Origin of the sequence: Levilactobacillus tongjiangensis (assembly GCF_003946345.1) — a bacterium.
In the GTDB taxonomy this organism is placed as follows: domain Bacteria; phylum Bacillota; class Bacilli; order Lactobacillales; family Lactobacillaceae; genus Levilactobacillus; species Levilactobacillus tongjiangensis.
On the sequence record NZ_RHNY01000016.1, the window covers coordinates 1 to 57,671 of the forward strand.

General features: G+C 47.9%; 58 protein-coding genes and 1 tRNA gene (1 of these 59 running past the window's edge). 43 read left to right on the forward strand and 16 right to left on the reverse strand.

Going from position 1 to position 57,671, the window contains the following annotated elements; translation table 11 throughout:
- Positions 1-244: 244 nt before the first annotated feature.
- Together yihA and EKM75_RS09700 are read left to right on the forward strand one after the other, a co-directional pair.
- Positions 245-838: a ribosome biogenesis GTP-binding protein YihA/YsxC gene (gene yihA, locus EKM75_RS09695; protein WP_125694145.1), complete on the forward strand. Its 594-nt coding sequence runs from the start codon at positions 245-247 to the stop codon at positions 836-838.
- A gap of 2 nt (positions 839-840) precedes the next feature.
- Entirely contained in the window at positions 841-1,140 is a 300-nt protein-coding gene (locus EKM75_RS09700; RefSeq protein WP_125684913.1) for a nucleoside triphosphate pyrophosphohydrolase family protein, read from the forward strand.
- Positions 1,141-1,188: 48 nt separating this feature from the next.
- On the opposite strand, the gene EKM75_RS09705 is transcribed toward EKM75_RS09700, so the two are convergent.
- Positions 1,189-1,377 carry an SPJ_0845 family protein gene (locus tag EKM75_RS09705; RefSeq protein WP_125684911.1) on the reverse strand — a complete coding sequence of 63 codons (189 nt, stop codon included), beginning with the start codon at positions 1,375-1,377 and terminating at the stop codon, positions 1,189-1,191.
- A 159-nt stretch (positions 1,378-1,536) separates the two neighbouring features.
- Between EKM75_RS09705 and uvrC the strand changes: the two genes are divergently transcribed.
- Together uvrC and obgE are read left to right on the forward strand one after the other, a co-directional pair.
- Entirely contained in the window at positions 1,537-3,354 is a 1,818-nt protein-coding gene (gene uvrC, locus EKM75_RS09710) for an excinuclease ABC subunit UvrC (protein WP_125694147.1), read from the forward strand.
- A gap of 88 nt (positions 3,355-3,442) precedes the next feature.
- Positions 3,443-4,738 (forward strand): GTPase ObgE, encoded by a 1,296-nt coding sequence (gene obgE, locus EKM75_RS09715; protein WP_125694148.1) that lies wholly within the window; start codon positions 3,443-3,445, stop codon positions 4,736-4,738.
- A 695-nt stretch (positions 4,739-5,433) separates the two neighbouring features.
- Here obgE and EKM75_RS09720 read toward each other — a convergent pair.
- Both EKM75_RS09720 and EKM75_RS09725 read right to left on the reverse strand, forming a co-directional pair.
- On the reverse strand, positions 5,434-6,183 hold the full coding sequence (locus EKM75_RS09720) for a hypothetical protein (RefSeq protein WP_125694150.1): 750 nt from the start codon (positions 6,181-6,183) through the stop codon (positions 5,434-5,436).
- A 13-nt stretch (positions 6,184-6,196) separates the two neighbouring features.
- Positions 6,197-6,472, reverse strand: a complete 276-nt coding sequence (locus tag EKM75_RS09725) for a hypothetical protein (RefSeq protein ID WP_125694152.1) — start codon at positions 6,470-6,472, stop codon at positions 6,197-6,199.
- A 172-nt stretch (positions 6,473-6,644) separates the two neighbouring features.
- Between EKM75_RS09725 and rnz the strand changes: the two genes are divergently transcribed.
- The 4 genes from rnz to EKM75_RS09745 all read left to right on the forward strand — a co-directional run bounded on the left by rnz (position 6,645) and on the right by EKM75_RS09745 (position 10,912).
- Positions 6,645-7,598, forward strand: a complete 954-nt coding sequence (rnz, locus tag EKM75_RS09730) for a ribonuclease Z (protein WP_125694154.1) — start codon at positions 6,645-6,647, stop codon at positions 7,596-7,598.
- Positions 7,595-7,984, forward strand: coding sequence for a LapA family protein (locus EKM75_RS09735; protein ID WP_125694156.1), 390 nt, complete (start codon positions 7,595-7,597; stop codon positions 7,982-7,984). Before rnz ends, EKM75_RS09735 begins: the two co-directional genes overlap by 4 nt.
- A 70-nt stretch (positions 7,985-8,054) precedes the next feature.
- Entirely contained in the window at positions 8,055-10,370 is a 2,316-nt protein-coding gene (gene recJ / locus EKM75_RS09740; RefSeq protein WP_125694158.1) for a single-stranded-DNA-specific exonuclease RecJ, read from the forward strand.
- A gap of 23 nt (positions 10,371-10,393) precedes the next feature.
- On the forward strand, positions 10,394-10,912 hold the full coding sequence (locus EKM75_RS09745) for an adenine phosphoribosyltransferase (protein ID WP_125694160.1): 519 nt from the start codon (positions 10,394-10,396) through the stop codon (positions 10,910-10,912).
- A 295-nt stretch (positions 10,913-11,207) separates the two neighbouring features.
- On the opposite strand, the gene EKM75_RS09750 is transcribed toward EKM75_RS09745, so the two are convergent.
- Together EKM75_RS09750 and EKM75_RS09755 are read right to left on the reverse strand one after the other, a co-directional pair.
- A complete protein-coding gene (locus EKM75_RS09750; protein WP_225426701.1) occupies positions 11,208-12,398 on the reverse strand; it encodes a CynX/NimT family MFS transporter in 1,191 nt (396 codons plus the stop codon).
- 141 nt (positions 12,399-12,539) lie between these two features.
- On the reverse strand, positions 12,540-12,992 hold the full coding sequence (locus EKM75_RS09755; protein WP_125694162.1) for a universal stress protein: 453 nt from the start codon (positions 12,990-12,992) through the stop codon (positions 12,540-12,542).
- 543 nt (positions 12,993-13,535) lie between these two features.
- On the opposite strand from EKM75_RS09755, the gene EKM75_RS09760 reads away from it, so the two are divergent.
- Together EKM75_RS09760 and EKM75_RS09765 are read left to right on the forward strand one after the other, a co-directional pair.
- Positions 13,536-13,934, forward strand: a complete 399-nt coding sequence (locus EKM75_RS09760; protein ID WP_125694164.1) for a TIR domain-containing protein — start codon at positions 13,536-13,538, stop codon at positions 13,932-13,934.
- Between the two features lie 54 nt (positions 13,935-13,988).
- Positions 13,989-14,076 (forward strand) — tRNA-Ser (locus tag EKM75_RS09765).
- 339 nt (positions 14,077-14,415) lie between these two features.
- On the opposite strand, the gene EKM75_RS09770 is transcribed toward EKM75_RS09765, so the two are convergent.
- The 3 genes from EKM75_RS09770 to EKM75_RS09780 all read right to left on the reverse strand — a co-directional run bounded on the left by EKM75_RS09770 (position 14,416) and on the right by EKM75_RS09780 (position 16,091).
- Positions 14,416-14,907: a hypothetical protein gene (locus EKM75_RS09770; protein ID WP_125694166.1), complete on the reverse strand. Its 492-nt coding sequence runs from the start codon at positions 14,905-14,907 to the stop codon at positions 14,416-14,418.
- 201 nt (positions 14,908-15,108) lie between these two features.
- Positions 15,109-15,747 (reverse strand): hypothetical protein, encoded by a 639-nt coding sequence (locus tag EKM75_RS09775; RefSeq protein ID WP_125694168.1) that lies wholly within the window; start codon positions 15,745-15,747, stop codon positions 15,109-15,111.
- A 134-nt stretch (positions 15,748-15,881) separates the two neighbouring features.
- Positions 15,882-16,091, reverse strand: a complete 210-nt coding sequence (locus EKM75_RS09780; protein ID WP_125694170.1) for a hypothetical protein — start codon at positions 16,089-16,091, stop codon at positions 15,882-15,884.
- A gap of 292 nt (positions 16,092-16,383) precedes the next feature.
- On the opposite strand from EKM75_RS09780, the gene EKM75_RS09785 reads away from it, so the two are divergent.
- Complete coding sequence (locus EKM75_RS09785; protein ID WP_125694172.1) at positions 16,384-17,352, forward strand: hypothetical protein; 969 nt, start codon at positions 16,384-16,386, stop codon at positions 17,350-17,352.
- Between the two features lie 84 nt (positions 17,353-17,436).
- Here the strand turns inward: EKM75_RS09785 and EKM75_RS09790 are convergent, their stop codons facing one another.
- From EKM75_RS09790 to EKM75_RS09805, 4 genes are all read right to left on the reverse strand, one after another.
- Positions 17,437-17,829: a hypothetical protein gene (locus EKM75_RS09790; protein WP_125694174.1), complete on the reverse strand. Its 393-nt coding sequence runs from the start codon at positions 17,827-17,829 to the stop codon at positions 17,437-17,439.
- Between the two features lie 114 nt (positions 17,830-17,943).
- Positions 17,944-18,405 (reverse strand): nucleoside-diphosphate kinase, encoded by a 462-nt coding sequence (ndk, locus tag EKM75_RS09795; RefSeq protein ID WP_125681048.1) that lies wholly within the window; start codon positions 18,403-18,405, stop codon positions 17,944-17,946.
- Positions 18,406-18,555: 150 nt separating this feature from the next.
- Entirely contained in the window at positions 18,556-18,741 is a 186-nt protein-coding gene (locus tag EKM75_RS09800; RefSeq protein WP_125681050.1) for a PspC domain-containing protein, read from the reverse strand.
- 17 nt (positions 18,742-18,758) lie between these two features.
- On the reverse strand, positions 18,759-19,421 hold the full coding sequence (locus EKM75_RS09805) for a histidine phosphatase family protein (RefSeq protein ID WP_125694176.1): 663 nt from the start codon (positions 19,419-19,421) through the stop codon (positions 18,759-18,761).
- A gap of 175 nt (positions 19,422-19,596) precedes the next feature.
- Between EKM75_RS09805 and EKM75_RS09810 the strand changes: the two genes are divergently transcribed.
- Complete coding sequence (locus EKM75_RS09810; RefSeq protein ID WP_125694178.1) at positions 19,597-20,478, forward strand: PPK2 family polyphosphate kinase; 882 nt, start codon at positions 19,597-19,599, stop codon at positions 20,476-20,478.
- A gap of 152 nt (positions 20,479-20,630) precedes the next feature.
- Entirely contained in the window at positions 20,631-21,803 is a 1,173-nt protein-coding gene (locus EKM75_RS09815; protein ID WP_191988808.1) for a hydroxymethylglutaryl-CoA synthase, read from the forward strand.
- A 29-nt stretch (positions 21,804-21,832) separates the two neighbouring features.
- On the opposite strand, the gene EKM75_RS09820 is transcribed toward EKM75_RS09815, so the two are convergent.
- Complete coding sequence (locus tag EKM75_RS09820) at positions 21,833-22,414, reverse strand: DUF1206 domain-containing protein (protein ID WP_125694180.1); 582 nt, start codon at positions 22,412-22,414, stop codon at positions 21,833-21,835.
- 223 nt (positions 22,415-22,637) lie between these two features.
- On the opposite strand from EKM75_RS09820, the gene EKM75_RS09825 reads away from it, so the two are divergent.
- Positions 22,638-23,078, forward strand: coding sequence for a nucleoside 2-deoxyribosyltransferase (locus EKM75_RS09825; RefSeq protein WP_125694182.1), 441 nt, complete (start codon positions 22,638-22,640; stop codon positions 23,076-23,078).
- A gap of 81 nt (positions 23,079-23,159) precedes the next feature.
- Here the strand turns inward: EKM75_RS09825 and lexA are convergent, their stop codons facing one another.
- Positions 23,160-23,789, reverse strand: a complete 630-nt coding sequence (lexA, locus tag EKM75_RS09830) for a transcriptional repressor LexA (RefSeq protein ID WP_125681059.1) — start codon at positions 23,787-23,789, stop codon at positions 23,160-23,162.
- A gap of 191 nt (positions 23,790-23,980) precedes the next feature.
- Here lexA and EKM75_RS09835 point away from each other — a divergent pair, with 191 nt between their 5' ends.
- The 4 genes from EKM75_RS09835 to EKM75_RS09850 all read left to right on the forward strand — a co-directional run bounded on the left by EKM75_RS09835 (position 23,981) and on the right by EKM75_RS09850 (position 28,238).
- Positions 23,981-24,229 carry a DUF896 domain-containing protein gene (locus tag EKM75_RS09835; RefSeq protein ID WP_125681061.1) on the forward strand — a complete coding sequence of 83 codons (249 nt, stop codon included), beginning with the start codon at positions 23,981-23,983 and terminating at the stop codon, positions 24,227-24,229.
- A gap of 102 nt (positions 24,230-24,331) precedes the next feature.
- Positions 24,332-24,556, forward strand: a complete 225-nt coding sequence (locus tag EKM75_RS09840; protein WP_125681063.1) for a YneF family protein — start codon at positions 24,332-24,334, stop codon at positions 24,554-24,556.
- 138 nt (positions 24,557-24,694) lie between these two features.
- A complete protein-coding gene (locus tag EKM75_RS09845) occupies positions 24,695-26,455 on the forward strand; it encodes an ABC transporter ATP-binding protein (RefSeq protein WP_125694184.1) in 1,761 nt (586 codons plus the stop codon).
- Positions 26,445-28,238, forward strand: a complete 1,794-nt coding sequence (locus EKM75_RS09850) for an ABC transporter ATP-binding protein (protein ID WP_125694186.1) — start codon at positions 26,445-26,447, stop codon at positions 28,236-28,238. Before EKM75_RS09845 ends, EKM75_RS09850 begins: the two co-directional genes overlap by 11 nt.
- 133 nt (positions 28,239-28,371) lie before the next feature.
- On the opposite strand, the gene EKM75_RS09855 is transcribed toward EKM75_RS09850, so the two are convergent.
- Positions 28,372-29,025 (reverse strand): lysophospholipid acyltransferase family protein, encoded by a 654-nt coding sequence (locus tag EKM75_RS09855; protein WP_125694188.1) that lies wholly within the window; start codon positions 29,023-29,025, stop codon positions 28,372-28,374.
- A gap of 101 nt (positions 29,026-29,126) precedes the next feature.
- Here EKM75_RS09855 and EKM75_RS09860 point away from each other — a divergent pair, with 101 nt between their 5' ends.
- From EKM75_RS09860 to EKM75_RS09870, 3 genes are all read left to right on the forward strand, one after another.
- Positions 29,127-29,882, forward strand: a complete 756-nt coding sequence (locus EKM75_RS09860) for a tRNA1(Val) (adenine(37)-N6)-methyltransferase (RefSeq protein WP_125694190.1) — start codon at positions 29,127-29,129, stop codon at positions 29,880-29,882.
- Positions 29,869-30,138: a GIY-YIG nuclease family protein gene (locus EKM75_RS09865; protein WP_125694192.1), complete on the forward strand. Its 270-nt coding sequence runs from the start codon at positions 29,869-29,871 to the stop codon at positions 30,136-30,138. The genes EKM75_RS09860 and EKM75_RS09865 overlap by 14 nt, the downstream gene beginning before the upstream one ends.
- Positions 30,139-30,224: 86 nt before the next feature.
- Positions 30,225-31,220 carry a D-2-hydroxyacid dehydrogenase gene (locus EKM75_RS09870; RefSeq protein ID WP_125694194.1) on the forward strand — a complete coding sequence of 332 codons (996 nt, stop codon included), beginning with the start codon at positions 30,225-30,227 and terminating at the stop codon, positions 31,218-31,220.
- A 628-nt stretch (positions 31,221-31,848) separates the two neighbouring features.
- Here EKM75_RS09870 and EKM75_RS09875 read toward each other — a convergent pair.
- Positions 31,849-32,568, reverse strand: coding sequence for an HAD family hydrolase (locus EKM75_RS09875; protein WP_125694196.1), 720 nt, complete (start codon positions 32,566-32,568; stop codon positions 31,849-31,851).
- Positions 32,569-32,805: 237 nt separating this feature from the next.
- On the opposite strand from EKM75_RS09875, the gene rpsB reads away from it, so the two are divergent.
- The 22 genes from rpsB to dnaK all read left to right on the forward strand — a co-directional run.
- Complete coding sequence (gene rpsB, locus EKM75_RS09880) at positions 32,806-33,609, forward strand: 30S ribosomal protein S2 (protein ID WP_125694198.1); 804 nt, start codon at positions 32,806-32,808, stop codon at positions 33,607-33,609.
- A 150-nt stretch (positions 33,610-33,759) separates the two neighbouring features.
- Positions 33,760-34,644 (forward strand): translation elongation factor Ts, encoded by an 885-nt coding sequence (gene tsf, locus EKM75_RS09885; protein ID WP_125681081.1) that lies wholly within the window; start codon positions 33,760-33,762, stop codon positions 34,642-34,644.
- 211 nt (positions 34,645-34,855) lie between these two features.
- A complete protein-coding gene (gene pyrH / locus EKM75_RS09890; protein WP_125681083.1) occupies positions 34,856-35,578 on the forward strand; it encodes a UMP kinase in 723 nt (240 codons plus the stop codon).
- A 1-nt stretch (position 35,579) separates the two neighbouring features.
- Complete coding sequence (gene frr / locus EKM75_RS09895) at positions 35,580-36,137, forward strand: ribosome recycling factor (RefSeq protein ID WP_125694200.1); 558 nt, start codon at positions 35,580-35,582, stop codon at positions 36,135-36,137.
- A gap of 26 nt (positions 36,138-36,163) precedes the next feature.
- Positions 36,164-36,586 carry a hypothetical protein gene (locus EKM75_RS09900; protein WP_125694202.1) on the forward strand — a complete coding sequence of 141 codons (423 nt, stop codon included), beginning with the start codon at positions 36,164-36,166 and terminating at the stop codon, positions 36,584-36,586.
- A gap of 102 nt (positions 36,587-36,688) precedes the next feature.
- Positions 36,689-37,477: an isoprenyl transferase gene (locus EKM75_RS09905; protein WP_225426702.1), complete on the forward strand. Its 789-nt coding sequence runs from the start codon at positions 36,689-36,691 to the stop codon at positions 37,475-37,477.
- 23 nt (positions 37,478-37,500) lie between these two features.
- Positions 37,501-38,289 (forward strand): phosphatidate cytidylyltransferase, encoded by a 789-nt coding sequence (locus EKM75_RS09910; protein WP_125694206.1) that lies wholly within the window; start codon positions 37,501-37,503, stop codon positions 38,287-38,289.
- Between the two features lie 94 nt (positions 38,290-38,383).
- Entirely contained in the window at positions 38,384-39,661 is a 1,278-nt protein-coding gene (gene rseP, locus EKM75_RS09915; RefSeq protein WP_125694209.1) for an RIP metalloprotease RseP, read from the forward strand.
- Positions 39,662-39,696: 35 nt separating this feature from the next.
- Complete coding sequence (locus tag EKM75_RS09920) at positions 39,697-41,406, forward strand: proline--tRNA ligase (protein ID WP_125694211.1); 1,710 nt, start codon at positions 39,697-39,699, stop codon at positions 41,404-41,406.
- A gap of 104 nt (positions 41,407-41,510) precedes the next feature.
- Positions 41,511-45,842, forward strand: a complete 4,332-nt coding sequence (locus EKM75_RS09925; RefSeq protein ID WP_125694213.1) for a PolC-type DNA polymerase III — start codon at positions 41,511-41,513, stop codon at positions 45,840-45,842.
- 1,109 nt (positions 45,843-46,951) lie between these two features.
- Complete coding sequence (locus EKM75_RS09930; RefSeq protein ID WP_125694215.1) at positions 46,952-47,227, forward strand: hypothetical protein; 276 nt, start codon at positions 46,952-46,954, stop codon at positions 47,225-47,227.
- Positions 47,228-47,353: 126 nt separating this feature from the next.
- Entirely contained in the window at positions 47,354-47,827 is a 474-nt protein-coding gene (rimP, locus tag EKM75_RS09935; RefSeq protein WP_125681101.1) for a ribosome maturation factor RimP, read from the forward strand.
- A 22-nt stretch (positions 47,828-47,849) separates the two neighbouring features.
- Complete coding sequence (nusA, locus tag EKM75_RS09940; RefSeq protein ID WP_125694217.1) at positions 47,850-49,079, forward strand: transcription termination factor NusA; 1,230 nt, start codon at positions 47,850-47,852, stop codon at positions 49,077-49,079.
- A 27-nt stretch (positions 49,080-49,106) separates the two neighbouring features.
- Positions 49,107-49,403, forward strand: coding sequence for an RNase P modulator RnpM (rnpM, locus tag EKM75_RS09945; RefSeq protein ID WP_125681105.1), 297 nt, complete (start codon positions 49,107-49,109; stop codon positions 49,401-49,403).
- Positions 49,396-49,698, forward strand: coding sequence for a L7Ae/L30e/S12e/Gadd45 family ribosomal protein (locus tag EKM75_RS09950; RefSeq protein WP_125681107.1), 303 nt, complete (start codon positions 49,396-49,398; stop codon positions 49,696-49,698). Before rnpM ends, EKM75_RS09950 begins: the two co-directional genes overlap by 8 nt.
- A gap of 47 nt (positions 49,699-49,745) precedes the next feature.
- A complete protein-coding gene (infB, locus tag EKM75_RS09955) occupies positions 49,746-52,199 on the forward strand; it encodes a translation initiation factor IF-2 (RefSeq protein ID WP_125694219.1) in 2,454 nt (817 codons plus the stop codon).
- 19 nt (positions 52,200-52,218) lie between these two features.
- A complete protein-coding gene (gene rbfA, locus EKM75_RS09960; RefSeq protein WP_125681111.1) occupies positions 52,219-52,569 on the forward strand; it encodes a 30S ribosome-binding factor RbfA in 351 nt (116 codons plus the stop codon).
- 454 nt (positions 52,570-53,023) lie between these two features.
- Positions 53,024-53,932: a tRNA pseudouridine(55) synthase TruB gene (gene truB / locus EKM75_RS09965; protein WP_125694221.1), complete on the forward strand. Its 909-nt coding sequence runs from the start codon at positions 53,024-53,026 to the stop codon at positions 53,930-53,932.
- A 23-nt stretch (positions 53,933-53,955) separates the two neighbouring features.
- Positions 53,956-54,906, forward strand: coding sequence for a riboflavin biosynthesis protein RibF (gene ribF, locus EKM75_RS09970; RefSeq protein ID WP_125694223.1), 951 nt, complete (start codon positions 53,956-53,958; stop codon positions 54,904-54,906).
- 387 nt (positions 54,907-55,293) lie between these two features.
- Positions 55,294-56,331, forward strand: a complete 1,038-nt coding sequence (hrcA, locus tag EKM75_RS09975) for a heat-inducible transcriptional repressor HrcA (RefSeq protein ID WP_125694225.1) — start codon at positions 55,294-55,296, stop codon at positions 56,329-56,331.
- A gap of 20 nt (positions 56,332-56,351) precedes the next feature.
- Positions 56,352-56,930 (forward strand): nucleotide exchange factor GrpE, encoded by a 579-nt coding sequence (gene grpE / locus EKM75_RS09980; RefSeq protein WP_125694227.1) that lies wholly within the window; start codon positions 56,352-56,354, stop codon positions 56,928-56,930.
- A 38-nt stretch (positions 56,931-56,968) separates the two neighbouring features.
- Positions 56,969-57,671, forward strand: the 5' portion of a protein-coding gene (gene dnaK, locus EKM75_RS09985; RefSeq protein WP_125694229.1) for a molecular chaperone DnaK. The gene runs 1,163 nt beyond the window's last position; the window shows 703 of its 1,866 coding nt (coding positions 1-703); the start codon lies at positions 56,969-56,971; the stop codon falls past the right edge of the window.

Here is a 57,671-nt window from a genome sequence, read left to right on the forward strand (position 1 = left end):
GAATACCGGAATGAGGCCGCTTAGAGACAACATAAAATTATATTATTTCGTATGACAACTTGACAGGGACTAGTACAGAAGGATGTCTGGCTGCGGCTAGGCATCTTTTTTTGTTTAGGTAAAGCCCGGCCAACCACTCTTTACGGTGGGTCCGTTGGAAAAGTTCCGGGGAATCAATCCTGTGGTGCCAAGTTCTGTGTTAGAATGGTGAAAGATATTTTTTTGGAGAGGATGGCACTACCTAATGCAAGTTAATCATGTGGAATTAGTCATGAGTGCGGTTGACCCCGTACAGTATCCCACCACGGGCTACCCAGAAATCGCGCTGGTGGGACGTTCAAACGTGGGGAAATCCTCACTGACGAACGTGTTGATCAACCGAAATTCTTATGCCCGGACGTCCAGTCAACCTGGGAAGACGCAGACCCTGAACTTTTACAACGTGGAGGATCAACTCTACTTCGTGGACGTTCCCGGTTACGGTTACGCCAAGGTTTCGAAGTCTGAACGGGAAAAATGGGGACAAATGATTGAAACTTACCTGACGCAACGAGATCAGTTGCGGGGAGTTGTTTCATTAATCGATGCCCGGCACGCGCCAACGGAGGCTGATGTGACCATGTACCAGTGGTTAGCTTACTACGAAATTCCAACGCTGATTGTTGCCACTAAGGCTGACAAGATTGCGCGGGGGAAGTGGAACCAAACGGTCAGCCAGATCAAAAAGACATTGAATTTGCCTAACACCGACAACATTGTGATGTTCTCAGCACCTAAGAAGTCGGGTAAGGATGACGTCTGGAACTGGATCGAGCAACAAGCCTTTGGGGAGGAATAGTAGTGGAATTTAATGAATATCAAAAAGCCGCTAACCGGACGTTGTACGGCAACGAACAGGTTCTGACGAATTGCGCGTTGGGCTTAGCTGGTGAGACGGGACAGGTCGTTGACTTGGTTAAGAAATACACGTTTCACGGTCAAGACTTGGATCACGATGCTATTGTAAAAGAAATGGGTGACGTTCTCTGGTATTTAAGCCAGATTGCCCAGTGGGCGGACATCGATTTTGACGAGGTCGCACAGGATAACATCAAGCGGTTAAACGCACGGTACCCTGACGGCTATCAACCGAAACGCTAAAACACAAAAAGGACTCACAGCTGTTCGCCGTGAGTCCTTTCTTTACCTTTAATCCTGTTCGTGTTTTTGCTCGTGCTTAACTTTGTCATCCTTAATCAAGCCCTTGCCCCGCTTATCATTCTTGTGAAAATCGTTACTCTTCAAGAATTTATCGCGCTTTACGTCCGTGGGGTCCATCTGGGCAAATTTACCGAACATGGAGTCTAGGTCGTCTTGCCGTTTAACCTTTAAGGCCAATTCAGCCACCTCCTTGTCTTTTGCAGTTATTCTAGCAGAATTCTGCGGGTTTGTCATTTAATGTCAGTTTTGGGAGCGGAGGGTGGATTGCTTGCACCAAACAGGCATTCGGCTTATACTTTATTAGCTAATTATTCATAAAAACGGGAGGGATCATCCTTGGCATCAGAATACCTTGAACATAAGTTGGCACTTCTGCCGGGCCTTCCCGGCTGTTACCTCATGAAAAATATCAATAGTCAGATTATTTACGTGGGTAAGGCGAAAAACTTAAAGAACCGGGTCCGCTCCTATTTTAAGAGTAGTCATACCGGTAAGACGGCCCAATTGGTAAGTGAAATTGTTGATTTTGAGACGATCATCACGTCCACTGATAAGGAAGCTTTTTTGCTGGAAATTACCCTGATCCAAAAGCACCAACCCTATTTCAACATTAAATTAAAGCGGGGGACTGGTTACCCCTACATTAAAATTACCAATGAACGTGATCCACAGTTACTGCTGGTCAGTGACATTCGCAAGGACGGGGCCTACTATTTTGGTCCGTATCCGAATGTTTACGCGGCTGAGGAAACGATTCACTTCTTGCAGAAGGTCTATCCCTTGCGACGGTGTACCGGTTATCAAGGGCGTCCATGCTTGTACTACCATATGGGGCAGTGCTTGGGGGCTTGTTTCAAAGAGGTGCCCGAGGCCGAGTATGACAAACAGATTCGCAAGATTAAATCGTTCTTGAATGGTAACGTGGCCCATGCGGAAAAGGATTTGAATCAACGGATGAGCAAGGCAGCAGCCGACATGGAATATGAACGGGCGGCCGATTTACGTGATCAAATTCGTTATATTGAGGCCACTGTCGAAAAGCAAAAGATCATTTCCAACGATAGTACTCCCCGAGATATTTTTAACTTTTACATGGATAAAGGGTGGCTGTCGATTCAGGTCTTCTTCATTCGCCAGGCACGGCTGATGAAGCGGGAAAAGCGACTCTTTCCCATCGTCAACACGCCTGAGGAAGAATTAGCCAGCTTCATTGTGCAATTTTATCAGCGGAAGAATACCGTGTTACCTCGCGAAATCTTGTTACCGGCAAGTGTGGACCACGAGGTTATCGAGGAGCTGCTCCACGTGCCCGTTAGAACGCCTCAGCGGGGAACCAAGCGGGACTTGCTGGACATGGCAGGTAAGAACGCTAGACTGGTCTTAGAAGAGAAGTTTCGGCTTCTGGAGCTGGATGAAAGCAAAACAACCGGTGCGATGAAAGAAATTACCGACGCATTAGGTATTGCACCCGGTCATAAGATTGAAGCGTTTGACCACTCCCATATTCAAGGGGCGGACTTAGTTTCGGCAATGGTCGTGTTCGTTGATGGTCAACCCAATAAGAAGTTATATCGTAAATACAAATTGAAGACGGTGGATCACGCGGATGAAACGGCCAGCACACTGGAAGTTATTCGCCGACGTTACGGACGGTTACTAAAGGAAAATAAACCGATGCCCGATCTCATTCTCATGGATGGGGGCGACATTCAAATGAATGCCGTCAAGGAAGTTTTGGAGGATGAGTTTGACTTGCACATTCCAGTTGCCGGCATGGTCAAGAATGATCACCATAAGACCGCCGACCTGTTATTTGGTGGGGATGATCACCACATCCATTTGGACCCGAAGAGCCAGGGCTTCTACTTGGTTCAACGAATTCAAGATGAAGTTCACCGTTTTGCAATTACGTTCCACCGTCAGGTTCACAGTAAGAACTCACTGAGTTCTCGGCTGGACTTGATTCCTGGTGTGGGACCCAAGACACGGACGAAGCTGTTGAAGAAGTTTGGCTCAACCAAGAAGATTGGCGAGGCTAGTGTGGAAGATTTGCAAGGTCTGGGCATCAGTAAGACGGTCGCACAGATAATTCACGTCACGCTGGCGACGGAGACCGCGGAGATCAAGAATCCGCGGACACCAACCAAACTTTGACGTCACGGTCGTTTGCCGGTATACTAGCTAGCAGGAATCTTACAGAGAAAGCAGCGCAGGCTGGTTTAGAAAACGAGGAAAATAAATTATGTTTGTAGATCAAGTTAAAATTAATGTGAAGGCCGGAAACGGTGGGAATGGTATGGTGGCCTTCCGCCGGGAAAAATTCGTGCCCAATGGTGGTCCCGCTGGGGGCGATGGTGGTCGCGGTGGGAACATCGTGTTCATGGTCGACGAGGGTTTGCGGACCCTGATGGATTTCCGCTATTCCCGTAAATTCAAGGCAAAAAATGGTGGCAACGGTGCTATCAAGTCAATGACTGGTCGGGGTGCGGATGATACCTTGATCAAGGTGCCGCAAGGAACGACCATCATCAATGATGAAACGGGCCAGGTCATTGCCGACCTCGTGGCCAGTGATGATTCAGCTGTCATCGCCCGTGGTGGCCGTGGTGGCCGTGGTAACATCCACTTTGCATCACCTAAGAACCCCGCACCAGAAATTGCCGAAAACGGTGAACCTGGTGAAGAGTTCGAAGTTCGTTTGGAATTGAAGGTGTTAGCCGACGTCGGACTGGTTGGATTCCCATCTGTTGGGAAGTCGACCTTACTGTCAACGGTCACGAGTGCCAAGCCTAAGATTGCGGAGTACCACTTTACGACCTTAGTCCCTAACCTGGGGATGGTGCGGTTACCTGACGGCCAAGACTTTGTGATGGCTGATTTACCTGGTCTGATCGAAGGGGCCGCTACGGGTATCGGACTGGGCTTCCAATTCTTACGGCACGTTGAACGGACGCGGGTCATTCTGCATCTGATCGATATGAGTGGTTTGGAAGGACGTAATCCTTACGATGACTTTGAAAAAATTAATGAAGAGTTGAAGACGTATGATCCAGATATCTTGAAACGACCACAAATTGTGGTTGCTAACAAGATGGATATGCCGGATTCAGCGGACAACTTAGCGCAATTCAAGGAAGACTTGAAGCAAGATAAGTTGTTGGCTGACACGCCAGAGATTTTTGCCGTTTCTGCGTTGACTCACGATGGCTTAACGCCACTGTTGCAACGGACGGCTGTTCTGTTGGCTGAGACACCGAAGTTCCCAGTTAAGCAGCCGGAAGCCCCAACGACCGCAGAGTACACGTTCAAACCCGAGGAGAAGTTTACCATCGACCGGGATGAAGATGGTACTTGGGTTCTGGGTGGTGCTGAACTTGAAAAGCTATTCAAGATGACGGACATCAACCATGACGAAAGTCTGTTGCGGTTCACCCGTCAAATGCGTGGTTTGGGCGTGGACAATGGTCTGCGTGACCATGGTGCTCAGAACGGTGACTCTGTTCGAATCGATGATTTTACATTTGAATATATGGCCTAACGAAGAGACGCTACCGTTGTGCTTAACCGCGCAACGGAGCGCCTTTTTTTTGTGGCAAAATGATTACTCGGATTGGGTGTTGGGGTTTTGTCAAATATAGCGGGAAATTGTCGCCTTACCGTTCGCCAAATTTGGACTGGAACGCGGTGGAAAGGACGGGACAAGCCAAAAAGCGGTCTTGCCCCTCGCTTGAAGCCGAAAAACACGTCTTCAAGTCGCCATTTTCAAGAAGAGCACTTGAAAATTCCACGGCTGAGTCCAAATTTGACTCACTCTCGGCTACCTAGTGGCGCATCAATAATACTGAGTAAGTTTTGTCATTCAGGCATCTAAGTTGGCCTATTCTCCAAGCACCCGTTTAACCGGAGGCGGTCAGAGGTGAAGCCAGCTGTGGCTACGGTGTTAGCCGATTTTCGGCTTACAGCGTGGGACGTGTTTGGAGACTGGTGGTTTTCCTAGGCTTCAAACCGAGCCGAAGGACCGCTTTTCAGGCCGGAGGCGTTCCCCACAGCAGGCGGAATCTCTGACCGCCACAGGTGGCTGGTAAGACTAATTTTAAGTCGATAACGCTTTACTATTCTTGGTTTGATAACAGTTTTCGAACTTTCAACCTTTAGACTTAGGCACCAAAAAAGGACCGTGATTTCACATCACAGTCCTGGGAAGTAATCTCGGGGATGCCCAAGATTACGCGGTTATAGGGTTAATTTTAACCAGCCGGTAGGGCTGACGAGTTGCTTTTGGTCACCATTGTAGGCACCAGCGAAGGCGATTTTAACCGACTTGAACGTTGGTTTGGTCTTTTGGCCGGCTAATCCGGTCGCCCAAGTGTCTAAGCTTTGACCCGCTGGGATGGTTTTGCCAGCACTGGCATCGCTCAGCTGGTTGGCGGCGTTTAGCTGGAGGCCCTTGCGGAGGAGCAAACTCTTGATACCGTCGGTGATGAGGTCCTGCTTGCCACGGTTGGTGATGGTAAATTTGACCTGAATCGTGTAGTAGGGGCTCTGAATCTCTGGCAAATTGAGCGCTTGCGCGGCCATGCGTTTAGCGGCTGCAGTTTTCGCGGTGTTTTTAATCAATCGGACGGTAGTGACCTTGTAGGTTAACTTACCACTCTTGATGGTGGCCGCTCGGTGAGCAACTTCACTTAACTGAACCTTGGTACCGACCTTGTCGTAGGTGAATTGGCCAGCCTTCTTGAGGTTGCCGGATTTTACGTAACTAGGACTGGTGAGTTGATTTTTCTTGGGCTTGTACGTCTGGGCTTCTTTAGAAGACGAAGAGGTGGAGACGGCTGCATCTGGTTTCGGGGCGCTATAGTGACTGGATTTTGAAGAACTATCCTTAAAACTAGCCGTGCTCTTTGATGCATTTGACTGACAGCCTGCCAATCCGAGGGCGAGAACACTCAGCGCTGCAAATAGCGTGATTTTGAAATAACGCATGGTAAAACTCCTTTCATCCAAGTAGAATTTGATGTGGCACCAAGCGGTACCCGTAGAGGCGCTGTGGTGGGGTTTGTTCAATGAAGAGGCTGGCCTGTTGGTTGACCTGTTGGCTCCGGGTACGGAACTGATCAAGCGTTAGGGGGTGGCCGCTACCGGTCACTAAGCGAAGTTGATTGGCACTAGTTTGCAGATCGACAATGGGGACACGGTTACCAGCATGCTCCCAGTAGAGCCCGAGCCCCGGATGTAGGTCGATCGTTGAGAGATTAAAATCAATGAGACGCATAGGACCACCTCCACAATCGTTAGCTTAACCTTAGTATACCGAACTTTGCGAGGGAACCCTAATGAATTATTTGCTAAAATCAGGTCGGGTTCGCGCCGGAAAAGTTGCGGTTTAGGCAAAAATCCCCTAAAATAGTGGACGGACTTTAATTATAGAATAGGAACGAAAAAATATGGAAATTGAATTTTTAGGAACGGGCGCCGGTTCACCGGGAAAGTTTCGCAATGTGTCTAGCACAGCATTACGCTTGCTGGACGAACGAAACTCGGTGTGGTTGTTCGACGTGGGTGAAGCCACCCAGCACCAAATTTTGCGGACGACTTTAAAGCCGCGTAAAATTGATAAAATTTTTATTACCCACTTGCATGGTGACCACATTTTTGGACTGCCGGGCTTGTTGAGTAGTCGGTCGTTTCAGGGCGGAAATTCTGCGCTGACAATCTACGGACCTAAGGGTATTCGGGACTTCGTAGAGGTTAGTATGCGGGTCTCTGAGACCAAGTTGTCCTACAAGATTCATTACCAAGAAATCGCTGCGGATGGGTTAGTCTTTGAAGACGATAAGTTTCAAGTCTACGCGCAGCACCTGGATCATAAGATTGAATGTTTCGGGTACCGCGTGGTTGAGAAAGACCACCCGGGTGAACTGCAGGTTGATAAGTTGCGGGAAGCTAAGATTCCGTCAGGACCAGTGTACGGTAAGTTGAAGTTGGGCGAAACGGTAACCTTACCAGATGGGCGGACCATTAACGGTCAGGACTTCCTCGGGCCAGCCCAACCAGGCCGAATCGTGGCATTATTGGGAGATACGCGTCAGACCAAGAATGCAGAACGGTTGGCGAAGGATGCCGACGTGTTAGTTCATGAAAGTACGTTTGCCAAGGGTGAAAGTAAGTTAGCGCGGTCGTATTACCACTCCACCAACATCCAAGCGGCTGAACTGGCTAAGCGGATGCACGTGAAGATGCTCCTGTTGAACCATATTTCGGCGCGCTACACCGGGAAGATGGCGCAAGACCTACAACACCAGGCACGAGAAATTTTCCATAACACACGGGTCGTTAAGGACTTTGATGAAGTGGATGTGCCGTTTCAAAAATTGACCACAAAGGGTGATGAGCAATGAAAAATCAATGGCGAATTGTACTCACAATTTTATTGGTGATTGTAGTCGCGGTATTTGCAATTCTAAACTTGGATAGCGTGCCGGTTTCCTTTGGTTTTACGACGGTTCACTGGCCACTGATTCTGGTTTTATTGGTATCGATTCTAATCGGTGCGGTGCTGATGATCCTCTTTTCGAGCATCAACGCCTTTCAACACAATCGGGCTTATAAGGAACTGGCGAAGACCAGTGATGACCGTATTGCGGCATTGAACGCCGATAATGAACGTTTGACGAAGCGCCTGCAAAATTCAAAGAGTAAGCAGGTCGCTGGTCAACAAGAAAAACAGATTCAGGACCTGAAAGCCCAGATTACCGACTTACAGGAAAAATTAGCAACTAAATAGCTTACGAACGAAAGAGTGGTGCCGTTGACACCGCTCTTTACCGTTTTTTTAAGGAAAGGATGGTTTGCTGGTGATTGCCGCACAGTACAAATGGAACATTAAAGACGTCGATCAACCGTCGTCGGAGGCGCAAGCCCTAGCGGAAACGGAAAAGATTTCACCAATCGTAGCGCAGATTTTGTGGAATCGTGGCTACCAGACTCCGGTAGCGGCGCACGAATTTCTGAATCCTGGTCCAGAACAGCTACATGACCCGAGCCTATTACACGATATGGACAAGGGGACTGCCCGCATCGAAGAGGCGATTGGTACAGGCCAGCAGATCACTATTTACGGCGATTACGATGCCGATGGGGTCACGAGTACGTCGATCCTTTACGAAACGCTCAACGAGATGGGTGCTAACGTGAACTACTATATTCCTAACCGGTTCACGGACGGATATGGTCCGAACGTGGCGGCCTTCAAAAAGCTGATTGCAGCGGGGACCCAGTTATTTGTTACGGTCGATAATGGGGTGGCGGGTAACGAAGCGATTGACGTGGCTAATGCAGCTGGCGTGGATGTAGTCGTGACCGATCATCATGAGCTACCAGCAGAACTACCAGCAGCCTATGCCATCATTCACCCGCGTTATCCCGGAGCTGAATATCCATTTGGCGGTTTGTCCGGTGCGGGGGTGGCTTTCAAGGTGGCTCAGGCGTTGCGGGAGGAGATTCCGCAAGACATGCTTGATTTGGCGGCCATTGGGACCGTCGCGGATTTAGTACCGTTAATCGATGAAAACCGGGTCCTAGTGTACTTTGGCCTACAGTTGCTCCAACAGGATGAGCGCCCGGGCCTACAGGCACTGATGAAGGGTGCTGGCATTAAACCTGAGGAATTGACCGAACAGTCGATTGGTTTTGGGATTGCGCCCCGCTTAAACGCCTTAGGACGCCTCGACGATGCGACCCCAGCGGTTAAATTATTAACGACACTGGATGAAACGGTGGCGAATGATTTGGCTCAGGAGACTGAGCAAAAGAATCGTCACCGCCAAGAGTTAGTTCAACAAATCAGTGAGACCGCATTGGCGCAAGCCACGGATGCCAATCACGCGAAGCGACCAACATTGATCATTAGTGGTCACGACTGGCACGAAGGTGTGTTGGGAATCGTGGCTAGTAAGGTGGTCGAACAAACGGGCAAGCCCACTTTAGTCGTGAACATTCAGGATGGTCGGGCCAAGGGGTCGGGCCGGAGTGTGGAGGCATTCAATCTGTTTACAGCGTTAGATGGTCATAGAGACCTGATGACAGCATTTGGGGGCCATCACATGGCTGTGGGGTTAACGGTCCCTGAGGCACAGTTAACGGCCTTAGCCGATGCCTTAGATGTGGAAGCTGGTAAGCAAAAATTAACCGAGAGTGGCCCTAGTGAATTGCCAGTGGCGGCTTCGGTGAGTGTAGCGGCGATTACGCCGGCACTCTTCCAAGAGTTAGCTAAAATGGCACCGTTTGGGACGGATAATAGTCAGCCGCTGTTTGCCTTTGAGTCGGCCAGTCTGACTCAGTTGAAGGCGATTGGTAAAGATCACAGCCATCTGAAATTTCAGCTCCAAGAGGGAACTCATCAGCTCAATGCCATTCAATTTGGTGCTGGGGCCCACGTTCCTGAACTAACGGCGGCGCCGGATCAGGCAGCTGTGCTGGGGGCGATTGAAGATAACGTCTGGCAGGGCCGGCATTCATTGCAGCTCATGGTCAAAGACCTGAAGCTTTCTGCGGAGACCGTCGTGGATGCTAGAACCAACCGGGTCCACCAAGCGATGTTCAAGGATGCGGGGACCTATATTTTCTTCCACCGGAATATTTTCCAGCAGTTGCGTGATCAGGTACCAACTGGTAGTCAGGCAATCCTGTATGATGGGACGGTCCAAACGCCGCTCCCCGCTGATACAGCGGTGTTTGTGATTGATTGCCCCGATGCAACGAGTGATCTGGAGACCGCTTTACAGCAATTGCAACCGGCAAAAGTTACCGCTTATTTGTACAAGAAGGAAAGTCTTTCGCAATTAGGGATGCCAACTCGCGCGCAATATGCTAAACTATTTAAGTTCATTGCTACGCATCAACAAGTCGATGTTGGGCATCAGCTAGCGGAATTGACGAAGTTTCTACAGATTCCGCGAACTCAGTTAGTCTTCATGATTCAGGTCTTCTTCGAATGTGGCTTCATCACAATCGAGCATGGCATGATGAATGGTGTGGCGCATCCAGAGCATAAAGAATTGACGACGGCGCCAAGCTACCAACTAAGACAACAGCAGGTACAGACGGAAACGGACCTTTTACTTTGTCCGTCCGCTGTACTCAAGCAGCGTCTTCATGCCCCATTGAACTAAAATTAAAGGAGCTACTTAAACTTATGGCAACTGATTTTACGAAATATATTGCAAGCGTTCCGGATTACCCAGAAAAGGGCATCATGTTCCGGGATATCTCGCCATTAATGGCTGATGGAGAGGCCTTTCACGCCGCAACCAACGAAATTGTGGCTTACGCTAAAGACAAGGGTGTTGAAATGGTCGTGGGTCCAGAAGCCCGCGGATTTATCGTGGGTTGCCCAGTGGCCTACGAAATGAACATCGGATTCGCTCCAGCTCGTAAGCAAGGCAAGTTGCCTCGCGAAACGGTCAAGGCAACCTATGATCTGGAATACGGTCAATCAGCCCTGTACATGCACAAGGACGCCATCAAGCCTGGTCAACGGGTGTTGGTGACTGATGACTTGTTAGCTACTGGTGGGACTATTGGTGCCACGATTCAATTGGTCGAGGACCTGGGTGGTATTGTGGTTGGTACGGCATTCTTAATTGAATTAAAGGACCTTCACGGTCGTGACAAGCTGAAGGGTTACGATATCTTCAGTTTAATGGATTATTAAAAATATGAAATGGTGGATCGCTTCTATGTTTAGAGGCGGTCCACCATTTTTTTGACAATATTCAAAGGGTTGAAAGTTCGAAAAACGTTATTAATCCAAGAATAGTAAGGCGGTACAGGCTTAAAATTAGTCTCACCCAGCACCTGTGGCTGTCAAAGATTCCGCCTGCTGTGGGGAACGCCTACAGCCTGAAAAGCGGTCCTTCGGTTCGGTTTGAAGCCTGGAAAAACCACCAGTCTTCAAACGCGGCCCAGGTGTAAGCTGAAAATCGGCTAACTTTTCGGGGAGTGAAAAGTTATTCAGCGATCATGCCATGATGTTGAATTAGGTTTCCCGTGAGACTCAGGAGGGCTGCAAATAGTGCTAAGAGGCCGATAACGGGCGACCAGTTTCCTAATAGGCTCTGGAGATAGCCGAAGAGCAGCGGCCCGACTGCGGCTAGTAGATAGCCTGCAGACTGGGCCATCCCGGAGACGGCCGCCGTTTGGATGGGATTAGTCGTTTTCTCCGTGAAGAAAAGCACGGCTAAATTGAAAGCGACCCCGGCACCAACGCCAATAGTCAGGGAACAAAGCGCTAGCCAGCTGAGGGCGTGGAGTGGCAGAAGAAAGCCCAGCGGTGCGATAACGTATCCCAGAGTCATGAGAGCAATCAACCAGCGGACACCGTGGCGCTTATTGAAGAGAAAGGGAACCAAGAATGAGAGTGGCAGACCGCTGATTTGCAGAACGGTGAGGAGGTTGCTGGCCGTTAAAGCAGGGATGCCGTGCGCACTGAGCATACCGGGTAGCCAAGTGACAAAGGAGTAGTAAACCAGTGCTTGGAGTCCAAAGAATAGGGTAATCAGCCAGCCTAGTGGTTGATGCCAGACGCTTTGATAGTGGGGCTGAGGTTGATTATGCTTAGTCGTCGTTGTCGTTGTCGTTGTCGTGACGGGTCGACGGAGGTTGGGAATCCAGGCGAGTGCGGCCACGATACTTAAGACGGATAACCAACCTAACGTGGCCCGAAGGCTAATTTGGCCTATTAGAAAACCGGCTGCGGCGGTGCCTAAAGCACCAATTAGCAGCATTGCAAGGGTGTAGAGCCCGGTTCCCACATTGACGCGATCGGGCATGTTTTCTTTGATTAAGGCGGGAATCAGGACGTTGCCACTGTCGGCACCGATACCGATTAAAAAGGTCCCAAAGAAAACGGCTGCCACGGTGGGAATCAACCGAAGGTAGCTACCGATGATCAGCAGAAGAAACAGGCTGAAGACGGTCAAGGAATTCCCCCATCGTTGTGCTAATTTCACAATAATGGGCGAGAAGACGGCGAAGGTGACCAACGGAATCGAAGTCAGTAGGCCACCCATGGCACTGGGCAGCGCCAACGCGTGCTCAATCTTGGGTAGGAGCGGTGGAATGATGGTGATGGGGAGTCGTAAATTGGCTGCTATCAGCATCATGCTGACTAGGAACCAGGGTTGTTTGGAACGCGACAAAAGAATCCCTCCTAAAATAAATCATGAACCAATTATAAGCTGAATCGCGCTGGAAAGGAAAGACTGAAAAGATTGGGGAGGTAATAGTTGAATGAAAGAACGGTATTAAAAAAAGAGCCAGTCAATGGCTCCCCAGCAAGACTATGATTTGGCAGGTTCACTATCGTTGACAACGAAGACGTTCGGCCGAGCGTGTTGGACGACATAGTTGGTGGTTGAACCAACGACCATCCGAGAAAAGGCGTTGGTTCCGGACTTACCAATGACGATAAGGTCGATGGCGTCGGCGGGACTATTGGCGATTTCGACAATATGTTGCTTCGGTGAACCGTCACTTTGGAGAATTGTCGTTGGGATATCACTGTTGGCGGCCATGGCTTGGGCGTCCGTGAGAATCTGGTGACTGGCTTCACGCATTGCAGAAACGACTTCGTTGTAGCTAGCGCCTAGACCACCGGAGCTGACCTGGGTGATGTCATCGATGTGGAGCAGAACCAGTGAAGCATGCCAATCTTGGGCTAACCGAATGGCTGTCTTCAGGGCCTCAATCGAGTTACTGGATCCATCAAGTGGGACTAATAATCGTGAGTACATGCTGAAAACCTCCTTTAGGAAAAATATGTGAACAACGCTACTGTTGATGAAAGTAGCGTAATTGACGTTCATCTAAGCAGAAAAATATGCTGGGGTCAAATTGACAGCCCTTTCAAGGCCAGTATAACAAACAAAAGATACCGACCCAAGTTGTGTTGGGATGGTGTCTTTACGGTGATGTCAATAAAATTAAGCGTGGGAGACAGGATCGTTTGAAGGGGGTGCGTCGGTTTTGGAAGTGGGACGTCTCAGGTTCAGCTGGTTGTGCTGCTTGAGCGGGTTCCTGAGCTGGATATGGCTGTAAGGATGAGGGAGTATGAGCCAATCAGTTAATGGGGTGAATTGGCTGAACGGTTGCTGAGTAAGAGGTTGATAGGTGTAGAAGATTTGAATAAATGTAAACTGTAAGTAACGAGCGAAGGTCAGCTAATTGGCAATTTCAGTCTACAAGTATAGTATTCATAAGAAATAAACATTACTGTAATGGTTTTGACTCACATGGGGCATACAATAGACCTAGTTCAGCGAGAGGAGACGAAAGTGATGAGTGATTTGTTTGTGAGTTATCAATCGGCAGATCCGTTGGCACATTCTGTACAGGTGCGGTTTCACCAGTGGGCTAGTCATAGTTGGGATTTTCCGACAGTGAGTTTTCATGAACAGGAACCACCCGTGAAGTTTACGGGACGGGGAGCAGGTCGAATCAAGCGGGAATTATTGCGGGAAATTAAGCGGTCCCAACAATTGTTGGTCATGATTAGTCGGACCACTTGGCAGTCGGAATGGACGGATTGGGAAATTTCTATGGCGTTGGCTCACGATAAGCAATTGTTGGCGGCTAAACTAGATAGTACGAGTATTGTGCCACTGGGATTGTTGAGTACGAAGCCGGTGTGGATTGATCCATTTGACCCAGTTATGCTAACGCAACGGAGATTTTAGCAAACGGGGCTTGCATTTATATTCATAATTGGTAGAATAAATAAGTAATCACTTGGAGAGTTGGCAGAGTGGTAATGCAACGGACTCGAAATCCGTCGAACCGGCTAATACCGGCGCGCAGGTTCAAATCCTGTACTCTCCTTATTAGAACTCGTTAGAAAAATATTAAAAAACAAGAATCCCGTTAAATCAACGTTTAGCGAGGTTCTTGTTTTTTTAAAAACGTTAAAAAGTAGGAGAAAATTGAAAGAGTTTGCGCATAATTTTCGCATAGATTTAATCTTACGAAGATAATATTGGACCAACTGTCAATTTATAATGCGGGATTCTTATGACATCGTTGTTGCTATTCCACTTTGCATAATATTTTTTTATAGATACTCTTTACCGTTATATAGGCCCGAACTTACTATTTGTACTGCTGACTGATGTGTATAGTTTCTGACGGCCTTCATCTGCTTATAACTAAGACGGCGTATATTTATCGTAATAGTATTCGTTGAATTTTGAAGTTTTTGTACTTCACAGAAGGGTGCTTGGCGATTGCCCTTGTCTTGTACCAGTAGTCAACGTGGGCTCCTGTGTCAGGAAGATCGTGCCAAACTTGCTTAATGGCAGCATGTCCTTTGTGAGTAACCTTCTTAAAAGTGCCTACATCATCGATTCCGTACTTTCCAATGTTGTAATAACCCTTGGGAGTCCGATGAACAAACAAGTCAGCATGACCAAAAGCATATTTTGGGAACTTAACTCCAGAAAATGAGCTAGACCCATTTGAGCCAGAAGTTTTAAAGTGATACTTTGTTGCACGAATCTTGTTATAAGATCCATCGTAGTGATACCAAGTTCCTCTAAGCGATGCAGGAACCTTAACGGCCCGCGAGTGTGCACTTACGTCTGTTCCGGTAGTTGTTAAAATAATCCCTGTGGTAAATAATGCGATACTAACGAAAACCAATCTATGTTTTTTCATATTTCCCTCCTGGAGTATGTACAGCTTTTAATGTCGTCAGTTTTGGACGAAATTTCAAAAATAGCAAGGCATCATTAAGGATGTCAGTAATATCTGTTTGTGAATTCTCCAATGGATGAGCAAGGTAGCTTTCGGACTAAAGGTCACCTTAAGTTACCTTGCTTAAGAATAGTCAGTGTCGTAAGTAGTTGTACCATCAATTTAATAATTTGACCGGTCATAGTGATCATCGTCTGGATCTGGGGTGACGGCTAATACTTGCTGAATTGTCTTGGCAGATGAACGTTTTGAAGTGAGGGTCACCGTTTCACCAATAGCCAATAGGCCCTGGGGGTTTATTTTTAACGTAAATGTTCCGTCTTTATAAGCGTGAGTGTCTTCGCCACTGCTAAGTGAAAGTGTTGCTCCAGGCAAAGTTTTCCCGGTTATTTCGTAATAATCAAAAGGTAATCCTAGTTGATAAATTGGATCCAGTTTGATGAAATTAGTATCTTTGAGGGGGTACTTGAGCAAGTTTCCCTTATAAAATAAGCCATCGTACCCAGGAGTAGAGGTGTTAACCTTTATACTCAGCGTTTTAACACTCTTTCGATTACCGACGATACGACTGCTATAGAAGATTTTGACCGGCTTATGCGTGTTTAGATAAAAGGTGTAGTGCTTGGAGGAGGTCTTTTTAGCGTAACGTAATTTATATGAATGGCTGCCTAAATTAATTTTTTTAGAATAGACATGAATCTTGCTATCGGGAAGTTTCCCGGTGGTGACCCATTTGGGATTCCAAGTTCCTCTGGTAACTGAAGGGGTGGTTTTATAGGTTGTTGATGCAATGGCTGTCATACTTGTGAAAGTGCTAAGTGAGGAAACAGTGAATAGCGTAAGCAGTAATGAGGTTTACCTGTTCATAGTAGTGTTTCTCCGAAATCTCTAAAATTTTTTTGAGTGTGATCAAGTAGCGTAAGGACTCATTCAACTTATCGTGCCAAGGGGACTGCATACATAATGTTCGCTGGATTGATTACAATCGGTTTGTCATTCCAAGTTGTAGCAACCAGTACGTCGGTTCGTTCGTTAGAAACCGATTTAATCGTCAAATGTTTTTCGGTACTCAGTAGATGTAGGGCAATTTGGTCATAGTTGGCAGCAAGTTTAATAATTTCAACGACTAGTGGATTTTCAGTCATAAGATTCCTCCAAATAATTGTGCTGCTCAACAACTGAGTAGCAAGATAAGTAAATGATACCATACGTGCTGGTATTTGAGGTGGGCCCTTTATGATGAGTCAGTTTTCTGTGAATAGGAAGTGAAACCAATGGGTAATCCGGTTATGGCATGACATGGTTTAGATTGCACTGCATAGGGCTAGAAACCTTATCGATAGTTACGATACCGCTTTCATAGCTAAATAAATGATGCAGATTCTATGTGCCAGTTTGGTGCTACATGCTAGACTCAAAAGGCAGGAGGGGATGTAGATGAAAAAATACAGTCAATGGATTGTTGGATTTGCCATTATTTTGGGTATCTTCAATGTAACCGATACGAATGCTCATGCTAGTCACAATTATTCAGCACGCCGGTCAAATTCAGTAAAACTTGTGTGGCGTAAAACAATGGGCAAACATACCCTGATGACTAAGAGCGGTACCCTCTATTCAAAACATCTTGGTAGCAAGCGTTCTTATGGTCATGCTTTGATCAATCAGGCAGTCGTTACCACTGGTCATGAAAAGTTATATCGCAAAGCCAAGAAAAATTTTGCGGTCTATTATCGTGTGGTTAGTGTAGACGGCCGATATTCTGGATGGATTTGGCGGGGGTACCTGACCAAGAAATCAGGAAACGTTCCTTCAAGCGCACAACCTGTCACGTCTAAACCAATCTCAACGAATTTCATTGTACCTAAAAAATCAAAAGATCATAATTATCAGGATAGTCAGAAATTTACGAAGTTAGTTTCAGAACAAATGCACCGAGACGGGTATCGTCAAAGTCAGAACTTATCAGCAATTTACACGGCTGCCTTGTCGGATCTTGACGATTGGACCGGTACTTTGACGAAATCAATTTTGACTAGTGGATTTGGGGAAGAGGCAGGACCGCTTAAGTTACAGCCCAAAGATTTACACTTTACTTATTCAGCGACTGGCGGAAAGGTTGGTAGTGATACAGCCACACCAATGCTTGATAGCTGGAACCAACCAGTAATTGAACGTGTATTACATACCTCTGGTTTCAACTCGAATACGGGGGAGACCGGCACTTTAGTCAATGATTTAGCTAAGTATTTGGAAAAAGAACTCAATACGCATCGTGCCAAGAATTTCTATTTGGTTGCCGCAATTGGTTATCCGGGAAGTCTAATGGACGCCGGTTGGCCCGACACTTCAGGATTTGGAATCAGTTTTCATTTTCTATACAGCAGGGTAGCAGATGGTAAGTGATAGGTATTGCACAAAAAAAGCCTTCAAGCTAGGGTGATTCCTAACCTGAAGGCAGTGGTAGTCATGAAATTTTAAACGCTTAACTTATTTATAGAGGCTGATACTGGTGCTCTTTTTGACATGCTTGAAGTTAGAAACTTCAATATGATGCTTTGAGACGCGCTTGATGTACAGGTTGCCACGCTTCTTGGAATAGACTGGCTCATAACCATTGATTTTGTAGACGTGATGGCCTAGATACTTAAATTTAGTGTTATTCAAATACGTGGGGTCATTGGCCTGGAAATGGTAATAGTTTTTGCCAATTTTAGCCTGGCTATGGAAAATTTTATCGTGATGAGCGCGCCAAGTACCTCTGAGTTTCTTGGCCATGCCCCAATGCCAAGCTGATGCATTAGCTTGAGTCAGGGGTAATGCAGGTAATGCTAGTGATAAGCCGACAATTGCCAATGCGATTGGTTTCGTAATGCTTTTCATTATGTAATTCCTCCTCCGGAAATGACAGCTTTTTGAGACATCAGTCTTTGGTCCAGTTGCGTTTATGAAAATTCCAATAAAAATAGCCTGCCTACGCAGGCTATTACCGATCATTTATTTCTTGTTACCACTTTGTTTGTGAGCGGCTACTGCCAGTTCTGGGAACCAAATAGCAATTTCGTGGTGAGCATTTTCACGACTGTCTGAAGTATGGATGATATTCCGCAGAATGCCATCGGGATATTCGTGGGCAAAGTCACCCCGAATTGTGCCTGGCTGGGCATCGTTGGTCCGGGTCTTACCAGCCAAATTATGGACCGCCTTTACAACGTCGGTCCCAGTTACAATGATAGCAACGAGTGGGCCTTCCTTCATGTAGGTTTCAATTTCATGGAAGTAGGGCTTCTCAACCTGCTCTCGATAGTGTTGTCTTAATTGTTCGTCAGTTGCGTTGACAACCTTTAATGCAGAAATCTGGAATCGCTTACGTTCGAACCGAGAAATAATTTCACCAATATGACCTTCGGCAACGCCGTCGGGTTTAACTAATACTAAAGTCTTTTCAGAATTTGCCATGGTAGAAACCTCCTTGATTTTAGAACAACTCACAATTGCTCAGTGTCTAACAAGTTGTTACCCTAAATTGTAGAAGAAGCACGGTCTGCCGTCAACTAAGTTCTGATAAAAAAAGCGCTAATCATTAAAAAATAATCAGCGCAATAATATTTAAGCGGGATCACCCATGATCATCCAGAGAATTAAATAGACAATTAGACCCGGAAACATTGGTGTGATGGTTAAAACGACGAAGAGTAACCGAGCAACGCCGACGTTCCAGTCGAAGTGCTCCGCTAGACCGCCAATTACTCCAGCAAATACTTGGTTTGAACGGGAACGATGAATATTCTTCATGCAAATACCTCCCTAGATTAAGATTGGAAATCAATCCGATTGAAGAAGTCAACGTGGACATCATCATCTGTGATTTCGAGTTTAGTAATACTGCCATTGATGGTTGGAATACCTTCGTCCAATTTTGGCGCATATCGATCAACAATGGATCGAATCGTCATTCCATGGGAGACCACTAGGACTGATTCGCCATCCTTGGTGTTGGCTCGGAGCTTATCAAAGCCACGGTCGAGTCGTTTCCAGAACATGGCGTCGTCTTCAGCATCTTCGTACAGGTCAGCCTTCCGAATCAGGTCACGGGCCCGTTCAAGTCCATATTTGCCCAAAATATCGGATTCAGAGGTCAAATTGACCTGGGCACCGACAAATTGCCACATTTGGTTGCCGTCATTGCCTTCGAAGTAACCAAAGCATTGTTCCCGAAATTCAGGATACTGGTAGGAAACGATGTTGACGTTGTCTTGGTTTTGCCGTAAGGCTAATCGAGACGTTTCAATGGTGCGACCTGAATCACTGCTGTAGGCAGCTGCGAGTTTGACGTTACTGAGTTGTTTCCCCGCACGAACCGCATCCGCGCGGCCCTTTTCAGTCAGTGGTGAGTCAACCCAACCCTGAACCTTATTGTAGTGATTCAGCATGGTCTGACCGTGACGAACAAAATAAGCGGTAAACTTTTTCATAAATGAATGCCCCTTTTCGTTGACTCCATTATTGTTACGTCCTTAGTATAGCAAGCTCTATGAAAGAACGCGACGGTTTTACTCGATAAATTAAGGCCGGAAACTATTTCAGGTGATTTCAACAGTTATTTTTCCGGATGCGTGCTAAAGTAAAGGGCAATAGGAGATGATGCGTATGAGTACTGAAAGTAGTTATCGGTATACGGGAGAGCGGTCAGTTGACCTCTCTCAGCTAGCAACTAAAGCTAGTCGCGTTCCTGAGGCAAGTGTCATCAACAATGCCATAGAGGCTAACGTAGCCGCGTTGAGTGACCTGCAAAGTCGACTTTACTCGCAACAACAGGCGGGGGTCATCATTATTTTACAGGGGATGGATACAGCTGGTAAGGATGGTTTGATTCGACACGTATTTAGCGGATTAAATCCAGCTGGAACAAGTGTGGTGAGTTTTAAGCAACCGACCCATCTTCAATTAGATCATGATTTCCTATGGCGAATTAATCAGGAATTGCCCAGACGAGGGGAGATTCGCGTATTTAACCGCTCACAGTACGAGGACGTTCTGATTAGCCGCGTTCATCCGGAAATCGTTTTGAGTCAGAATCTTCCCGGAATTACGAAATTAGCAGATGTTGATGATCGGTTCTTTGCAAAACGCTATAGTGATTTACGAAATTACGAAAAGTATTTACGTCACCAAGGTTTTGTGACGATTAAATTCTTCCTTCACCTATCTAAGGAGGAACAGACCAAACGGTTTGAACGACGAATCGAAATTCCCAACAAGAATTGGAAGTTCTCGCCCAGTGATATGACCGAACGGGCTTTCTGGCAAGACTATCAAATTGCCTATACCAAGATGCTGGAACATACGGCTACTAAAAAGCAACCATGGTACCTGATTCCGGCCGATGATAAGGCAGTAGCCCGGTTGATTGTTTCCAATATTCTGGTTGAACGATTGCAGGAATTAAATCCAAGTTATCCAGTTGTGAGTGCATCCGAACAAGAAAAGCTTAAAACTATCTTGAGACAACTAAAAGAAGGAGAATTGTAATAGACAATTTGCTATGTGTCAGGAAATTATCAACTTTTTTTATCCAACGCAATTGTATATAGCAATCGTCTCAAATTTGCCCTCACCAGTCACAAAATGGTACAGTAGTTTCATTAATTAGTGAGGGCTTAGCCTCAAGGAGGAAATACAACATGACGGTGACGGTTGGTATTGATAAGATGGGGTTTTATACGCCAGGAATGTACCTAGACATGACAGATTTAGCCCATGCACGGCATGACGATCCTAATAAATACTTGATTGGGATTGGCCAGTCCAAGCAGGCAGTAATTCCGCCAACCCAGGACGTTGTGACCATGGCTGCAAACGCTGCAAGTCAGTTTATGACCCCAGAAATTAAACAAAGCATTGCGATGGTGTTGTTTGGAACCGAATCGGGTATCGACAATTCAAAGGCGACGGCCGTTTATTTGGCGCATCTTTTGGATTTGCCACAAACGACCCGAGCGGTGGAAATCAAACAGGCCTGTTATGGCGCAACTGCGGGACTACAACTTGCGGCAGATTATGTTCGCGTTCATCCCGAAGCCAAGGTATTGGTCGTTGGTGCTGATATTGCCCGATATGGGTTACGAACGGCCGGTGAGGTCACGCAAGGTGGCGGTGCAGTGGCATTCTTAGTGACAGCTAATCCGCAAATTTTAGCACTTGATGAAGTCAGCAGTTACCACACTGAAGACGTTATGGACTTCTGGCGGCCGGTTTATCGGACGGAAGCTCTAGTCGATGGTAAGTATTCAACGAACGTTTACTTAGACTTCTTTAAGACGGTGTGGACAGAGTATCAACGACAAACGTCCCGTAAAATTGCTGATTTTGATGCGTTTGTTTTCCATATTCCGTTTACCAAGATGGGGCGCAAAGGGTTGCGGCAGATTTTGCCAGAAGCCACGCCAACTCATCAAGCTGAGCTGACCGCAGCTTTTGAAGCCAGTCAGGAAGATAATCGTAACGTTGGGAATTTGTATACTGGGTCTTTGTACTTAAGTTTTCTATCACTTCTCCGGCACGGGGATTTAAGTGCAGGCAAGCAAATTGGTTTCTTTAGTTATGGTTCTGGTGCGGAGGGTGAATTCTTCAGTGGCAAGATTCAACCTGATTATCAGCAGGGCTACGACGAATCAGCAATCAGTCAACTGTTGACTAAACGGCGGCGGGTTTCCGTAGCCGAATATGAAGAGATTTTTAATCAGCGCCTCGATACAATTGGTAGTGATCAGCGGTTGCCGGTCGATGAAGAGTCAGCCCAATACTATTTAGCCGGTCGGTTGAATGAGCAGCGTCAATATAGAATTCAAAAATAAAAGGACGCCCACAAGGCGTCCTTTTGCAATTATTCAAATTCATTCTTGGTAACGTAGCCATCTTTGAAGACGAGCACGGGTGATTGTCCTTTTAGACCAAGGGTCAATGAGTAACCCTTACCTAATGCCTTTTCTAAGGATTGACTGGTTTGCGTAAAATTGCTGACAAACTTAGGCCATTTGGCTTGTTTGGCCTGACTGGGGTCCTTTTCCAAGGCCTTGATGGTCTTCACCAGGTCCGAGTTTGTAATGGTCAAGACGTACGTTTTAGTTTTTGGATTAAACGTAACTGGTCCTAGCTTGTGTAATGATTTATTGAGTTGCTTCCGCACAGTCTCTTCATTTTGAGACTGACTGGTTGTGCTACTGGATGAAGTGAAGGGGTGACTAGAGGCTAGGCTAGCGCTCTTACTTGAACTTTCAGCGCTCGAAGACTGGTGATTGTTTGACCAGTAAGGAAGCTTCCAAATTGAGACACCCGTTAAGACCAACGCAATTGCTAAAACAATGGCTGACCCGATAGGTGAATCATGGTGCTGGATGGCAGTAGCCATTGAAAAAATGGCAATGACTGCCAAAAAAATACCAAAAATAACAAAACCAAGAATCATAGGTGAATCCCCCCAAGTTACGTGTCTTAAGCTAAGTATAGCATGAAATAATTATTGTTTGAATGGTTGGTCAACCATTTGTAAAAAGTCGAATAATAAAGCAAGTAATCTTTTAATTTTTGAATAATGTGAATTATAACCGAATATTAATTTTAAATAGGTCGCCAACCGTTAGCTTTTACAGTATAATAGGGCTATTCGAGAGAGAAATGAGGAGATTAGTGTGACTAGTGTATATTTAGCAGGACCATTCTTTGATGACGAACAAATTGCCCGCATCGAACGGGTGGAAAAAGCCTTAGCAGCTAACCCACGCGTAGCGAATGTCTTTAGTCCCCGGTTGAGTGAAATCCCTGGGCTAACTATGGGAACCCCTGAATGGGCCACACAGACCTTTGAAATGGATGTGCATCAAATTGATCAGGCCGACGTTGTTGTGGCTTTGGTAGATTTCGTAGGGGACCAGGTAGACTCTGGGACGGCCTTTGAAATTGGATACGCCTTCCACAGTAAGAAACCAGTCGTCATTCTGCATGAAAAGGACACCATTCTGAATTTGATGATTGCCGAAGGTTTGCATGCCTACTTACGAGAAGCGGAATCCCTAGCCGCATACGATTTCTCTACGCTGCCCGAGAGTCACTATTCAGGAAAAGTTATCTAAGAACGTCGTTTAAGTATCAGAACTGAAAAATAAAAAAGAGGCCGAGATATCATATCTCGACCTCTTTTATTTTACAAAAGATTAGTGAACGTCATCGCGGAAGAGACCCACGACTCGGCCCAAGATGCTAACGTGATTTAAGATGATTGGCGCCATTGTGTCATTTTCAGGTTGGAGCCGGAAATGGTCGGCCTCTTTGAAGAAACGCTTGCAGGTTGCTTCGTTATCCTCAGTCATCGCAATGACGATATCCCCATTGTCAGCCGACTGTTGTCGACGAACAATCACTTGATCACCATTTAAAATACCAATGTTGATCATACTTTCGCCACGAATCGTCAACATAAACAGTTGATCATCATCGTTTTCAAATTCTGGGGGAACCGGGAAGTAATCAGTTGCTTCCTGGACAGCCAAGATTGGTTCACCAGCCGTAACCGTTCCTAGAACAGGAATCTTAGTCTGCTGTTCGTGAACACCCAGTTCTTCCAAACCCGCCGCTGTGACTTCCAAAGCCCGGGGCTTCGTTGGATCCTTAGTCAAGAGACCCTTCTTTTCCAGACGGGCGATGTGACCATGGACCGTAGAGGTTGAAGAGAGAGCTACGGCTTCACCAATTTCGCGGACAGTTGGTGGATATCCTTTTTCATTGACTCGTTCCCAGATGAAACGAAGAACGGCCATTTGTTTGCTTTCTGATGCTTTACTCATCGTTACTGCCACCTCGTTCGTCGTTCGATTTATAGTTTAGTTAGAGTGTAGCATAGGTGGCGAACATTTTCAAACAGATGTTCGGTTAAATCGGTTGAAATCTGAAAATAACCCTGATATGATAGGTCATGGCTTGAAAACAAGCGGTACGACCCGCTACAATGGGTCAAGTAAATAAAGGAGGTTTGTTCATGGCAGAACCAACGATGGACACCTTATTAGTCCGAATCAATGAACTCGCCCACAAAGCGAAGGGCGAAGGACTCACACCTGCTGAAACAGCAGAACGGGCCAAGTTACGTAAACAGTATCTTAAACTGTTTAGAGCAAGCTTTAAGAGCCAGGTTGAAATGATGCAAGTCTACAACGACCAAGGCGAAGAAGTGACCCCTGAAAAAGTTCGAGAAGTTCAGCGGAAAAAGGGTTTACGGGACGATTAATTAGGAAAGCGACTCCCAATTAGGGATTCGCTCTTTTAATTTGCGTTAAATTTGTGTAAAATTGTGTATTGAATGACGTTTCGAAGAAGGAGGGGAATCGATTTGCACACTTGGATATGGATCTTAATCCTCATCGTGGTCGCTTTGGCCAGTGCTGCCGCAGGTTTCTACGGTGCCCGTAAGTACATGGAAAACTACTTGAAGAAGAATCCACCGATCAACGAAGATCAATTACGAGCAATGATGTTACAGATGGGGCAAAAGCCTTCACAGCGTAAGTTACATCAAATGATGAACGCGATGCAACAAAACGCGAACAAAAAGTAGGGGTCACCTTACTTCCGAGACTCACCACCGTTTTCAGCGGAGGTGAGTCTTTTTTGTTGTATTTTATGAAAATATCTGTAAACTATATTAGTCTGTGCTATATTTTAATCATATTCTAATTTTTGAGGAGGGATGTTCGTGAGTATTTTTAAGAAACTTGCCTGGTACTTTCGCCTAGAATGGCGGCGTTACCTGATGGGCGTGCTCGGCCTATTATTGACGGCCATCATTGCAATTGTACCCCCCAGAATCATCGGGAACATGGTGGACGGCATTCACGGGCAGACCATGACGGGACGGCTGCTCATGATCGATCTACTATGGGTCACGCTAGCAGCGCTCGCCCAGTACGGGACCCGTTATATTTGGCGGAACGCCATTTGGGGCGGTGCCGCACGACTTGAACAGTTACTGCGGGACCGGTTATTTGGCCATTTCATGAAGATGGACCGAGTCTTCTACCAAAAGTATCGGACTGGAGATCTCATGGCGCACGCAACCAACGACTTGGAAGCCATTCAACGGGTTGCTGGTGGGGGAATTCTCCAGTTTGCCGACGCCATCATCACTGGTGGGACCACGTTGATTGCCATGATGACATTGATCGACTGGCGGTTGACACTGCTGGCCATCGTTCCATTCCCGTTTTTAGCCCTGATCTCGTGGTACCTGGGTCAGAAGATCCACCGGGCCTTTGGTGCCTCTCAAGCGGCTTTTTCCCGGTTGAACAACAAGGCACAAGAAAGTATCAGTGGCATCAAGGTTATCAAAGCCCTGGGCCAGGAAGATGCTGACGTGGCGGACTTTGACTCTCAGGTCGACCGCACCATTCAAATCAATCGCCGCGTCAACCGGCTGGATTCACTATTTGATCCCGCCATTACGCTGGTGATCTCATTGTCCTACGTGGCAACCATTGTTTTAGGCGGTCTCTTTGTGAACCATCAAATCATCACGATTGGGAACCTGGTGTCGTTCATCAGTTACCTGGCCATGATGGTTTGGCCAATGTTTGCCGTCGGGATGTTGTTTAACACGATGGAACGGGGTAACGCCAGTTATGACCGGGTCATGGAGCTGTTGAATCAGCGGACTCACATCATTGATAAGTCGAATGGCTTACAACAACGGCCTACGGGGGCCCTCAGCTATCACGTAAATCGGTTTGACTACCCCGATGACGCAGGTGCCAGCTTGAAACAGATCGATTTCGAGTTACCCGCTGGCCACACGTTAGGAATCGTTGGTCGGGTTGGTGCTGGGAAGTCAACGATCATGAAGTTGATTCTACGGGAGTTTGATACGTACGCCGGTGAAATTGACTTTGGGGGTCACCCCATTAAGGATTACGCGCTGGATAGTTATCTGCCAGCCATCGGGTACGTGCCACAAGAAAGCTTCCTATTTTCATCGAACATTTTCGAGAATATTCGTTTTGCCCAACCAGATGCCACGCAGGAACAGGTGGAAGCCGCGGCTGCCAAGAGCGATTTGGCTGGCCAAATTAGTAAGTTACCCGCTGGCTACGATACAGAGGTCGGTGAAGAGGGGATTTCGCTTTCCGGTGGTCAACGACAACGGTTAGCCATCGCCCGGGCCTTGTTGATCAATCCCGAGTTATTGATTTTGGATGACGCGTTGTCGGCCGTCGATGCTGAAACGGAAGCCGAAATTCTGGCCAACCTGAAGGCAGAACGGGCCAACAAGACGACGATTATTTCTGCTCACCGGTTGAGTTCCGTCATGAATGCCGATGAGATTCTGGTCTTAGACCACGGTGCCGTCGTTGAACGGGGGACTCACGCTGAGTTGATGGCCACCCACGGTTGGTATCAACGGATGTTCGTCCAGCAACAATTAGAGACGCAAGTGAAGGGAGGCGTTAGCGATGGCAGATAATCAACATCAATCCGCGTGGGCGCACAGTATGTCCACCAAGGAACAGTTGACGGTCATCAAACGGTTGTTTAAGTTTGCCGCCCCATACAAGTGGTTCTTCATTGGTTCAGTTGTTCTGTCGGCAGTGATCAGTGCCGTTAACGTCTTCCTGCCGTGGCTCCTCCAGGTCTACATGGACCGGTACCTGCGGACGGATAATGCCACGGTGGCCATCATGTGGATGTTTGCTGGTCTTTACCTGATGGGGATGGTTTTCAAAGCTCTCTTCCAATTCTGGCAAAATTACACCAGTACGATGGGGGCCGAGTACATGCTGGAAAATGTCCGGCGGAAGCTTTTTAAGGACCTTCATGGTAAGGGCATGCGCTACTTTGATCAGACCCCGGGGGGCTCGATTCTATCTCGGTTGATGAACGATACCATGACCTTTTCTAACTTCTGGGCACTGTTTAACACCCTGGTGCTGGCGTTGTTTGCGGTGATTTCTTCTTTCATCGCGATGTACGCCACGGACGTAAAGGTAGCCTTGTGGACGCTGGTACTGGTCCCGTTCTTAGCGTTGACCATCTGGTACTACCAACGGTTCAGTTCAAAGGTTTACCGGCGAATGCGGGAACGGTTGAGTGAGCTGAACACTAAGCTGGCAGAAGCGATTACGGGAATCAGTGTCATTCAAGAGTTCCGTCAAGAAAAGCGGACGGCTGGTAATTTCAAAAAGACCAACCAGGCCTATTACGGGACGCGACGTGACATGATTCGAACTAACTCGTTATTGTTGAGTCCCATCATTAATTTGTTCTACGCGCTCGGCACGGTAATTGTGCTGGGGATGTTCGGGATTCGGGGGCTACACGAAGTCGTGGCTGCCGGGGTGATTTACGCATTTATTACGTACCTGAACAACTTTTACAGTCCCATGAGCAATATGATGGATAACTTGAGTGATTTTCAAAATGGAATGGTCGCTGGTTCCCGAGTCTTGCGGATCTTAGACGACCAAACGCTTGCGCCACAACAACACCCCGTGGCGGATGCTAAAATTACCGAGGGGAAAGTGGAATTTCGTCACGTGACCTTTGCTTATGATAAAGAACATCCAGTTCTGCGTGACGTTTCTTTCGTGGCGGAACCCGGCCAGACCGTGGCCCTGGTTGGGCAAACGGGTTCTGGGAAGACTTCCACGATTAACGTGTTAATGCGGTTCTATGAATTTCAAGCTGGTGAAGTCTTGATCGATGATCGAGATATTCGCGACTATCCTGCGGAAGAATTGCGGTCAAAATTAGGACTGGTTCTACAGGAACCCCAACTTTTTTACGGGGACATTCAAACCAATATCCGCATGTTTAATCCAAACATTTCGGACGAACAGGTTGAACGGGCAGCGCACTTTGTTCAGGCGGATGATTTTATTGATCAATTACCGAAAGGCTACGAAACGCCCGTTTTGGAACGGGGAACTGAATACTCTGCTGGTCAACGGCAATTGATTACCTTTGCCCGGACGGTGGTCACTGATCCTAAAATTCTAATCCTGGACGAAGCCACCGCCAACGTGGATACCGAAACCGAAACGATGATTCAAAATGGGTTAGATCGGATTCAAGAAAACCGGACCACTATTGCGATTGCCCACCGACTATCCACGATTCAGAACGCTGATTTGATTTTAGTTCTGAACCAAGGGAAAATTGTTGAACGAGGCAATAACGATGAGCTGATGGCCAAGCACGGTTACTACTATGATATGATTCAACTGCAGAATTCAGCGCACGTTGAATAGTAGTTAACTGATTAGTGAACGGTAGCAGCACAATGAGGGGATTAGGGCGACACAAGCCGGCTGTAATCCATTAAAATTTCAACCAAAAAACCGCGACACCTTCCAATCGGAAAGTGTCGCGGTTTTTAAATGCTTAGTGTTCTTTGTTTGCTTTTTCAGCCTTTTTCTCACCAGTCACATCGACGTAGTGAAAGTTAGGATTGATCTGTTGGTCGAGTTGGTTGAAGGCGTCTTGCATCTGCCGTTCAACCGATGCCTGGCCATCGTCATCCAGCTTAAGTTTACGGTCAATCGTGATGGGGTCGCCGAAAGCTACCGTGACCCGTTTTCTGGAGAATAACCGCTTAAAGGTCAGCGGTCCCTGGTAAACGGCCGGGACTAAGGGCACCTTGGCCATCTTGGCAATTACCGCTGCCCCAGCTTTGAGCTCCTGAGAGTGTCGTGAACCGGAAGGGAAGATGATCAACGAAATATCTCCCTGGCGAAGCATTCGGACCGGTGTCTTAATGGCTGAAGGCCCCGGATGCTCACGATTTACTGGAAAACCATTGACATGGTGGAGCAGCCATCGGAAAATGGAACCTTGAAAGAGTTCTTCCTTTGCCATGAAACCGAACTTACGGGGACTGGCCGCCAACGCAAAGTAGACGGGATCGAACCAGGTTCGGTGGGGACCCACCAAGATGTAGGGACCCTCTGGTAACTTTTCGCGGTTGAGGTATTTGGCCTTGCCGTTCACAATGAACAGAATGACGCGAATAACGTTCCGCAGAAACGAATAAAACATGTGTCTTGCTCCTCTCGCAGTGACTCTATTGCATCTAGTATGCAAAAAAATGGCCTGGGTTGCAAGCAATCTCTGTAAAAATTGAAAGAAGGTAGCGTTCCGTGTCCACCCCTGAATTACGAGCTGATGAACGAATTGACCAGCTATATAGTCAAGATATCCAAATTATTCAAAGTCCTGAAGTTTTTGCTTTCTCTCTCGATGCCGTTTTATTGGCGGACTTTGCTAAGCTACCGGTCCGTGCGACTAGTCAGACCGTTGACCTGTGTGCTGGTAACGGGGCCGTCGGTTTATTTATGAGCCATCAAACCCGCGGACAGATTGCTGAGGTGGAAATTCAACCACGATTAGCTGACATGGCCCGGCGAAGTATTGCCTTGAACCAGTTAGCCCAACAAATGACTGTCTTCGAGGGTGATTTAGCCGACGTTAACCAGTGGATTCCCAAGGATTCGGTGGACGTCGTGACCTGTAACCCACCGTATTTTGAAGATTTGCCGGATAGTCAGAAGAATCCAAACCAATACTTGGCCATTGCGCGACATGAAATTACGACCAACCTGGCGACTATCGTTCAGACTGCCAGTGGGCTCCTCAAGATGAATGGGAAGGCTTATTTCGTTCATCGGCCGGACCGGTTACTGCAATTGTTGCAGCTGATGAGTGCGAATCGTCTGGCGCCTAAACGAATTCGACTCGTTCATCCGAAGCCAGGCAAGGAGGCCAACATGGTCTTAGTCGAGGCAATCAAGGATGGTAAGCCAGGGGGCGTCCGCTTTCCAGCACCTATTACGGTTTATGATGCCCAGGGCCATTACACGCCGGAAGTGGGGGCGCTGCTCTATGGTAACCGATAAATTTTACTACTTTTATGTCCTGCTCTGTGAGGACAACTCACTCTATGGTGGGTTTACCACGGACGTGGCCAAGCGGTTTGCCACGCACGTTGCTGGCAAGGGGGCTAAATACACCCGCGTTCATCACCCCTTAAAGGTCCTCTACAGTGAACAATTTACGACTAAACACGATGCCTTACACGCTGAGTGGGCTTTCAAACATCAGAGTCGGCAAAAGAAGTTGGCTTACTTAGCCGCGCATGGCGTGAGCGTTTGACTAGGCAATTATTTAACCATCATGGTATCCTGAGCGAGTGCAACAGAAAAGGGTCATAGACTCAGCTATCTAAGGAGGAACTTACTGTGAAAATTATTGCTTATGGCATCCGTGACGATGAACGACCTTACTTGGACGAATGGTCCGAAGAACAGGGCATTGCGGTCAAGGCAGTCGGAGATTTATTGGATGAAACGACTGTCGGTCTTGCTAAGGGCTATGACGGGGCAGTGGTTTATCAACAAAAGCCGTACACTGCAGCAGTTCTGGATCAATTGGCAGCTAACGGCGTCACCAACTTATCTCTGCGGAACGTGGGGGTCGATAACGTTGACGCTAACGCGGTGAAACGCAATGGGTTCAAGGTCACCAACGTGCCCGCGTATTCACCGGCAGCCATTGCCGAATTGACGGTGACCCAGTTGATGCGCTTATTACGACGGACACCAACTTTTGACCGCAAGCAGGCGCAGGGCGATTTGACCTGGGCACCGGATATTGCCGACGAGTTGAACACCATGACAGTTGGTATTGTGGCCACAGGGCGAATCGGTCGGGCAGCCATGCAAATCTATCGGGGGTTTGGTGCCAAGGTGATTGCGTACGACGTCTTCCATAATCCTGAGCTAGAAAAGCAGGGAATTTACGTGGATACACTGGACGATTTATACGCGCAAGCCGATGTGATTTCTCTACACGCACCCGCCACCAAAGAAAATGATAAGATGTTGAATGACGAAGCCTTCAGCAAGATGAAGGATGGTGTCTGGATCTTGAACCCTGCGCGGGGAGCATTGATCGATACTGATGCGTTGATTCGGGCACTAGACAGTGGCAAAGTGGCCGGGGCTGCTTTGGACGTCTACGAGGATGAAGTCGGTATTTTTAACACCGATTTCGGCAGTTTTGATGCGATTCCTGATGAACGGTTGAAAAACCTGCTGAAGCGGGAAAATGTGTTGGTAACACCGCATGTGGCGTTCTACACCCGAACTGCTGTGAAGAACATGGTGCAGTTTGCTCTAAATAACAACAAACAGTTGATTGAAACGGGCCAAGCTGAGAATGAAGTGGCGTTTTAAGGTTTCGAGGAGTTGCTGGTAGCCGCTTTTTACCTTACCGCCGCCATCACTGATAATTAGATTTGAGAAATAGAAACAGGCCTGAGATTTTTCTCAGGCCTGTTTGGGTTAGTCAGGTGTGAGGCAATTGTCAATAAAACCGACCGGCCGATATGGTCTGAGCCAGTTCGAGATAATGTGTATTTCTAAAGATAATGAGCGTCGAATAGCACTTCTAAGGTTAGGTGGATTGCTCGCAAACTAGCGTAATTATGTTGTAGTTGTTCTTAAACGTTCAACTTGATGAATGGGTTAACAAGCCATCGGTGAAGTCGATGAGCCAGTTTCAATTTATGTAGGAAACCGACATTTGTCGCAGTAATGTGCCATTTAAGCGGAGGTGGCCAGGGGCGGGGCCGGCCGTGAAAATATCGTTAGCTGGCGTACTTTGCTAGCTTACGATATGGGCGTCTTTGCAGACAGGTGGGTTTCGTGGCTTCAAAGCGAGCGGGAAGCCCGGTCTTTGGCTGAAGCGTCCCCACGGCAGGCCCCGTCCCTGGCCGCCGGAGCGCGACCAAGTTAGTGCATTTGATAGCAAACAAAAAACGACCTCCTCAATAAATTGAGAAAGTCGCGTTAATTAAGTTTCCTAAAATTCAGAAACGGCACTCAATGCCAGTAATAGATCTTGTAACTCAGAGGCGTTGCCAACAGTTTGGTCAGGAATCCACTCGCCATCTGGAATTTCCAGGTTGCGGTGATTGAACCAAAAGGCATGCCAGCCAGCTTTTTTGGCGGCCTTGACATCCATGCTGTAGCAATCACCGACGTAGGCCACTTCGCTAGCCCGCAGGCCTAAACGCCGGTTCATCATGGTAAAAATTTGAGGGTCGGGTTTTTCCACGCCAGCATCCTCTGAAGTGAGGATGGCTTCGCGGTCGATCCAGCGGTGCATCTGTAACCGCATGACTTTTGCCAATTGGTGTTGCGTTTTACCGTTGGTAATGATGCCCAATTGGAATTGGGCGTGAAGACGGTCAAGGGCCGTCTTTAAGCCGGGGAAGAGTTCAATGTGATTCAGGCCATGGGTGTAGGCTTGCTCAAAATCTAACGCTTGAGCCGTGGTCACACCCGGCAAGTTTTGTTGTTGGAGCGCGATATTTAACCGGTTAACGGCCATTTCTTCACGCGACCAGCGACCACTGGAGACCTCGGCGTAGGCTTGCATACTTTGTTGCCGATAGGACTGAAAAATTGGGTCTAGATCATAGTCAGCTGGTAACTGTAGCTGTGTCCGCAAAGCCGCTACAAACGGGGCTTTTTGGTCATAGAGCGTGTCATCGACATCGAAGACGACCGCTTTTATCATGTTCGTTCCTCCTCATGTAAGTCCTAAGCAGTTTACCACAACCAGCTTTTTTTTCCAATTTAATGCAAAACTTTCACGATTTTCCTTGTGTTAGGGCCCGCGATTTTGTATAATAACTCTCGGTGCGTATGCGCCAATTCACACCTTGCGTGATGACTGGAGGGGTGCTCGCTTGCGAGTTCTCTGGTCAAATGAGCGTGGGGGAGGAAATCAAAAACTATTTGGAGGCATTTTATCATGGCTGTTATTTCAATGAAACAACTGCTCGAAGCCGGTGTCCACTTTGGTCACCAAACCCGTCGTTGGAACCCTAAGATGAAGCAATACATCTTCACGGAACGTAACGGTATCTACATCATCGACTTGCAAAAGACGGTGAAGTTGATTGACGCTGCTTACAACTACATGAAGGACGAAGCTGCTAAAGGCGCCGTTGTTCTGTTCGTTGGTACGAAGAAGCAAGCTCAAGATTCTATCGAAGAAGAAGCTACCCGTTCTGGTCAATACTACGTTAACCACCGTTGGTTAGGTGGGACTTTGACTAACTGGGAAACCATTCAAACTCGGATCAAGCGTCTTAAGTCCTTGAAGAAGATGGCTACCGACGGTACTTTTGATGTTCTTCCTAAGAAGGAAGTTTCCTTACTTAAGAAGTCTCAAGACAAGTTGGAACGTTTCTTAGGTGGTATCGAAGACATGCCTAAGCTGCCTGACGTTATGTTTATCGTTGACCCTCGCAAGGAACAAATCGCTGTTCACGAAGCACAAAAGTTGAACATTCCGATCGTTGCCATGGTTGATACGAACACTGACCCAGACGAAATTGACGTGGTTATCCCATCTAACGATGATGCTATCCGTGCCGTTCGTCTGATCACTTCTAAGATGGCTGACGCTATCGTTGAAGGCCGTCAGGGTGAAGACCAAGTTAACGAAAAGACCTTTGAAGGCCAAAAGTCTGATGCCGCTAAGGGCGACAAGAAGACCGCTGACAACTCAATGGAAAGCATCGTTAACGCTGTCGAAGGCGACAACAAGTAATTAAATGCAAGGTAGCGGGTTAACTGCTACTTTCCAAATATAGATTTAAAGCACCTTAGGCTGGCTTAATGTTTAGGACCGATAATGGCCTGAGATTGAGTCAGTCTTTTTTGGTGAATTAGATGAAATGATAAAAGGAGGCCATTACACATGGCAAGCAAAATCACTGCGGCACAAGTAAAAGAATTACGGGACAAGACCCAAGTTGGGATGATGGATGCTAAGAAGGCTCTGGTTGCTTCTGAAGGCGACATGGACAAAGCCATCGACTTCTTACGTGAAAAGGGTATCGCTAAGGCTAAGAAGAAGAGCGGCAACGTTGCTGCTAACGGTTTAGCTCGGGTGAAGGTTGACGGTAATACCGCCGCTATCATCGAAGTGAACTCAGAAACTGACTTCGTTGCAACCAACGACACCTTCAATGGTTTAGTTGATTTAGTTGCTGACACGATTGCTGCCAAGCAACCAGCTGACTTAGACGCTGCTTTGGCTTTACCAACTGCCGATGGGTCAACTATCAACGAAGAAATCGTTAAGACGACCCAAGTTACGAGTGAAAACGTGCAATTACGTCGTTTCGCTATTGAAAAGAAGACGGACAGCCAAGTATTTGGTTCATATTTACACCAAGGTGGCCAAATTGCTGCATTAGTTGTCTTAGAAGGTGCTGATGAAGCAACTGCTAAGGATGTTGCTATGCACGTTGCTGCTATCAACCCTGAGTTCGTTTCTCGCGATGACATTCCTGCTGATCGTTTAGCACACGAACGTGAAGTTCTGAAGCAAGAAGCCTTGAACGAAGGCAAGCCTGAAAAGATCGTTGAAAAGATGGTCGAAGGTCGTTTACACAAGTTCTTGTCAGAAATCAGCTTAGCTGACCAACCATTTGTTAAAGATGGCGACCAAACTGTTAGCCAATTTGTTGCTAGCAAGGGTGGCAAGTTAGTCAAGTTCGTTCGTTACGAAGTCGGTGAAGGAATCGAAAAGCCAACGGTTGACCTGGCTAAAGAAGTTCAAGACCAAATCAACGGTTAATTTTTTGAAAGAAAGCGTAGATTCCACTTGGAAACTACGCTTTTTTTTTAGCTTCACGGGTGGTGTACCGGTCAGTGATTGGCTAACGGTGACCCACATTTCAGAAATACAGCAAGAATTGTAAGGAAAATGGGTAATTCATCGCCCGTGACTATCACTAGCCCTGGGTTTATGATAGAATTATTGTCAGAATACAATAGGAGGAAACACAATGGCGGACGTAAAGTATAAACGGATTATGCTGAAGCTCAGCGGCGAAGCTTTAGCCGGTGATAAGGGATTTGGCATTAATCCGCCAGTAATTAAAACCGTAGCGGAAGAGGTCAAGGATGTCTATAATTTGGGCATCCAAATCGCTATTGTGGTTGGTGGTGGAAACATGTGGCGTGGCGTGTCTGGTGAACAGATGGGCATGGAACGGGCCCAAGCCGACTACATTGGCATGTTAGCAACCATCATGAACGCGTTAGCACTCCAGGATAATTTGGAATCAATCGGGGTTCCAACGCGGGTTCAAACTTCTATCGAAATGCGTCAGATTGCAGAACCTTACATTCGGCGTAAGGCCATTCGTCACTTGGAAAAGGAACGGGTCGTTATCTTCGCCGGGGGGACCGGTAGCCCATACTTCTCCACGGATACGACGGCAGCACTGCGAGCAGCTGAAATTAACGCCGATGCCATCTTGATGGCTAAGAACGGGGTCGACGGTATCTACTCAGCCGATCCTAACAAGGATCCAGATGCTGTTAAGTTTGACCAACTGACACAACTAGACATTATCAACAAGGGCTTACACGTGATGGACACGACGGCAAGCTCACTTTCTATGGACAATGATATCCCATTCGTCGTTTTCAACCTGAACAAGCAAGGTAATATTCGCAAGGTTGTTGAAGGCGAAAATATCGGGACAACAGTAAGGGGTAAATAATATGGCAGATCAGATAGTTACAACTGCACAGGATAAAATGAAGAAGGCTGAGGAAGCCCTGAAGCGTGAATTGGGAACAATTCGTGCCGGTCGAGCTAACGCCAGCATCTTGAATCGGGTCATGGTCAACTACTACGGCGCCCAAACGCCATTGAATCAAGTGGCAGCCATTACGATTCCAGAACCACGGATCTTAATGGTAACGCCTTACGACAAGTCTGCTTTGGAAGACATCGAGAAGGGTATCATGGAATCCGATGTCGGGATTACACCAGCTAATGACGGAACGGCTATTCGTTTGGTCATTCCACAATTAACCGAAGAACGGCGTAAAGAAATTGCTAAGACGGTTAAGTCTAAGGCTGAAGAAGGCAAAGTCGCTGTCAGAAATGTTCGGCGCGATGCGATGGACGCTGTCAAGAAGGGCCATAAGAATGGTGACTACACTGATGACGACCTGCACAACCTGGAAGACCAAGTTCAGAAGGTTACCGACAAGGCCATCAAGGGCGTTGACGCAATTGCCGCTGACAAGGAAAAAGAAATTTTAACTGACTAAAACCAACTGAGAAGGAGCGCTTAAAAATGGCAGAAGAAAACGAAAACAACCAAGACAACATGGAAATCACCCCGGGTTCTAAGGAATTTGGGAAAATGGTCTTTCGGCTAAACAACGCGGTTAATGCTGAAAATGTTTCAGTATTGAACTACAACGGTGCCGAACTTGAACAGATTCAGGAGGGCGTGTACGCCCAACCTGCCTTTGTAAGTGATGATTTCAACTTGTTCTTTGTCATTACGCAACTGATTGGTGATGACTGGATCATTTCTTTCTCCAAGGCTACCATCGAAAATGGCAACGAAATTACTGACTTAGGCGATCCATTACCAACTGGGGAAGGCCTGAACCTCTTGGGTGAAGTTAGCGCCGAAGACGCCAACAACCTGTTGAGCTACTTTGGGACCTTAGTTGATGCCAAGCGCGGCGAATGGCGGTTAATTGAGTAAGCCGGTCAAAAACTAAATTTTTGCTCAATTTAGGGGCCGGGATAGTTTCCCGGTCCTTTTTTTGTTATGATGAGAGGTTGTAAAGACCAATGGAGGTGCGCCGTGTTTTCTTTTTTAAATAAGGATCAAACCACAGGTGAAGTTGAAGAACGGCAACTGGATGATGCCAATATTCCCGCTCACGTTGCTATTATTATGGATGGTAATGGTCGTTGGGCTCAACAACGCCATTTGCCGCGAATTGCGGGTCACAAACAAGGAATGAACACTGTCAAAACGGTTGCAAAGGCTGCTAGTGATCTTGGGGTAAAAGTCTTGACCCTGTACGCGTTTTCTACTGAAAATTGGAAACGGCCGTCAGCAGAGGTTAATTATCTGATGAAGCTGCCTGTCGACTTCTTTGGGACGTTTGTGCCCGATTTGGTGAAGAATAATATTCGGGTCAAGGTCATGGGGTACACGGACCAGTTACCGGCTGCAACGCAAAAAGCTGTCAACGATGCGATTGCGGACACTAAGGACTGCACCGGGATGGTGTTGAATTTTGCCTTGAATTATGGGGGTCGAGCAGAGATTGTCACGGCTGTTCAAAAGCTGGCCGAAGAGGTGCAAGCAGGTCAGTTGACTGCCACTGATATTGATGATGAAGCCATCGGTCGAGAATTGATGACGGCTGATTTGGATGGGTTAAGAGACCCCGACCTTTTGATTCGGACGAGTGGTGAAGAACGACTTTCTAATTTTATGCTCTGGCAGGTGGCCTACAGTGAATTTGTCTTCACTCAACAACACTGGCCAGACTTTGATCAAACGGCGCTAGAACAAGCAATTTATGAGTATCAGCAGCGTCACCGTCGTTTTGGTGGGTTAGCCACCGACAACACGAAATAAAATTGAATTGAGGAGCTTGTGAAATGAGACAACGGGTTATTACAGCAGTTGTTGCGTTGATTATCTTTATTCCCATTATCATTGCTGGGGGTATCTGGGTAGATATTGCAGCCGTTGCATTAGGATTAGTGGCGCTTTCTGAAGTGCTGATCATGCGGAAGAAACTTCTGATCAGTCCAGAGGCTTGGATTTCTGGAATTGGGATCATTGCGGTGATTGCCCCCTCAAGTTGGTGGGATTGGTTACCCAGCTATTTAAATCCTTGGTACATCGTTTACCTATTTGTCCTGCTATTATTGTTGCGGACGGTGGTTTCCAAGAACCGGTTCTCGTTCGACGATGCCGGGGTGATTACCTTAAGCATGTTATACATCGGAATTGGGTTCCACTTCTTTATTGAAGCTAGAGGCGTTGGCTTGGTCGCCTTGTTGTACGCGCTCTTCATTGTGTGGACGACGGACTCTGGTGCCTATATGATTGGGCGTAAGATTGGGAAGCATAAATTAGCCCCACATATCAGCCCTAACAAGACCTGGGAAGGTTCGATTGGGGGGACGCTGGTCGCCACCATCGTCGGGACCGTTTTCTGGTACTTTTACCCAATTGGGAACTTTAACTTGGGAATCATGATTTTACTGACGCTGATTTTCTCCGTTACCGGTCAGTTTGGCGACTTGGTTGAGTCTGCCTTGAAGCGGTATTACGGTGTTAAGGATTCTGGTAAGATCTTACCTGGCCACGGTGGTATTTTGGACCGGTTCGATAGTTTATTGTTAGTTCTTCCCGTCATTCACCTCTTTGGGTTGATCTAAGTCTAGCTGTTCGCTTGCGTCTCAGCGGGTCGTTAAGGTATGCTAGGGAGCAGGTAAAAAACAACGAACAGTACTTGAAGAAGGGACGACATCTGTGATTACGACGATTATTACCTTTATCATTGTTTTTGGGATCCTGGTAATCGTGCATGAATTTGGGCACTTTTACTTTGCCAAGCGAGGCGGTATCCTAGTTCGGGAGTTCTCTATCGGGATGGGTCCCAAATTGGTCTATCACCGGGGGAAGGACGGCACGACGTATACGTTGCGCCTCTTACCAGTTGGTGGGTACGTCCGCATGGCGGGTGCTGAAGACGACGAAGAAGAATTGAAACCTGGGACGCCTGTGAGCCTCTACGTTGGGGATGACGAGAAAGTCCAACGCATTAACACCAGTAAAAAATCGACGTTGTTCAACGGGATTCCGTTGGAAGTAACCGGGACCGATTTGGAGGAGGAACTCTGGATCGAGGGTTATGAAAACGGCGATGAGTCCGAAGTCAAACGCTATCCAGTGGCTCACGATGCCACGATTATTGAAAGTGATGGAACGGAACTACAAATTGCGCCGAAAGACGTTCAATTTCAATCCGCTTCTTTGGGCCGGCGACTGATGACCAACTTCGCTGGACCGATGAACAACATCTTTCTGGCCATCGTTGCCTACATGTTGATGGCCTTTGTGCAGGGTGGTGTGCCAATGGGCACTAACCAGGTCACAGTGGCGAGTTCACCGGTTTCGGTGGCTCAAAAGGCTGGCATTAAGACCAATGATAAAATCATGGCCGTTGATGGTAAGAAGACCAGTAGCTGGACGGATCTAAGTACCGCTATTCAGCCGCGGGCTAACAAGAAGACGACATTAACGATCAAACGGGGATCAGCGACGAAACAAATCGTGTTGAAACCGGCTGGTCAAAAGTCCAACGGGAAGACCGTCGGAATGATTGGTATTACACAGGCGCAGAATAAGCACGTTGGGGCGATTCTGGCTTCCGGCTTTACGCAGACTTGGACGATGACTAAGACGTTACTAGGAGCGCTCTGGAGCATGGTTTCCGGTCACTTTAGTTTGAACGACTTGGGTGGTCCTGTGGCCATCTTTGCGACAACCTCTCAGGCCACTAAGTTTGGGATGGTCGGCGTGCTGAACTTCTTGGCCTTCCTGTCGATCAACCTGGCAATTGTTAATTTAATCCCAATTCCAGCCCTAGATGGTGGTAAAATATTATTAAACATAATTGAGGCCATTCGGCGCAAACCTCTTTCAGAAAACGTGGAAGCAGGGATTACGCTGGTTGGGGTGGGGTTCTTAGTTCTACTGATGTTGTTAGTCACGTGGAACGATATTGAACGCTTCTTCATTCATTAACAGAATTAAGACGTCACTAGAAGGGAATATTTGCTATGAAACAATCACAACTACTCATTCCGACACTGAAAGAAGTGCCCAATGATGCAGAAGCTCTCAGCCATCAAATGATGCTGCGGGCTGGGTACGTTCGTCAGGTTACGGCCGGAATGTACGCTTACTTGCCACTCGCTTACCGCGTGTTGACGAATATTGAAACGATCATCCGTGAGGAAATGGAAAAGGTTGGGGCCGTTGAAATGTTGATGCCCGCCGTTTTACCAGCTTCACTCTGGAAGGAATCCGGTCGTTACGACACTTACGGTGACAACTTATTCAAGTTTAAGAACCGACACGACAGCGACTTTATCCTCGCACCAACGCATGAAGAAACCTTCACGATGTTGGTTCGTGACTCAATTAAGTCATACAAGAAGCTGCCCCTAGTGATGTACCAGATTCAACCGAAGTACCGGGATGAAGATCGTCCTCGTTACGGGTTACTCCGTGGCCGCGAATTCATCATGAAGGATGCCTACTCCTTCTCAATCAACAACGAAGACTTGGATCGAATTTACAGTCAAATGGAACAAGCCTACCAAAACATTTTCGATCGGATCGGTTTAAACTACCGTGGTATCGTGGGTGATGGTGGTGCCATGGGTGGATCAGATTCCAAGGAATTCTCCGCCATTGCCCCAATTGGGGAAGACACCATTGTCTACTCCGATTCCTCGGACTATGCGGCTAACTTGGAAATGGCCAAGAGCCTCTTCATCAGTAAGAAGTCTCATGCACCATTGGGCGATTTGAAAAAAATCGAAACACCGGGTGCCCACACGATTGATGAAGTTGCCGAATTCTTGGACGTTAAACCATCAACATTGGTTAAAAGTATGTTGTACGTAGCCGATGAACAACCAGTCATGGTACTGGTTCGGGGCGATCACCAGGTCAATGAAACTAAGCTCAAGAACTTCTTGGACGCTGATTTCTTAGACCCAGCAACGCCAGAACAGGCCCAACAGTTTTTGGGCGCCAACTTTGGTTCCTTGGGCCCCGTTGGTGTTAGCGAAGACGTGAAGATTTTAGCCGACCAATACGTGGGTGATATGGTCAACATCGTTGTTGGTGCTGATGAAGACGAACATCATTACATCAACGCCAACGTCGACCGGGACTTCCGGGTCGATGCCTACGGTGATTTCCGTGACGTGCAGCCGGGTGACTTGTCGCCAGATGGGTCCGGTGTCCTGAAGTTTACTAAGGGAATTGAAATCGGGCACATCTTCAAGTTGGGGACGCGTTACTCTGATTCCTTAGGCGCAACGGTTCTTGACGAAGGTGGCCGCCAGAAGCCAGTCATCATGGGCTGTTACGGAATCGGTGTGAGTCGTTTGCTCTCCGCTGTTGCTGAACAACAAGCCGATGAGAATGGGCTGGTTTGGCCTCGTAACATTGCGCCATTCGACATTCACCTGGTTCCAGTCAACCTGAAGAAGGAAGACCAAGCCAGTCTGACTGAAGAATTGGAAACGCAGTTAACGGCCAAAGGGTACCGGGTCTTGACTGATGACCGGAAAGAACGGCCAGGTGTTAAGTTCGCTGATTCCGATTTAATGGGGATTCCTGTCCGCATTACCATCGGTAAGAAGGCCGGCGAAGGTATCGTTGAAATTAAGATTCGTAAGACCGGTGAAACGGTCGAAGTCATTAAAGACGAAGTTGCCAGTACCGTTGAGATTCTTTTCAAAGATATTGACTAAGTTTACCGTAAAGACCAGCATTCACGGCTGGTCTTTTTCTAACGACACACGCGATGGTGTCCGGTTAGCCGGCCATCGTTTAATGAGACGAAAGGAGTTTCCTCGTGGACGAAGATCGCCATGCTTTATTTGAAAAATTATTACAACAACTAGATCTCACAGAAATGGCCGATCAGCCATACTATCAAACGGCGACCATTGACCGTTTGACGGTACATGAACAGTCTCGCCGTTGGCATTTTTTCTTGAAGATGCCCACTATTTTGCCATTTACCGCTTTTGTTGATTTCCACAATCACCTGCAGGTGGCTTTCAGAGAAATCGCCACGGTTGAGGCCACCATTGAAGTGGCTGAACCCGAGTTAACGAGCCGTTTATTGGGGGATTACTGGCAGTGGATCGTTAAAAATAGTGGCCTGACGGGCAACCTGGTTCAAGAGCTGTGTCAGTCTCAAGTGCCAGAGCTGGATAGTGATGGTCGGGTTTTGTTGTACGCCCAGAATGAAGTGGTTAAAGACTTCTTGACTAATCAGGCCTTGGGACCGATTGAGGACAGCTATGTGGATGCTGGCTTTCCTAAGTTCAACATTCACGTGATGGTGGATGAATCCCGGTCGCAGGCTAAGATCGATGAGTTTAAAGCTCGTCAGGAGAAGACGGACGCCCAGTTGGCTCAACAGGCGGCTGTTGCCATTGAGAAAGCTAACCAGAAGCGGCAGGAGGATGTCCCAGCTGCCAGTGGGCCCACCCAGATTGGTCGTCAAATCAAGGGCGATCAGCCAACGCTACGGATGGTGGATATTACCCAAGAGGAACGGTCCGTCATTGTCGAGGGGTACATCTTTGACAAGGAAGTCCGGAAACTGCGGTCCGGTCGTCAGTTGTTGACGATCAAGATTACCGATTACACGTCCTCCATTTCCGTCAAGAAATTCTCGAAGGGTGCTGAAGACGAAGCTCAATTTGCGGGTATCGAAGAGGGTAGCTGGGTCAAGGTTCGCGGGAGCGTCCAAGAAGACAGCTACGTTCGGGACCTGGTTTTGACAGCGTATGACATTAACCAAGTTAAGCACGCCACGCGTCAGGACACCGCACCAGAAGGCGAGAAGCGGGTGGAACTCCACCTGCACACAACTATGAGTCAGATGGACGCCACCAATCCGATTGGCGATTACGTCAGTCAGGCAAAAAAATGGGGGATGCCTGCGCTAGCTATTACGGACCACGCTGACCTTCAAGGGTTCCCGGCGGCATTTAACGCAGGGGCTAAGGCCGGTGTTAAGATGCTCTACGGGGTTGAAGCTAACCTAGTGGACGATGGGGTACCGATTGGCTACAACAGCGCTCACGAGCCATTAGACGGCGCAACGTACGTGGTCTTTGACGTGGAAACGACGGGACTATCCGCCATCTATGACAAAGTTATTGAATTGTCAGCCGTCAAGATGCAACACAAAAACGTGGTTGACCAATTTGAGGAATTCATTGATCCCGGCTTCCCGCTGTCTGAACAGACGACCAACTTGACCAGTATCACGGATGATATGGTGGCTGGGTCGAAGTCTGAAGAAGAGGTCTTCAAACTCTTCCGCGAGTTCTGTGGCGACGCAATCATCGTTGGCCATAACGTCACGTTTGACGTGGGGTTCATGAACACCGGGTATAAGCGTCACGGGATTCCAGAAATTCCCAACCCCATCATTGATACGTTGACGCTGGCCCGTTTCCTGTACCCAACCTTGAAAAGTTACCGGTTGAACACACTAGCTAAGCGGTTCCACGTCAGTTTGGAGCACCATCACCGGGCCGTCTACGATGCGGAATCGACCGGCCACTTGAACTACTTGTTCCTAAAGGATGCGGAAGAACGTTACAATATTCAGTACCACGATCAGTTGAATGATCACATGACCGATAACGATGCGTATAAGCACGCGCGGCCGAGTCATGCGATTCTGATTGCGAAGACGCAGGATGGCTTGAAGAACATGTTCAAGCTAGTCTCAGCGTCTAACGTAGATTACTACTACCGGGTACCCCGGGTGCCTCGTAGTGTGCTCGACCACTACCGCGATGGTATCATCGTTGGCTCTGCTTGTTCATCGGGTGAAGTCTTTACGGCCATGATGCAAAAGGGTCAAGTCGAGGCCGCTGCAAAGGCGAAGTACTACGACTATTTAGAAGTTCAACCCAAGGCGGCTTACCAACCGTTGATTGATTCTGGATTGATAGCCGACGAGGCAAACCTGGAGGAAATCGTGGGGAACATGGTCAAACTGGGACACGACCTGAACAAGCCGGTGGTTGCCACCGGGGATGTTCACTACCTGAATCCAGAGGATTACATTTACCGAAAAATCCTGATTCACTCCCAGGGGGGCGCCAACCCGCTCAACCGGCAGGAATTGCCAGATGCGCACTTCATGACGACGGATGAAATGCTGAAGGACTTTGCCTACTTAGGTGAAGAAACGGCCAAGCAAATCGTGGTCACTAACACCCAGCAGATTGCTAATGACGTGGATGACGTTCATCCGTTGAAGGATAAGCTCTACACGCCACGGATGGAAGGTGCCGAGGATGAAATCCGGCAACGGACCATGGATACCGCCCACGCGTGGTATGGGGATCCGTTGCCCGAACTGGTACAACATCGAGTTGACCGGGAATTGAAGTCGATTATTGGGAACGGGTTCTCCGTGATCTACCTGATTGCTCAACGACTGGTAGCCAAGTCCAACAAGGATGGTTACTTGGTTGGGTCCCGGGGGTCCGTTGGATCTAGTGTGGTCGCAACGTTTACGGGAATCACTGAAGTGAACCCCTTGCCACCACACTACCGTTGTCCCAAGTGTCAGTATTCTCACTTCTATACCAAGGGGGAATACAGCTCTGGGTACGATTTACCGGAAAAGAATTGTCCGAACTGTGGGACGCTCATGATTGGCGACGGTCATAACATTCCTTTCGAAACTTTCTTGGGATTCAAAGGGAACAAGGTCCCCGATATTGATTTGAACTTCTCTGGGGACTATCAACCAATCGCCCATAACTATACTAAGGTGTTGTTCGGTGAGAAGAACGTGTACCGGGCCGGAACGATCGGTACCGTGGCGGATAAGACGGCTTACGGGTACGTAAAAGCTTACGAGCGTGATACGGAGCAGACGTTCCGGGGCGCTGAAATTGATCGGTTAGCCAAAGGGGCGACTGGGGTCAAACGGACGACCGGACAACATCCCGCGGGGATCATTGTTGTGCCGGACTACATGGATATTTACGACTTTACGCCGATCCAGTATCCAGCGGATGATCAAAATGCCGCTTGGCAAACGACCCACTTTGATTTCCATTCGATTCATGACAACATTTTAAAGATTGATATTCTGGGACACGATGATCCCACGATGATTCGGACACTGCAAGATTTGTCCGGGGTCGATCCTCAGACCATTCCAATGGATGATCCGGGTGTCATGGCGTTGTTCTCCGGGACGGATTCATTGGGTGTGACACCAGAACAGATTCAGTCCAAGACTGGGACACTGGGTGTGCCAGAATTTGGGACACGGTTTGTGCGGGGGATGCTTGAAGAAACCCATCCTAAGAACTACTCGCAATTGCTCCAAATTTCGGGTCTGTCTCACGGGACTGACGTGTGGTTGGGGAATGCCGAAGAGTTAATTAAAAACGGCACGGCCACCATCGCTAACGTGATTGGTTGTCGGGATAACATCATGACCGACTTGATCAACTTTGGTCTCGATTCCGAAACGTCGTTCCAAGTGATGGAACACGTACGGAAGGGCCGAGGAATTCCAGATGAATGGCAGGAAAAGATGAAGGCGACGGACTGTCCGGACTGGTACATTGATTCTTGCTTGAAGATCAAGTACATGTTCCCCCGGGCCCATGCCGCTGCTTACGTGTTAATGGCATTGCGAGTCGCCTACTTCAAGGTTTACTTCCCAATCATCTACTACGCGGCTTACTTCTCCGTGCGAGCGGATGACTTCGACGTCGTTTCCATGTCTCAGGGGAAAACGGCGGTTAAGGCAGCGATGAAGGCCATCACTGACCAGGGGATGGATGCGTCGACTAAGGACAAGAACCTGTTGACGGTTCTAGAACTGGCCAATGAAATGTTGGAACGAGGCTACAAGTTTAAGATGATCGACCTAGAGAAGTCTGATGCGGCCGATTGGATCATTGACGGTGACACGTTGATTGCACCATTCCAAGCAGCTCCAGGGTTAGGTCTGAACGTTGCCAAGCAAATCGTGGCTGCGCGAAATGACCGTGCGTTTATCTCAAAGGAAGACCTAGCCAAGCGAGGCAAGGTCTCCAAGACCATCATTGACTTCATGACGGAAAATGGTGTGCTGAATGGCTTACCAGATGAAAACCAATTGAGTCTATTTGACGATATGATGTAGTGGGTGAGAGCCACCGTGATAACGTTTTAAGAAGGAAAAGACGTTTGTGGTTTTGTCACAGATGCCACAGAAAGGTTCGACTTAGCAAGTTGCTGAGCCGGACTTTTTTTGATGTTTTTAGGCCAAGAATAATAAGGCGTTATAGGCTTAAAATTAGTTTCACCCAGCCACCTGCGGCTGTCAGAGATTCCGCCTGCTGTGGGGAACGCCTCCGGCCTGAAAAGCGGTCCTCCGGCTCGGTTTGAAGCCTGGAAAAATCACCAGTCTCCAAACGCGTCCCACGCTGTAAGCCAAAAATCGGCTAACACCGTCGACACAGCAAGCTCCACCTCTGACTTTCTCCGGGTAAACAGGTTCTTGGAAACTAAGCTAGCTTAAATGCCTGGACAACAGTACTTACGCAATATTACTGGCGCTCAACAAGGTAGCCGAGGGTGAGTCAAATTTGGACTAATCCGTGGAATTTTTAAGTGACTTTCTTGAAAATGGTGACCTGAAGACGTGTTTTGCGGATTCACGCGAGGGGCAAGACCGTCTGATGTTGGCTTGTCTCGGCCTTCCCATCGCGTTCCAGTCCAAATTTGGTGAACGGCAAGGTGGCAATTTTCCACTATGTATGACGAAACCCCAATATCCAATCCTTGTTGCATCAGGCACAGCGGGTGTTTCAGTGTTTTCGGCCTTTAGCACATATGTTACATTGAAGTGGACGATCAACGTTACAAGCAATCTGACGACTAATTTGTTACGACAGTTAACCCCAGTGAGGAATGGATCAACTAACGTAGCCGCAGGAGGCCAGGGATGACGGCCACTGTGTCGACGGTGTTAGCTGGTGGGTTTCCAGGTTACAGCGTGGGACGGTCTTGGAGCCCCGGCGATTTTCCGGGGCTTCAAGCCGAGGGGAAAGACCGCACTATGGCTTTCCCTGGTCCCCACAGTGGTCGTCATTCCTGGCAGCCGGAGGCGGCCGTAAGCGGTTTGAATTTAATTAAACAAACCGTGATAAAATCACCTTGTAAACGCTTACAAAACCGGCAATTCGTGATATACTATGAGTGAGGAATGAAAAGACCATTAATAAACTCTAACGAAAGCGGGTGTTCACCATGTTACGACGTTTCGTAAGATTACCAGATGGGTGGATTTTTCTGGCAGGTTATTGTTTGATTGGTTTAGGTTACATTTTGTTCGGACTTTTGGCCAATGTTGGTGAAGCAACCTTTTTAGCCATGGTGATCGCCTACTTTGTGGTGGCCTTCATCTTGACCCTCATTAAGACGTTTAGTCTAAGGGCAATGAACTCGACGCGACTGAATTTCTTGGTATTTGAATTTATTACAATTGTCGGCTTCGTTTTGCTCCTGCTCACTTGCGAGGCGTAAGTGGTGGAACAGTTGCAATCACGGGGAAACTGTAGTAAAGTTGTGTTTGTAGTTAAACTCGTTTTTAAATGAGTGAGCAGTCAATGCTCACTCTTTTTAATGGAAAAATGTAGGAGGCGGAATTCTTTGAGTACTGTCGTCGAGACCGTGACGGCCTTAGCCCAGCCAATCGTGGCGCAGCATCAGTTTGAGCTAGTTGACGTTGAATTTGTTAAGGAAGGTAAGAGTTGGTACCTGCGGCTCTACATTGATAAGCCCGGTGGTATCAACATCGAGGAATGTGCAATGGTCAGTGACGAGGTGTCCGAAAAGATGGACAGCCTTGATCCAGATCCAATTCCTCAGGCCTACTTTCTGGAGGTATCCTCACCAGGTGCCGAACGACCACTGAAGAAACCAGAAGACTTTGAAAAGGCCGTGGGTGATTACATTCACGTCTCCCTCTACCAAAAGATTGGGCAGAGCAAGGTCTATGAAGGAACACTGTTGACGTTGACGGATGAAAGCATGGATCTTAAGGTTAACCTGAAGGGCCGAATCAAAACCCTGACGATTCCTCGTGATAACATTGCCCAGGCCCGTTTAGCCATCAAGTTCTAACGAATAAGGAGCGAAGCAAAACATGAGTAAAGAATTATTGGGGGCGTTAGACGTCCTGGAAACGGAAAAGGGTATCGATAAGCAAATCGTTATTGACGCTCTGGAAGCCGCGTTAGTTTCTGCTTACAAGCGGAACTACGATCAAGCCCAAAACGTGGAGGTCAATTTTGACCCACGTAAGGGTGACATCCACGTCTTCGCCGTTAAGAAGGTTGTTGATCAAGTCTACGATTCTCGGTTGGAAGTTAGTTTAGATGAAGCACTGACCATCAACAAGGGTTACGAATTAGGCGATGACATCAAGTTTGAAGTTACGCCTAAGAACTTCGGCCGGATTGCTGCACAGACTGCTAAGCAAGTTATCTTGCAACGGGTTCGTGAAGCCGAACGGACAATCATCTACGATCAATACAGCCAATACGAAAATGAAATCGTAACTGGTGAAGTTGAACGTCAAGATTCCCGGTTCGTTTATGTGAGCTTGGGTAAGGTTGAAGCCGTGATGGGTCGTCAGGATCAAATGCCTAACGAAACGTACCGGATTCATGACCGAATCAAAGTTTACGTGACGCGGGTCGAAAACGCCACCAAGGGTCCCCAAGTCTTCGTTAGTCGGACGCACGCTGATTTGTTAAAGCGTTTGTTTGAACAAGAAGTTCCTGAAATTTACGACGGGACGGTTGAAATCATGGCCATCGCACGTGAAGCCGGTGACCGGGCCAAGGTCGCTGTTCGCTCGAACAACCCTGACATTGATCCCGTGGGAACCAGTGTTGGTCCTCGTGGGCAACGGGTCCAAACCATCGTTAACGAACTCGGTGGTGAAAACATGGATATCGTGGAATGGACGGATGACGAAGCGAAGTTTATCGCTAACGCGTTGAACCCAGCTGAAGTTTTGGATGTCATTTTTGACCCCAACAACGAACGCGCTTGTGAAGTCGTCGTACCTGATTATCAATTATCCTTAGCCATTGGTAAGCGGGGACAAAATGCCCGTTTAGCCGCTAAGTTGACTGGATATAAGATTGATATTAAATCAGAATCAGAAGCATCTGCTATAATGGAAGCTGATCAGGCACCTACTGATGACGCTACCACGGAAGATGCTGGCGAAGAGGTAAGCGCAACGCCTGATGACGTAGCGCCTAGCGAAGCCACGACTGACGACGTTACACCAGCTGAAGATGATGCACCAGCAGTGGCAGAGCCAACTAGCGAAGCCACTGATGATGATCAGTCTGCAGAATAGTTTACATCTGAAGGAGGGTTAAGACCCATGAAACAACGGAAGATCCCCATGCGCAAGGACATTGTGACCGGGGAAATGGCACCAAAGAAGCAACTGGTCCGGGTCGTTCGCAACCAGGATCAAGAAGTTAGTGTTGATCCTACCGGGAAACAATCCGGCCGTGGTGCCTACATCTCTTTGGACGTAGACATTGCCAAGCGGGCCAAGAAGGAACGGACTTTCGACCATACTTTTGGTGTTAAGATCGATGATCAGTTTTACGACGATTTAATCGCTTACGTTGATCATCAGCAAGCACGGCGGGAATTATTTAACAATGACTAATGCCGAGCAAGCTTTACAATTATTAGGATTGGTCCGGCGAGCAGGTAAATTGGTTACCGGCGAATCCTTCGTTTTAGCCGCTGTGCGGGATTCTTCTGCCAAGTTGGTCTTATTGGCTAGTGATACTGGTAAGAGCAGTCAGAAGCAATTTCGTGACAAGACAACGAGCTATAACGTCCCGTTGAATGAATCATTTACCAAAGACCAGTTGAGCACGGCCATTGGGTCCGCGCGCACGGTCATAGCAATCACCGATCCGGGATTCGTCCGGAAAATGCAACAACTACTTCAGTAGCCACCTGACGTTCTCGTGATCGGCCGAAAATTAAGGAGTGTGAAGATATGGGGAAGAAGCGAATCTATGAACTCGCAAAAGAAATTAACGTCTCCAGTAAACAGATCATCGCGAAAGCCGAAGAAAAAGGCTTTCCGGTGAAAAACCACATGTCAACGCTCGGCGATAACGAAGAACGTCAACTGCGGGCAGCCTTTCAACCAAAGGCTGCGGGGTCTAAGCCAGCTGCCAAGCCACAGGCTAAGCAACCGGTCAAGACCGAGGCAGCGCGCCCTGCAAACCAGGGTGGTCACACGAAGGGTAACGCCACGACTCATCAGAGTAATCATGGGTCACAGGCGTCAACTAATCGGCAGAATAGCCACACCAATGGGAACCAGAGCCAAAACAAAGGTAACGGTAACCAGCAGAACCACAGTACTGGGAACCGGAACCAAAGTCAGGGAACTGGGAACCAAAATCATCGTAACAATAATAAAAATAATGGCCAGGCCGGAAGTAATCATTCTGAACAACATAATTCCGGCACCGGCAGATTTGGTGGAAGTTTGAATAATAATACAAATAATAGCAATGGCCGGCGGAGTAGCAACAGTACCAACAGTCGCGGGGGCCGGAATAACCGGAACAACCGCAATAACCGTCGCCGTAATAACAATAATAATAACCGTTACAAGAAGAACCAACGGATCAAAGACACGAACCAACACAAGGGCGCACCAGAACGTAAAAACAAGGCTTTACCAGAAACCTTACTCTATACTGATGGCATGAACGCCCAAGATCTGGCAAAGATCTTACACCGTTCATCAGCTGAAATCGTGAAGAAACTCTTCATGCTGGGTGTGATGGTCAACCAAAACCAATCCCTGGATAAGGATACGATTGAAATTTTGGCTGACGACTACGGCATCAAGGCGGAAGAAAAGGTTCAAGTCGATGTTTCTGATATCGATAAGGCCTTTGACGCTGAAATGGCTAACACTGATCACTTAGAATCCCGGGCACCAGTTGTCACGATCATGGGTCACGTTGACCATGGTAAGACGACGCTGTTGGACCACTTACGTCATTCTCACATCACTGAAGGCGAAGCTGGTGGGATCACGCAGGCCATTGGTGCCTACCAAGTTCACTACAACGACAAGCTGATCACGTTCTTGGATACGCCAGGACATGCTGCCTTTACTGAAATGCGTGCACGTGGTGCTGAAATCACCGACCTGACTGTGCTGGTAGTTGCCGCTGATGATGGTGTGATGCCACAAACCATCGAAGCCATTCACCATGCGAAGGCTGCCGGAACCCCAATCATCGTGGCGGTCAACAAGATCGATAAGCCGGGTGCTAACCCGAACCACGTCATGGAACAATTAACGGAATACGAATTGATCCCTGAAGACTGGGGTGGCGACACCATCTTTGTTGAAATCTCAGCGAAGTTTGGGAAGAACATCGACGAATTGCTCGATATGATCCTCTTACAAGCCGAAGTGCTTGAATTGAAGGCCAACCCAGACCAAAATGGTGCTGGGAACGTTATCGAAGCTCGGTTGGATCAAGGTCAAGGTTCCGTTGCCACATTGCTGGTTCAACAAGGGACCTTACACGTTGGGGATCCTATCGTTGTAGGGAACACCTTTGGGCGTGTCCGGACGATGGTTAACGAACGTGGTCGGCGGATCAAGGATGCCGGCCCATCGACGCCAGTGGAAATCACTGGGTTGAACGATGTGCCAGAAGCCGGGGACCGTTTCGTGGTCTTTGACGATGAAAAGACGGCACGGGCTGCTGGTGAAGAACGGGCTAAGGAAGCCTTAGTCAAGGAGCGGGGCAATACCAACCACGTGACCTTGGACAATCTCTTTGATTCCCTTAAGGAAGGCGAAATGAAGGAAGTTGACGTCATCATTAAGGCTGACGTTCAAGGTTCCGTTGAAGCTTTAGCAGGTAGTTTGAAGAAGATCGACGTTTCTGGCGTGCGGGTCAACATCATTCACTCTGCCGTTGGGGCCATCAATGAAAGTGATGTCACATTGGCAGAAGCCTCTGACGCCATCATCATTGGGTTCAACGTTCGTCCAACACCGCAAGCACGGGCTCAAGCCGACAGCGACAAGGTCGACATTCGCCTGCACAACGTCATCTACAACGCTATCGATGAAATCGAAACGGCGATGAAGGGGATGCTGGAACCTACCTACGAAGAAGAAGTTACCGGCCAAATTGAAGTTAAGAACATTTTCCACGCTTCTAAGGTCGGCACCATCGTCGGTGGGATGGTTACTGAAGGTTACGTGACGGCTGACGCCGACGTTCGTTTGATTCGGGACGGCGTGGTCATCTACGAAGGAAAGCTTGGTAGCTTGAAGCGCTTCAAGGACGACGTCAAGCAAGTTAAGATGGGCTATGAACTAGGATTAACTATCGAGAACTACAACGACATCAAGGTAGACGACGTTATCGAAGCCTACGTGATGAAGGAAGTTCCCGTTAAATAAAAATCGGAGGCAAACGTAAATGGCACAATATCGAGTTGGCCGGTTGGAACAAGAAATCCAACGGGAAGTTACGGATATTCTACTAAAGCGTGTTCGCGATCCTCGGGTCGAGGGTGTCACCGTTACCGGCGTGGAAGTCACTGGTGACTTGCAACAGGCAACGATTTACTACAGCATTTTGTCTGATAAGGCCTCATCTGCAGAAAAAACGCAGCAGGGGTTAAACAAGGCTACTGGCCTGATTCGTTCAGAATTAGGTTCTCGTTTAAGCATCTACAAGACGCCTGAACTGAATTTCGAGCAGGATTCGTCTGTTCGTTACGGTAGTCATATCGATGAACTGTTAAGCGAACTCCACCACAAGGACTAAACGGTGCAGTTTCACCAGAAAAGGCGTTGATCTCAGCTGATCGGCGCCTTTTTGGTTGCTCGGCTATTGTGTCAATTGCCCACACTCCGGTGGCCAGGGATGGGGCCGGCTCTGATTGCGGTTAAGCATGTGCGTGGTTGAAGGCGCTACTTGCATGAATTATGGTAGTTTTTCGGTAGTTGACCGCAAAGTACTGTGTGAGCTGAGAGATAGGCTAATTTAATCGTTGTTATGATGAGATTAATGGGATTAAAAAGCTTTCAATTTTCAATTACTCAGATTGGCGGTCAGAACCACCCACCGGCGTCGTGAGTCTGGCCTAATTTCACAAAGAGTGATAGGCTAATAGAACTGACATTTAGCGTCGATCTGGTGGGCGGTGGTTTTAAAGCCGTTACCCAGGATTGGAAATAGCATCACACTTAACCACAACCAAAAAATTGGAGGAGTCTCAATGGACGGTATCATTCCCCTATATAAGGAACGCGGTCTGACCAGCTTTGACTGCGTGGCAAAGTTACGACACATTTTACACACGAAAAAAGTGGGACATAGTGGCACATTGGATCCAGGCGTGGATGGGGTTTTACCCATCTGTATCGGATCAGCCACGAAGGTGGTTCCTTACCTAATGGCTTCCGGTAAGGTTTACCGGGGAAGCGTCACGCTCGGTTTTGCGACCACGACGGAAGACTTAGACGGCGAAGAAATCAGTCGGCGGCAGTTGACTGAACCTTTTTCTCTGGTAGATCTCAAGGCGGCCGCGGCGACTTTGACGGGGACGATTCAGCAAACACCGCCCATGTTTTCTGCTGTGAAGGTGAATGGGCGCAAGTTGTATGAATATGCGCGAGCTGGAGAGACTGTGGAACGGCCAACGCGGACCATTACGGTTGACCACTTTACGTTGACTGATGCGGGTACCTTTGATGGAACGGCCGGAACCCAAACAATCAAGTTTGAAATTGGCTGTTCTAAGGGGACTTATATCCGGACCCTTGCCGTCGACTTAGGTCGGGCTTTGGGCGTACCAGCTGTCATGTCTGATCTGACCCGGCTAAAGAGTGGTGGTTTTACGCTTGACCAGGCGGTCAGCCTGGATGAAGTGGCGTCAGCAGTAGCTGAGGAACGCCTAGACGACGTTTTACGACCAATTGATTACGCACTCCAAGACTTCCCACATGTGGCCTTAGACGACCATTTATGGGGCCTGGTGAAGAATGGCGTTTTTTTGAGCGCCCATGAGGTGTCCAGTTCGGCGCCAACGATTGCGTTGAGCTATCAGGGCCAGACTAAGTGTCTCTACCAGTGGTCCGATGAAAAAAAACAATATAAGCCGCTTAAAATGTTTGCGGTGAATTAAGCTTTGAGAAGAGGAATTGCAAAATGGAAGTTATCAACATCCACCATCCGTTAGATGAACGGCAGATTCCGAATGAGCCGGTGGTCTTAGCCATGGGATTCTTTGACGGGGTCCATCGTGGGCATCAAGCGGTCATTAACCGGGCGAAGGCGGAAGCACGGGACCGTAACGTTAAACTAGCGGTTCTGACCTACGATCATCATCCGGCCTTGGTTTATCGACCACTGGAACCAGATGACCGGAAGTATTTGAGTACGACTGAGCGCAAGTTGCGTAAGCTAGACCGGTTGGGCGTAGACCGGGTCTTCTTGGTCAATTACACCGGGGAGTTCTCAGCGCAAACGCCCCAGGAGTTTGTCGACAACTACCTCGTGAAGTTTCACACGGTAGCCGCTGTGGCTGGTTTTGACCACACTTACGGAAAAAAGGACGTGGCGACCATGGATAAGCTCGCTGGGTACGCCCAGGGACGGTTTGACGTGATCACTGTGGCCGAAGAGGCTAAGAATCAGGAAAAAATTAGTTCCACGCGCATTCGGCAGGCCTTGAAGGCGGGCGACGTGGACTTAGCCAACCAGTTATTGGGGTACACGTACCGCTCGACTGGTTTGGTCGTTCACGGTGAGGCCAGGGGCCGAACGATTGGGTTCCCTACAGCCAATGTGTTGTCACCAGAAGACGAATGGCTGCCAGGTATTGGTATCTACACGGCTCGGCTAAAAGTAGGCGCAATCTGGTATCCTGGGATGGTTTCAGTAGGTCGCAACGTGACCTTTGGTGACAATCGGCCGATTACCGTTGAGATGAATCTGCTTGATTTTCAAGGCAACCTGTATGGTGAACCGGTCGAGGTCGAGTGGCACCATCGGTTGCGTGGTGAAATCAAGTTTGACGGCGTGGAGGCCCTGGTGGCGCAACTCAAGCAAGACGAAGTGGCGACCAGAGACTACTTTAAGCGAGTAGCTGCTGACTAAGGTGGGGTCGTTACTGGTTTGCTTGAACTTCGGTCTGGTGAAATCCAGCTAGGCAGAGTGTGGCTTATCTAATTTAAAAAATAGCATTTTTCTACATGAAGGAGACCGAGATGAAAATTCTCGGTCTCTTTTTAGCTGACACATCAGAATACGAAGTGAAATTTAGATGTATGTGGGGTCGTTTAAGGGTGCTAGTGGTTGTCTGAAAAATTGCGGATTTAGGATCTGATTACGTCGAATTCCAGGAAAAATTCAAAAAATTAGCACTTAACCGCAGAGTTTGCTAAAAATTCTGCCAGATTTCTTGACTTCAAAACCCGGTTTTGCTACATTATATATGTGTCTTAGCACTTGTATAGTTTGAGTGCTAAAAAAGGGGTGATTGTGATGCTTTCAGAAAGACAAATGATGATTCTGCGAGCCGTTGTCCGCGACTTTACTAACACCGGGGTACCGGTGGGGTCAAAGGCATTAGCCAAGCAGTTACCCATCCACGTAAGCTCAGCGACAATTCGTAACGAGATGGCCGCGCTTGAGGAGCAGGGATTGATCAAGAAGACCCACTCTTCGTCTGGGCGCATTCCTTCGGTGGAAGGCTATCGGTACTACGTTGATCATCTGGTTAAGCCAGATCCACTACAGCCAAACGATATGGACGTGATTCAATCCTCACTTGGTGGGGATTTCCACAAGATCGACGAGATCATTTCACAGTCCGCCACGATTTTATCCAACCTGACGTCGTATACGGCGTTCACGTTGAAGCCAGAACTGAAGGATGCCCGGTTAAGCGGGTTCCGGCTGGTACCATTAGGTCGGCGTCAGGTAATGGCGATTCTCGTGACCGACGGTGGTGACGTGGAAAACCAGACGTTTGATGTGAGTGAAGATGTAAAGGGCGACCAGCTGGAAGCCGTCGTGCGGTTGATCAATGATCAATTGGTAGGGTTGACCTTACCAGAGGTTATTAAGAAATTGCAGCTCGACATTCCGGTCCAAATTGCTAATTATCTCCAGAGTCCCACTGGATTCTTGGATATTTTCGGTGATGTGTTGACCCGCGCAGCTCAGGAGCGTTTCTACGTTGGCGGTCGGTTGAACCTGTTGAACTTCTCACAGGATAGCGACGTCGACTCACTGAAGTCGCTGTACTCACTGATTGATCAGAGCGATGATATCGCCAATGTTTTAGGACAACCAAGTGATAACATTTCCGTTCAAATCGGTAACGAGATGACCAACGACGCGTTGCGTAATTACAGCCTGATCACCGCGACCTATGACGTTGATCAGCACGGGAAGGGCATGATTGCCATTCTCGGGCCGACCCGCATGCCATACTCGCGGATGTTGGGAATTGTCGGTGCGTTTCGTGAAGAGCTCGCGAAAAAACTTTTAGATTATTATCGGTTTTACGACGAGTAAAGAAAGGGAGGTTTTTTATCGTGGCTGACAAGCAACAATCATCCACTGATGATGAAACTGCGGCAAAGGCCGCCACAACCAAGCAAGATTCAGGTAAGACTGAGCAAGGCCAGGACGCGACGGAGAAATCCCAAGCAGCGCCTAAGTCGCAAGAAGTGATTGACTTAGAGAAGAAAGCCAGTGACTTTGAGGACAAGTACCTGCGGGCCGAAGCCGAAGTGCAAAACATGCAGACGCGGTTCCAAAAGGAACAAGCGACGCTCATCAAGTATGATGGCCAACAACTTGCAAAGGACGTGCTCCCCGTGATCGATAACCTGGAGCGGGCCCTCGCAGTTGAAGCAACCGATGATACGGGTGCTCAGCTTAAAAAGGGTGTCCAAATGACCTACGATCACTTGGAAGACGCCTTGAAGCGTAACAACGTCACGGAGATTGAAGCCATGGGCCAAAAGTTTGACCCCACGCGTCATCAGGCCGTGCAATCCGTTCCCGCTGAAGCAGGACAGGATGCAGAGACGGTCGTCAAGGTGCTCCAAAAGGGTTATCTCTTGAAGGACCGCGTACTTCGGCCAGCAATGGTCGTTGTCGCACAATAATTAAACAAACAAAAAAACTATAAAAGAGGGAATTTTTGATGGCAAGTAACAAGATTATCGGGATTGACTTAGGGACGACTAACTCAGCCGTTGCCGTTCTTGAAGGTAGCACCCCAAAGATTATTGCGAACAAAGAAGGCGCCCGGACGACGCCATCCGTCGTTGCATTTAAAGACGGCGAAACTCAAGTTGGTGAAGTTGCCAAGCGGCAAGCAATCACCAACCCTAACACGATCTCATCCATCAAGAGTCATATGGGTGAATCAGGTTTCAAGGAAACGGTTGATGGCAAGGATTACACGCCAGAACAAGTTTCTGCAATGATCTTACAACACCTGAAGTCTTTTGCTGAAGACTACATTGGTGACACGGTCGACAAGGCGGTCATCACGGTCCCAGCTTACTTCAACGATGCCCAACGGCAAGCCACGAAGGATGCCGGTAAGATTGCTGGCTTGAACGTTGAACGGATCATCAACGAACCAACGGCTGCTGCTTTGGCTTATGGTTTGGACAAGCAAGACAAAGATGAAAAAGTCATGGTCTACGACCTTGGTGGTGGGACCTTTGACGTTTCTGTTTTGGACTTAGGTGACGGTGTCTTTGACGTTCTGTCTACCAACGGTGACACGCATTTAGGTGGGGATGACTTCGACCAAAAGATCATGGATTGGTTGATCGATGGCTTCAAGCAAGAAAACGGTGTGGACTTGTCTAAGGACAAGATGGCTGTTCAACGTT

Excerpts from the sequence above, each read along its gene's own strand:
- tsf (WP_125681081.1), top strand. The coding sequence starts at position 33,760 with ATGGCAAGCAAAATCACTGCGGCACAAGTAAAAGAATTACGGGACAAG.
- rpsB (WP_125694198.1), top strand. The coding sequence starts at position 32,806 with ATGGCTGTTATTTCAATGAAACAACTGCTCGAAGCCGGTGTCCACTTT.
- EKM75_RS09865 (WP_125694192.1), top strand. The coding sequence starts at position 29,869 with ATGGTAACCGATAAATTTTACTACTTTTATGTCCTGCTCTGTGAGGAC.
- infB (WP_125694219.1), top strand. The coding sequence starts at position 49,746 with ATGGGGAAGAAGCGAATCTATGAACTCGCAAAAGAAATTAACGTCTCC.
- EKM75_RS09820 (WP_125694180.1), bottom strand. The coding sequence starts at position 22,414 with ATGATTCTTGGTTTTGTTATTTTTGGTATTTTTTTGGCAGTCATTGCC.
- EKM75_RS09720 (WP_125694150.1), bottom strand. The coding sequence starts at position 6,183 with ATGCGTTATTTCAAAATCACGCTATTTGCAGCGCTGAGTGTTCTCGCC.
- EKM75_RS09785 (WP_125694172.1), top strand. The coding sequence starts at position 16,384 with ATGAAAAAATACAGTCAATGGATTGTTGGATTTGCCATTATTTTGGGT.
- EKM75_RS09855 (WP_125694188.1), bottom strand. The coding sequence starts at position 29,025 with ATGTTTTATTCGTTTCTGCGGAACGTTATTCGCGTCATTCTGTTCATT.
- ndk (WP_125681048.1), bottom strand. The coding sequence starts at position 18,405 with ATGGCAAATTCTGAAAAGACTTTAGTATTAGTTAAACCCGACGGCGTT.
- hrcA (WP_125694225.1), top strand. The coding sequence starts at position 55,294 with ATGCTTTCAGAAAGACAAATGATGATTCTGCGAGCCGTTGTCCGCGAC.
- EKM75_RS09810 (WP_125694178.1), top strand. The coding sequence starts at position 19,597 with ATGAGTACTGAAAGTAGTTATCGGTATACGGGAGAGCGGTCAGTTGAC.
- EKM75_RS09875 (WP_125694196.1), bottom strand. The coding sequence starts at position 32,568 with ATGATAAAAGCGGTCGTCTTCGATGTCGATGACACGCTCTATGACCAA.
- EKM75_RS09745 (WP_125694160.1), top strand. The coding sequence starts at position 10,394 with ATGGCAACTGATTTTACGAAATATATTGCAAGCGTTCCGGATTACCCA.
- nusA (WP_125694217.1), top strand. The coding sequence starts at position 47,850 with ATGAGTAAAGAATTATTGGGGGCGTTAGACGTCCTGGAAACGGAAAAG.
- EKM75_RS09850 (WP_125694186.1), top strand. The coding sequence starts at position 26,445 with ATGGCAGATAATCAACATCAATCCGCGTGGGCGCACAGTATGTCCACC.
- ribF (WP_125694223.1), top strand. The coding sequence starts at position 53,956 with ATGGAAGTTATCAACATCCACCATCCGTTAGATGAACGGCAGATTCCG.
- pyrH (WP_125681083.1), top strand. The coding sequence starts at position 34,856 with ATGGCGGACGTAAAGTATAAACGGATTATGCTGAAGCTCAGCGGCGAA.
- EKM75_RS09780 (WP_125694170.1), bottom strand. The coding sequence starts at position 16,091 with ATGACTGAAAATCCACTAGTCGTTGAAATTATTAAACTTGCTGCCAAC.
- rbfA (WP_125681111.1), top strand. The coding sequence starts at position 52,219 with ATGGCACAATATCGAGTTGGCCGGTTGGAACAAGAAATCCAACGGGAA.
- EKM75_RS09790 (WP_125694174.1), bottom strand. The coding sequence starts at position 17,829 with ATGAAAAGCATTACGAAACCAATCGCATTGGCAATTGTCGGCTTATCA.
- EKM75_RS09900 (WP_125694202.1), top strand. The coding sequence starts at position 36,164 with ATGGCAGAAGAAAACGAAAACAACCAAGACAACATGGAAATCACCCCG.
- EKM75_RS09805 (WP_125694176.1), bottom strand. The coding sequence starts at position 19,421 with ATGAAAAAGTTTACCGCTTATTTTGTTCGTCACGGTCAGACCATGCTG.
- EKM75_RS09800 (WP_125681050.1), bottom strand. The coding sequence starts at position 18,741 with ATGAAGAATATTCATCGTTCCCGTTCAAACCAAGTATTTGCTGGAGTA.
- EKM75_RS09770 (WP_125694166.1), bottom strand. The coding sequence starts at position 14,907 with ATGAAAAAACATAGATTGGTTTTCGTTAGTATCGCATTATTTACCACA.
- EKM75_RS09725 (WP_125694152.1), bottom strand. The coding sequence starts at position 6,472 with ATGCGTCTCATTGATTTTAATCTCTCAACGATCGACCTACATCCGGGG.
- EKM75_RS09760 (WP_125694164.1), top strand. The coding sequence starts at position 13,536 with ATGAGTGATTTGTTTGTGAGTTATCAATCGGCAGATCCGTTGGCACAT.
- EKM75_RS09930 (WP_125694215.1), top strand. The coding sequence starts at position 46,952 with ATGTTACGACGTTTCGTAAGATTACCAGATGGGTGGATTTTTCTGGCA.
- rnz (WP_125694154.1), top strand. The coding sequence starts at position 6,645 with ATGGAAATTGAATTTTTAGGAACGGGCGCCGGTTCACCGGGAAAGTTT.
- EKM75_RS09755 (WP_125694162.1), bottom strand. The coding sequence starts at position 12,992 with ATGTACTCACGATTATTAGTCCCACTTGATGGATCCAGTAACTCGATT.
- EKM75_RS09815 (WP_191988808.1), top strand. The coding sequence starts at position 20,631 with ATGACGGTGACGGTTGGTATTGATAAGATGGGGTTTTATACGCCAGGA.
- EKM75_RS09835 (WP_125681061.1), top strand. The coding sequence starts at position 23,981 with ATGGCAGAACCAACGATGGACACCTTATTAGTCCGAATCAATGAACTC.
- EKM75_RS09920 (WP_125694211.1), top strand. The coding sequence starts at position 39,697 with ATGAAACAATCACAACTACTCATTCCGACACTGAAAGAAGTGCCCAAT.
- frr (WP_125694200.1), top strand. The coding sequence starts at position 35,580 with ATGGCAGATCAGATAGTTACAACTGCACAGGATAAAATGAAGAAGGCT.
- yihA (WP_125694145.1), top strand. The coding sequence starts at position 245 with ATGCAAGTTAATCATGTGGAATTAGTCATGAGTGCGGTTGACCCCGTA.
- rnpM (WP_125681105.1), top strand. The coding sequence starts at position 49,107 with ATGAAACAACGGAAGATCCCCATGCGCAAGGACATTGTGACCGGGGAA.
- obgE (WP_125694148.1), top strand. The coding sequence starts at position 3,443 with ATGTTTGTAGATCAAGTTAAAATTAATGTGAAGGCCGGAAACGGTGGG.
- truB (WP_125694221.1), top strand. The coding sequence starts at position 53,024 with ATGGACGGTATCATTCCCCTATATAAGGAACGCGGTCTGACCAGCTTT.
- EKM75_RS09910 (WP_125694206.1), top strand. The coding sequence starts at position 37,501 with ATGAGACAACGGGTTATTACAGCAGTTGTTGCGTTGATTATCTTTATT.
- EKM75_RS09950 (WP_125681107.1), top strand. The coding sequence starts at position 49,396 with ATGACTAATGCCGAGCAAGCTTTACAATTATTAGGATTGGTCCGGCGA.
- lexA (WP_125681059.1), bottom strand. The coding sequence starts at position 23,789 with ATGAGTAAAGCATCAGAAAGCAAACAAATGGCCGTTCTTCGTTTCATC.
- EKM75_RS09775 (WP_125694168.1), bottom strand. The coding sequence starts at position 15,747 with ATGACAGCCATTGCATCAACAACCTATAAAACCACCCCTTCAGTTACC.
- EKM75_RS09735 (WP_125694156.1), top strand. The coding sequence starts at position 7,595 with ATGAAAAATCAATGGCGAATTGTACTCACAATTTTATTGGTGATTGTA.